Below are 56806 nucleotides of genomic sequence, written 5' to 3'. Positions count from 1 at the left end.
CGCTTGACCCGCGGTGAGTCGCGGTAGCGATAGAGCAGTCCCAGAGCGCCCAGCATCAGCAGCAGGGTGGGCACCACCGTCGCCAGCACGGCGACGACGGCACCGCCGGCACCGGCCACTTCATAGCCCACGTAGCCCGCCATCTTGGTAGCGATCGGGCTCGGCAGAGCGTTACCCAACCCCAGAACCTCGGCGAACTCCTGGGCGTTCATCCAGCCGTAGCGGCCTACCACTTCCGCTTCGATCAGCGGGATGATGGCGGGGCCGCCGCCATAGCCGACGATGTTGGGAATGAAGAAGGCCAGAAAGAGCTGTACGTAGATCATTGCGCCGCCTCCTCGACCGACTTGCGCTTCGTGAGGGGCGGCAACATGGCGGCAACCAGCAGGGCGCCGATCACCAGGCCGGGATGGACGCCCAGCCAATAGATCAATACGCCGGCCACGGCGGCCATGACCAGGCTGACGGCCCAGCCCAGCGCCAGGCGCGACTTGTTCAGGAAGTCCCAGGCAAGCTGGCCCATCATCACCATCACCACCGGCACCATTCCCTGGCTCATGCCGTGGATCCAGGCCACGTCACGATGACGGCTGAACAGGCCGAGCAGCAGGATCATGGCCACGATCATCGGCAGGATCACCGCAAGGACGGCATTGATGCAGCCGACCGTGCCGCCGACTCGGAAGCCGATGTAACCCGGCATCTTGGTGGCGATGGGGCCCGGCAAGGTATTGGCGATGGCCAGCACGTCGGCAAACTCCTCGTCCTTCATCCAGGCGTGGCGCTTGACGACCTCTTGGTGTACCAAAGGGATCATCGAAGGGCCGCCGCCGAAGCCCAGCAGGCCGATTCGAAGGAAGGAGAAGAACAGCTTTCCTTGTTGCGATGCCGTCATGTCTGCGAAAATCCTTATGAAAGCCAAAGGGAATTTTTCAGATAAATCATGCGATTAGATGGCACATGGTTGTATTTTTCCTGGAAATAATCGATTATTTGACCTAGATTAGATTGCAGCTTGTCAGTTCGTCAAGATAGGTATACCAAATTCCAAAAAAATGAAGGGAGCCACGCCATGACCGAAACCCTCAAGCAGGGCAGTGCCACCGCCGCGAGCAGGATCTACGAGACGCTGCGTCAGGATCTGCTCAGCGGTCGCTACCGCGCGGGCGAACGCCTGTCGATCACGCTGCTACGGGAGACCTATGACGTGGGGCTGAGCCCGCTGCGTGAGGCGCTGAACCGGCTGGCCGCCTATGGTCTTCTGCGCCAGGAGAACCAGCGCGGCTTCCGGGTATTGGAGCTTACCCGGGAGGAGCTGACCGATATCACCGAAATGCGTCGCCAACTGGAGGGCATGGCGCTCGAGCTGGCCATACGCCATGGCGACGAGGAGTGGGAATCCCAGCTGCTGGCGGCCAATCATCGCCTGGCCCGGGCCGGCGAGCACACCCCGGTGGGGGAGTGGGAGCACCTGCATTCGCGTTTCCACAATGCCCTGGTGGCGCCTTGCGGTTCGGCCTGGCTGCTGCGCTTCATCTCCCAGCTGCACGACCAGTTCGACCGCTATCGGAGGGTGGCGCCGCGCGCCGAGGAGCTGCGTCATCAGCTCGACTCCCAGCACCAGGAGCTGGTCGACCTGGCACTGGCGCGGGATGCCCGTCGGGCCCGGGCGCTGATCGAGGAGCACATCACGCTTTCCAGCGAGGTGGCCATGCGCAGCTGCCGCTAGATCGAAAGAGGGTGCTCAAAGGCTTTGCATGAATCGCGGGATTCGACTAGTGTTGGCATATGGTATACCAAGTGTCTGGTGACACTCTTACCCTTATGACAACAGGCTGCCTGCCGTCGAGGCTCCATCGCGCAGGCACCGAAGGAGAGCGGGATGGAAAGTCGGATGGCAGGCCAGATGAAAAGCTACGTGCTGACGGAAATGACCTGGCCTGAGGTCGAAGAGGCGCTCAAGAGCGTCAAGATGGCCATCGTGCCGGTCGGGGCTCACGAGCAGCACGGGCCGCACATGAACGAGAGCTGCGATGCGGTGTTGGCCACCGAGATGGCCAAGCGGCTTGCCGCGGTGCTGTATCCGCAGGTTCTCGTCACGCCCACCGTGAACATGGGCGTTTCCCCCCACCACCTGAACTTCCCCGGCACCATCAGTCTGCGCCCGGAAACCCTGCTGGCCGTACTGCGCGACATGGTCGTCTCGCTCAAGCGCCACGGCATCGACAAGGTGCTGTTCCTCAACAGCCACGGTGGCAACCAGGGCACCCTGGGCCTGGCCTGCGCCAGCTTCGCCCAGGAGCTGGAGGTCGACTGCTATTACGCCAAGACCACGGCTTCCGCCAAGCAGGCCATGAAGGCGCACATCGGCTCGACGCTGTTCGGACACAGCTGCGAGCGCGAGGTTTCCGAGGCGTACTACCTCGCCCCGCACCTGGTGCGTCCCGAGCGCCTGGAGAAGGGCGATATCGTGCATGGTGGGCGCTGGGAGCGGATGCGTCCGGGCAACCCCATCCAGGGCTTCTACCGCTACGAGGAGATGACCCGCAACGGCTGCATCGGCGATGCCACCCAGGCCAGCCTCGAGATCGGCAAGGCCATCGTCGAGGAGGCCCTGGCAGAGCTGTCGGCGGCCCTGCGGCCGCTGCTGGAGGAGCCGGCCGGCGCGCAGCCGGCACGGGGCGAGAGGGAGCTTGCCACCTGAGGCCTGCTCGTTGCAGGACGACCACAGGCACTGCGCCATACCAAGCGCAAGACATGACAAGCACAAGACCACGAGAGAGGGCACCCGACATGTACATCATCCTGACGAGCAAGCTGGGCGAATACGATGCCAGGCCCGGGCAGGGCATTTCCCCCGTCGAGGCCTACGAGTACTTCTTCTACGGCAAGAAGAAGGCCGACTTCACCATCGCCGAGGTCGACGGCGACCAGGGCCGTGTCAGCATCGTCGAAGCCGGCGAAGGGGGCACGACCAACAGCGTGCCGCTGAAATTCTTCGAGCGCTTCGACACCGTCGAGGCGGCCCGTGCCGAGCTCGAGCAGCTGGTGACCTTCGGCAGCATCGATGCGCGGCTGGAAAGGGTGGCGCTTTAAGGCGAGCACGACACCAGTTCCCAGCCCAGCCATGACAGGCCATGCTGAATGCCCGTACCGCTTGGTGCGGGCGTTCGGCATGGCCTCTGTTCCTGGCCCCTCGTGCACCAGATACCGTTGCGCTGTCCAGATATGGTAAAATGTGCCTTTCGCCACCCCCGTTCCAAGACAGCCGAAGGTAGCCAATGATGGCCGAGACCTGGACCCAGGAAGACCTTTCCCCGATCCGAGACAAGGTGTACGCCTACCTCAAGGACGCCATTCTGCGTGGCGAGTACAAGGCGGGGGATCGGCTGGTCGAGCGGGTGCTGGCGGAAAAGCTCAACATCAGCCGCACCCCCATTCGTGAGGCGCTGTTTCGCCTCGAGACCCAGCGCTTCGTGCGCACGGTGCCGCGCAAGGGGGTAGTGGTCAACGAGATCACCCAGTCCGAGATCCTCGAAGTCTTCATGATCCTGGCATCGCTGGAGTCGCTGGCGGCACGCCTGGCCGCCCAGAAGGTCAACGAGGCCATCGTCGCCGAGATCGATCAGCTCATGGCCGAGATCGAGGAGGCCTTGAACAACGGCGGCGGCGACGAGGTGGAGCTCAACGTCAAGTACAACGAGCTGATCGGGCGTGCCTCCGGCAATCCCAAGCTTCATGAGATGCTGGTCGACCTCAAGGATTACGTGCGCGCCTTCTCCAATCTGAGCAGCGCCCTGCCGGGGCGTACCAAGGAGGCGCTGCGCGAGCACCAGGACGTGCTGAGCGCGATTCGCAGCGGCGAAGAGGATCTGGCCGAGAGCTTCACCCGCATCCACCTCGAGAAGTCGCGCAAGGCCTACATGAGCCACTCCCAGGTTTGAGCAGGCCAGCAAGATTGCAACGTGAACCGGGCGCCCTCGAGCGCCCGGTTTCGTTCGTAGGGGGCTGGCGTGCCTAGCCGATGACCAGCGGCGAGGAGAGGTTCTTCAGCGCCCGGGCGACGCTCATGGCGACGATGTAGCCGGTCTTGGGGTTGCTGGGTGAAGGGGTATTGCGCACCTCGATGCGCACCTCGCCGAACAGCCCCTTGGCCGATACCTCATGTACGTTCTTGTCGATGGTGGGGTCGACCAGTACGCGAACCTGGGTCGCCTCGAAGCCCACGCCTGCCAGGCTCAGCGCTGCCGAGACGTTGACGCTCTCGGGGAACACGCGGGACGATTCGCGGGCATTGCCCTCGAAGATCACTGTCGGCTGAGTGATCGCATCGAGGCTCACCACCTCTTCGGCGAAGGTGCCGCGCCACGCCTTGATCGGCTTGCGGGTGGTCAGGGTGACCCGCTCCAGCGGCCCCTGGGCGGCGGCGGCGATGCGGTCGAGGCCGGCGATGGCCGCCGAAGGCACCAGTACCCGCTGGCCATGCCGCTCGGCGCTGGCCATGACCCGATCGAACAGCGCCTGGTCGCAGAAGGCACCCACCGAGACCACCATGAAATCGCAGCCGTGGGCGAGCGAGGTCTCGGCGTAGCGGATCACGGCATCGTGGCCTGCCGTCTCGACCACCACGTCGAGGGGGCAGGCGAAGAAGGCCTCCTGGCTGTCGGTGAACACGACGTCGTCCAGGGCAACGTCGGCATACCTGGCCACGTCACGCACCAGCACGGCGGCAAGGCGGCTGTTGCCCGCCTGGCCGCCGAGGATGGCCTCGGCGACGTCCCTGCCGGCGGTGCCGTAGCCGATGAGGCCGACCCGTGGCGTATTCTCGCTGCTGGTCATGGCGCCGCTCATGCCTCCGCCTTGGATTGGACCTGCCGTGCGCCGGCGGCGCCGCCCTTGGGTGTTTCCTCCCAGGAGACCTTGACGTCGCCCTTGAGGAAGGTCTGGCAGGCCAGACGATAGCCCTGCTCGAGCTCCTCGGCCGAGAGCAGCTTCTCCTCCTTCTTCTTCACCGCGTCGGTGTTCTCGCGGCCCTCCTCGACCAGGCACTTGCAGGTGCCGCACAGGCCGCCGCCGCACTTGAACGGAATGCCGCCCTTCTCGCGCAGCGAGATGCGCAGCAGGTTGGAGTCCTCGGGAGCGCTGACGACCTTGCCGTCGTTGGTGATGAAAGTGATATCCGGCATGTCGATTACCTCGCTAGATCCGGTGATGCGTCAGGCGACGCTGCCTTCGAGCTCATGGGTGAAGTTGAAGCTGTCGGCGTAGATGCGCTCGACGTCGAGACCGCGCTGGGCAAAGCTCGTCTTGGCGGCGGCGATCATCGGCGGCGGGCCGCACAGGTAGGCATCGAAGGGGCTCAGGTCGTCGAAGTCCTGGCACACGGCCTCGTGCACGAAACCGCGGCGGCCGCCCCACTCGGGATCGGGCTCCGAGAGCACCGGCACGTAGCGGAAGTCGGGCAGCGTTCTGGCCCAGTGGTTGAGCTGCTCGTCGAGATAGAGATCCTCGGCGCGACGCACGCCCCAGTAGAGCGTGATGCCCGGCCGGCCCGGTTCATCCAGCAGCGACTCGATGATGCTCTTGAGTGGCGCCAACCCGGTGCCGCCGCCTACCATCAGCAGGTCGCGGGGGCTCTCGGCGTCATGGCGGAAGTTGCCCAGCGGCAGCTCCACGTCGAGGGTGTCGCCGGGCCGATAGTGGGTTTCCAGACGGCCGGTGAAGTGACCGCCGGGCACGCGACGGATGTGAAAGTCGAACAGTTCGCCGCGGTGGGGCGAGGCCATCGAGAAGCTGCGCGGGCTGCCGTCGTCCAGCATCACGTTGAGGTACTGGCCGGGATGGAAGACCACCTCGCTGGCGCTGGGAATGCGCAGCACCAGGTGCGTCACGTCATGGCTCAACTTCTCCAGCCGCTCGATGGTGGCGACGTGGAAATCGGCCGGGATGTGGCCCGCCGGCAGCAGCTTGGCGCTGATGGTCAGGTCGCTCTGGGCGCATGCCTGGCAGGCCAGGGCGTAGCCCGCCTCGGCCTCCTCTTCGGTCAGGCCGAAGGGGAACTCGTCATACTCGACGCTGCCCTCCATCAGCTTGACGCGGCAGGCGCCGCAGCCGCCGAAGCGGCAGTCATGAGCCAGCGGGAAACCGGCTCGCTCGGCGGCCTCGAGCAGGGGCTCACCCGGCTGGGCCTCGAAGCTTTCTGCAGTGTCGGAGAGGGTAATACGGTAGCTCATGGCAACCTCCTCGAGCGCACCCGTCTGGTCAGGGCCTGGTTGTCGTCGCCGCTGGCGGCGCTTGCGATTCGTCGGGACCGTCGGCAAGGGCAGTCGCCGCTTGCCGACGCAACCTCATTGGGCCGGGCTCATTTCTTGATGTCGGCCTCGACCACGACTTCGTGGCCGGCTTCGCGCAGGTGGTCCTGCAGCGCCTGCAGCGCGGCCAGGCCGGCCTGGGTGTCCTGCTCGCCGTTGCCGCCGCTCAGGCCCACGCCGCCGATCACCTCGCCATCGACCACGATGGGGAAGCCGCCGACGAACACGGCAAACTTGCCCTCGAAGCTCCACTGAATGCCGAAGGCCTCGTTGCCGGGCAGGGCGGGGCCGTTGGGGGCGGTATTGAAGAGGTGGGTGGAACGCTTGTGGCCGGCAGCGGTGAAGGCCTTGTTCCAGGCGATCTGCGGGCCGGTGACGCGAGCGCCGTTCATGCGCTCCAGCGCCAGCGGGTAGCCGCCGTCATCCACCACGCAGATGGTTTCCAGCACGCCGATCTCCTCGGAGCGCTTCTTGGCGGCCTCCACCATCAGCTTGGCTTCTTCCAGTTCCAGTCGGAATACCTGTTTCATGAGTCACCTATTCGTCAGGGTTGTCGTTGTGTGTGCCGCGCTCAGCGGCCGAGATAGACGGTCTTGGTCTGGGTGAAGAAGTCCAGCCCGGCGCGTCCCGACTCGCGGAAGGTCGAGGTGCTCGACTGCTTCAGCCCGCCGAAGGGGGCATTGACCAGGTTGCCGGTGGTGGTGCGGTTGATCTTCACCGTGCCGGCCTGGATATCGAGCGGGAAGCGCTGGATGTAATCGAAGTTCTTCGTCACCAGGCCGGCGGCCAGGCCGTAGGGCGTGTCGTTGGCCTTGGCGATGGCATCCTCGTAGCCGTCGACCTCGATCACCGCGACCACCGGGCCGAAGATCTCCTCGCGGGCGATGCGCATCTCCTGGGTCACGTCGCTGAAGATGGCCGGCGTGACGTAGAAGCCCTTGGCGTAGTCGCCCTCGGTGAGGTGTTCGCCACCGTAAACGTGGGTCGCTTCCTTCCTGCCCGTCTCGACGTAGCCGAGCACGGTATCGAGCTGCTGACGGGTCGCCAGCGGGCCGATCTGGATACCCTCGCTCATGCCATTGCCGATCTTCAGGGTCTTGACCTGCTCCACCAGTCGCGTGAGGTACTCCTGCTTGCGGCTGCGGGCGATCAGCACCCGGCTGGTGCCGGTGCAGGCCTGGCCGGTGAGCGAGAAGCCGCCCTTCACGGTCAGGTCCACGGCGGTGTCGATGTCGGCATCTTCCAGCACGATCAGCGGGTTCTTGCCGCCGAGCTCCATCTGGGTGCGGGTGGCCATGGCCGCGGCGCGGTGAATGCGCTCGCCGGCGGCGGTGGAGCCGGTGAAGGAGATCGCCTTGACCACGGGATTGGCGGTGATCTCCTCGCCGATGGCCGAGGCGGCGCCGGTGATGAAGTTGAACACGCCCGCCGGCACGCCGGCGTGATGCAGGGCTTCGGCCAGGCGATAGCCGATCAGCGGGGCGTCGGACGAGGGCTTGAACACCACGGTGTTGCCGGTGATCAGAGCCGGGGCGATCTTGCGCGCCGGAATCGAGATCGGGAAGTTCCACGGCGTGATGATGGTGGCCACGCCCAGCGGCTCACGCTGGGTATAGACCGTCATCTTGGCGTCGTCCTGGGGGAAGGTCTCGCCGGTGATGGTCTGGCCTTCCACCGCGTAGAAGCGCAGGGTCTGGGCCGAGCGGGTCACCTCGTCGCGGCTGTTGGCCAGCAGCTTGCCCTCTTCGCGGGTCAGCTCGCGGGCGAACTGCTCAACGTTCTCCATCAGATAGTCGGCGGCGCGGTTGAGAATCTTGGCGCGCTGCGAGATGGGCGTCTCGCGCCAGGCCGTGAATGCCCGGTCGGCAGCGGCGATGGCCCGGCGCGCATCGTCGACGCCGGAAGCCTGAAATAGCCCGAGCAGGTCGTCCTGGTCGGCAGGGTTGCGGTTCTCGAAGGTTGCCCCCGAGCCGCTCGCGACCCACTGGCCGTCGATATAGTTGAGAAACTGGGTTGCGTTATCCAAGACGCTTACCTCTTTGTCGTCACTGGCTGTCACCATTGCGCGTTGGCAGCCAGCTGCCGGCACCGAGGCCGGCAGATGGCTGGCGCATCCGAAGGGGCGGGGCTATCAGGCCGCCATGTCGAGTTCGGTGATGGGCAGATCGTCGGCGACGTAGTCGTAGTACAGCGCGGTGGTGTAGAGCAGACGCATCTGGGCGCCGATCTCGCAGATCTTCAGGCAGCGCTGCTGCAGCTCGACGGTATCGGCGTGCTCCAGCACGATCTGGTAGCCGCGCTCGCCGTGGATCTCGTCGGAGACGATGTGCAGATCGAAGAACTCGACCTCCTCGTCGGTGAAGCCGTACTTCTCGCGCAGGGTCGGGGTCTGCCTGCGGTAGATCGAGGGCACCTGGGATTCCAGGCCGACCACCAGCGCCGCCACTGCCACCACCGGGTGCTCGCGCATGGCCACGGCATAGCACCAGCTCTGCAGGCCGCGAGTGGTGGGCGACATGTTGTCGGGGTTCTCGACGCGCTCGCGGGTGGTGCCGCAGGCCTCGGCGAAGCGAATCAGCAGGTCGGTATGACGATCGCCGCCGAGCTCTTCCTCATACATGTTCTGCAGCAGGAAGTCCTTGGCCTCGGTGTAGGTTTCCGGGGTGTTGGCATAGATGTACGCCAGGTAGTCGGCGAACGGACCCACGTAGTGGTAGTGGTTCTCGGCCCAGCGGGCGAGGTGATCGCGGGACAGCTTGCCGCTGGCCCAGGCCACGCTGAACGGTGCCTTGTTGGCGCTCTTGCCCTTGATGGCTTCTTCCAGAGCGGTGCGGAATTCGTCGCGATTCATCAACTGTGCCATGGGGAGGACTCCTGGTGGTTACCCGTGCGCCGCCTGTTGCGGCAGGCCGCGCTCTTGTTGTTTGGCGTCATGTGTTGTTTGGCGTCATGGTCCGGTCGTGGCCGGTTCTTTCGAAATGGCTCTTGGTATACCAAAAGCCATGAATGCAGCCTAGATTGCCACCGCTCTCCCTGTCAAGGCTTTTTCTGACCTGGGTCAATTTTTCCCCTTTGGGCGGATTCTTCTCTCGATAAAGTGCTGGGTTTTACTTGTATATCATTGAGGAAAAAAGGTTTGTTTCGTTCGGCAAGAGGAATGGTGCTGAGCCGGTGAGGTTAGTGTGACTCGAATTGTTCACGGTATACCATAAGGGTTGGTATACCAAGGTCGTAGGCGAGGCCGCCAGCCGGGACGAAGGCCGGCCGTGCTCAGTGGGCAGGTGGGTGTGGCGAAGGCAGCGGGCCTGCACGGGGCAGGCCCGCTGCGCTTACCAGGGCAGGATCAGGCTGTCGGTACGCGGCTCGGTGCCGCCACAGTAGCTGCCGTGGCGGTCGCGCAGAATGATCTGGCCGCGGCCGAAGAGCAGGGAGTCGCTGGCCTTGACGATGCGATGGCCGCGCCGGGCGAGCGCCTGGGCCAGATGGTCGGGGAAGTGCGGCTCCACCTGCACGGTGGTGTCGCGGGTCCACATCCAGCGCGGCAGGTCCAGCGCAGCCTGGGGATTGAGACCGTCATCGAGCATGGCGGTAACGACCTGCACATGGCCCTGGGGCTGCATGAAGCCGCCCATCACGCCGAACGGGCCCACGGCCTCGCCCTGGCGGGTGATGAAACCGGGAATGATGGTGTGGTAGGGACGCTTGCCCGGCTGCAGCGCGTTGACATGGCCGGGGTCGAGCGAGAACGAGCGGCCGCGGTTCTGCAGGCTGATGCCGGTGCCCGGTACCACCATGCCGGAGCCGAAGCCCTCGTAGTTGCTCTGGATGAACGAGACCATGTTGCCATCGGCGTCGGCCGCGGCCAGGTAGACGGTGCCGCCCTTGTGCGGATTGCCGTATGTCGGCTGCAGGGCGTCGTGACCGATGAGCGCGGCGCGGGCGCCGAGATAGCGTGAATCCAGCAGCTGAGCGGGGCCGGTGTCCATGGCGCTGGGCTCGCTGATGTAATGCAGCCCGTCGGCGTAGGCCAGCTTGGTGGCCTCGATGCGCCGATGGAGCAGCTCCACCGGGTCGCGTGGCGGCTCGCCCAGGGCTTCGAGCATGCCCAGTGCCTGCAGGGCGACCAAACCGCTGCCGTTGGGCGGGATCTCCCAGATCTCGTGGCCACGGTAGCCCACGCCGACCGGCTCGACCCACTCGGGGCTGAAGGCGGCCAGGTCGGCCGCGCGCAGAAAGCCGCCGTGGCGCTGCATGAAGGCGTCGATGCGCTCGGCGAGCTCACCGCGGTAGAACGCCTCGCCCCGGCTCTCGGCGATGGCGCGCAGGGTGGCCGCCATGTCGGCGGAGCGCCACACCTCTCCCGGCCTGGGCACCCGGCCCTGCGGGGCGAAGTGCTCGAACCAGGGCGTGAACGCCTCCCCCTGGCTTTGACTGAAACGCAGCCACGCCTGGTGCCAGGTCAGGCCTGCTACCGGCGACAGCGCATAGCCCTGCTCGGCGTAGGCGATGGCCGGCGCCAGCAGCGTAGCGAAGGGCAGTCGACCGAAGCGTTCGGAAAGGCTGGCCCAGGCGGCGGGCGCGCCGGGCACGGTGACCGGCGTCAGGCCCAGGGCGGGCATCTCCTCATGCCCCAGGGCCGTGACTGCGTCGCGGGAGATGGCCTGGGGAGAGGGGCCGCTGGCGTTGAGCCCGTGCAGGCGCTCCTCGCTCCATACCAGGGCGAAGGCGTCGCCGCCGATACCGTTGGCGGTGGGCTCCACCACCGTCAGGGCCGCGGCCATGGCGATGGCGGCATCCACGGCGTTGCCGCCCTGCTTGAGCATCTCCATGCCCGCCTGGGCGGCCATGGGCTGTGAGGTTGCGACCATGCCGCGGTGGCCGTAGGTTGCCATGCGGCGCGAGGGGTAGGGGTAGTAGTGAGGATCGAATGGCATGCGCTGTCCTGTCGTGTGGCAGGCCGGTCAAAGACCAGCCTGCTAGACCTTGTCTTACCGGTTGATTCTTAAACTATCGCAAGATGCAGGTCTCCGACACCGTCGATATGGCCATGCAGCCTGTCGCCTTTCTGCACCGGACCCACGCCGGCCGGCGTGCCGGTCATGATGATGTCCCCCGGGGCAAGCTCGAACAGCGCGGAGAGATGCACGATCACTTCGGGCACCTTCCACAGCAGCTGGTTGAGGTCTCCTTCCTGCTTCAGCTCTCCGTTGACCTTGAGCCAGATGGCACCACTCTCGACGTCCACGCCGTCCTTTTTCACGATCGGCGTGCAGGGGGCCGACTTCTCGAACGCCTTGCCTATTTCCCACGGGCGCCCCATTTTCTTGGCCTGGCTCTGGAGGTCGCGCAGTGTCATGTCGAGTCCCACCGCGTAGCCGTAGACATGGGACATCGCCTCCTCGAGGGCGATGTTCCTTCCGCCCTTGCCGATTGCCACGACCAGCTCGATTTCGTGATGCACGTCTTGTGAGTGCGAAGGCAGGGAGAAACTGTCGCTCAGGTTGATGTTGTCGGGGTTCTTCTGGAAGAAGAACGGCGGCTCCTTGTCCGGATCATGCCCCATCTCGACCGCATGGGCGGCGTAGTTGCGGCCCACGCAGTACACCCGGCGTACCGGGAAGCTGCTCGTTTCTCCGTCGATCGGAAGCGCTGTGGGCGTGGGGGGAGAAAAAACGTAATTGTCTTGGCTCATCAGAGGCTCCTTGCTGAAAAAGTGCCCGTCGAGCATCGACGGGCACGGTGGCTGGCTGTCATTCATCGATGTTGTCGACGATTTCGCGATAGCGTTCGATCTCGGACTCGATCAGCGCCACGAACTCCTCGGGCGAATCGCTGAAGACCGGCTCGGCGCCGTTGTCGCGAAGCGCCTCGCGAACGGCGTCGTCATTCTCGATCATGTCGGCAATCTCGCCGTGCAGCTTGGCCACGATGTCCTCGTCGGTGTCCGCCGGGGCGAAGATGCCCAGCCACAGGGTGGCCAGGTAGCCATCCACGCCGGCTTCCTCGACGGTGGGAACGTCGGGCAGCTGAGAGGCGCGGTTCTCGGTGCCTACGCCGAGCGCGCGCAACTGCTCGTTCTGGATCGCCGAGTAGACCGCCGGGAAGCTGCCGAACAGGTAGTCGATCTCCTGGCCCAGCAGAGCGGTCGTGGCCTCGGCGTTGCCTTCGTAGGGGATGTGCACGGCATCGACATCGGTCATGTCGTTGAACATCAGCGCCGAGAGATGGGTAGTGCTGCCGGCGCCGGCGGAGCCGAAGTTCAAGTCGCCGGGATTGTCGTGTGCGTGGTCGATCACATCCTGCACCGAGTGGAAGTCGGAATCGGGGTGCACCACCAGGACATAGGGGGTTTCGGCGATCAGGCTGATGGCTTCGAAGTCGTCGATGGGGTGGTAGCCGACGTTGTCATGCACGAGGTAGCCGACGGCATGGGTGCTGGTCGAGCCGACCGACAGGGTGTAGCCGTTGTTGTCGGCGGTGGAGGCGGAGCGCGTTCCCACGGTACCACCCGCACCGCCCCGGTTTTCGTAGACGAAGGGTTGGCCGAGGCGCTCCGAGAGCGGTTGTCCCACGGTTCGCCCGACGATGTCGGTGGAGCCGCCGGCGCCGAACGGAATGATCAGGCGGATCTCCCGCTCCGGGTAGTCGGCTGCGGCAGAGGTTGCGACCATCAGGCAGAGCGCGGGAACGGCGGAAAGGGTGATGAGTGGCTTGAGATATATTGACATTGTTCTACTCCGGTCTGGTATTGGGCGGTTCGCCGGTGACGGCGCACGGTCGAGCCGTGCGCTGGTTGCAGCGTGCTCGATCATGCGTATCTGGCTTTCCAGCGCCGGTAGAGGCCTGGGCCGAGCACGATTGCAAGGATGAAGACGGCAAGGATGAGAAAGCTGAGGCTGATCGGACGGGTGAAGAAAATGCTGAAATCGCCGCGGGAAATCAGCAGCGAACGACGCAGATTTTCCTCCACCATCGGGCCCAGGATCAGCCCGAGCAGCAGCGGCGCCGCCTCGCAGCGCAGCTTGATGAACAGATAGCCGACCAGGCCAAACCCGGCGGCGAGGAATACATCGAACACTTCAAGGTGCAGGCTGTACATGCCGATCGAGATGAAGGTCACGATGGCGGGAAACATGACCCGATAGGGTATCGCCAGCATCTTGATCCAGATGCCGACCAGCGGCAGATTGAGGATCAACAGCAGCAGGTTGCCGACCCAGAAACTGGCGATCAAGGCCCAGAAGAACTCCGGATTGGCGGTCACGATCTGCGGGCCGGGAACCAGGCCATGCATCATCATGGCGCCGAGAATCAGCGCCATGGTGGCGTCTCCGGGCACGCCCAGCGAGAGCGTGGGAATGAACGAGGTCTGTGCCGCTGCGTTGTTGGCCGCCTCCGGGGCGGTCACGCCCTCGATGGCACCCTTGCCGAAGCGGCTGGGGTCCTTGGCCACCTTCTTCTCCACGGCGTAGGCGGTGAAAGTGCTCATCGCCGGCCCGGCGCCGGGCAGCAGCCCCAGCAGCGAGCCGAGTCCGGTGCCGCGCGCCGTGGAGCCGGCCGAGTCGCGGAGATCCTTTCTGGTGGGAATCAGGTCGCGCCATGGCACCTTGCCGACGAAGCGCTCACGCTTCTCACCCAGGGCCACGTTGTTGAGCACCTCGGCCAGACCGAACAGGCCGATGATCACGACCACGAAGCCCATGCCGTCATACAGGCTGATGCTGCCGAACGTGAAGCGGGGCATGCCGGATGTCACGTCCTGGCCCACCATGCCCAGCAGCAGTCCGAGTATGACCATGGCGATGCCCTTGATCAGCGAGCCGTTGACCAGAATGGCGGCACCCAGCAGGCCGGCAAGCATCAGCGAGAAGTATTCGGGAGAGCCGAAGCGCAGTGCGAACTGTGCCAGCGGCGGCGCGAACAGCGCGATGATGACGATCGCAACGCAGGCGGCGGCAAAGGAGACGATGGTCGTCATCACCAGTGCCGGACCGGCACGCCCCTGTTGCGCCATCGGGTGGCCGTCCAGGGCAACCACCACCGAAGCGGCGGTACCCGGCAGGTTGAGCAGGATAGCCGTGGTCGAGCCCCCGTACATGGCGCCGTAGTACAGCCCGGCGATCATGATGATCGCCTCGGTGGGGGGCAGGTGGAAAGTGACGGGCAACAGAAGACCGATGGTTGCCAGGGGCCCGATGCCGGGCAGCACGCCGATGAAGGTACCGAGCGTCACGCCAATGAAGCAGTACATCAGCGTCTCGGGAGTCAGCGCGATGCCGAAGCCGAGCGCCAGATTGTCGAGGAATTCCATTTAGCTACCCCACAGCTGCAGTGGGAGGCCGATGCCGTAGCGGAATATCGCCGCAGAGAGGGCTGCCATGAACAGCGCCAGCAGCAGCGTGGGGCGCCATTTCATGCCCGGCTCGGCGAACGAGCAGATGATCACCAGGCCGACGACCGACAGCAGCAGGCCGATATGCTCGATGGTCAGGGCGAAGAAGCTCATGCCGCCGAGCACGAACAATATCGAGCGAGCCGCCCGGATCATGCCGTCGTGCCGGCTGCTGTCGTCCCTGGCAGGTGCGGGAGAGGCGTATTGGCGGCGATACGACTGACGAAATCCCTCGAGATTCTTCAACACCAGCACGATGCCGAGAACGGCCATGATGGCGCCGAGCACCATGGGGAAGAACCCCGGGCCCATGCGATCGATGCTGCCCATCGGGTAGTTGCGTGCAGTGATCATGGCGCCCAGGCCGATCGCCGTGAACAGGGCGCCGGAATAGAGATCCAGGGTGGGGTCGATGTGCTGATTATCCTTGGTCGACATGCTGCCCTCCGTCAGCACACGGGCTGTGGCATGTGTGAGTACCTGGCGTGTAGGTCTTCATGATGTCGTCCTCGTTGTATTGTTGGATGAGGAGACGCCGGCGGTGGACGTCATCGAGTCGGAGCTCAGCCCAGGAACAGTCCTCCATATATCAGTGCGCCAAGGACCACGAAGGCCGGATGGGCGCGGAACCGCAGCAAGGCCACGGCGGATGCCGTGCCAATGAGCAGGGTGTGAAGCACTCCGGCACCGTGGAGCCCTTCCATGAAGAAACTCCAGGTCAGCCAGGCCATCATCAGCGCGATCACCGGACGCACCCACTGGCTCATGCACTTGACCCGCGGTGAGTGGCGGTGACGGTAGAGCAACCCCAGGGCGCCCAGCATGAGCAGCAGCGACGGCACCACGGTGGCGAACACGGCGACGATGGCGCCGCCCACGCCGGCCACGTCGTAGCCCACGTAGCCGGCCATCTTGGTGGCGATGGGGCCGGGTAGCGCGTTGCCCAGCGCCAGGGTCTCGGCGAACTCCTGGGCGCCCATCCAGCCATGACGACCGACCACTTCGGCCTCGACCAGCGGGATGATGGCGGGGCCACCGCCATAGCCGATGATGTTGGGGATGAAGAAGGCCAGGAACAGCTCCCAATAGATCATGAGGCGGCCTCCTGCTTGCGGGTGGGGCGCAGCAGCGCCGCCACCAGAATGCCGCCGATCACCCAACCGGGGTGCACGCCGATGACATAGATCAGTGCACCGGCCACTGCTGCCATGGCCAGGCTGACGAGCCAGCCCAGGACGAGTTGCGCCTTATGCAGAAAGTCCCAGGTCAGTTGACCCATCATCACCATCACCACCGGCACCACGCCCTGGCCCATGCCATGAATCCAGGCCACGTTGCGGTAACGGCTGAAGATGCCGAGCAGGGCGATCATGGCGAGGATGGTGGGCAGGATCACCGCCAGCACCGCGTTGAGGCAGCCGGTCACGCCGCCGACCCGGTAACCGATATAGCCGGGCATCTTGGTGGCGATGGGGCCGGGCAGGGTGTTGGCGATGGCCAGGATGTCGGCAAACTCTTCGTCGCTGAGCCAGGCGTGGCGCTTGACCACTTCCTGCTGAACGAGAGGAATCATCGACGGGCCGCCGCCGAACCCAAGCAGACCGATACGCAAAAACACCCAAAACAGGCTGCTCTGAGGAACGCTCTGCTGCTCCGTCCGCGAATGGCTCATTGCCACGACCCATGGCGAATGGTGGGTAAAGGCTCATTTATCATCTTTTTTAAGCTCTGATCGTCTTGTTGGGATAAAATCGATTATTGTCGATGAAACGTAGATTATGCTTTCAGGATGCGTCAAGCTTCGGGTAACCGCGCGGGTAAAAGGGGGGAGGGAGAATGGCAGTCTCGAAACGCAAGGGAAGTGCAACCACTTCCTCCAGCCGGGTCTTCGAAGCGATTCGTCATGACCTGATCGACGGTCGCTTTGCCGCTGGTGAGAAGATCGCGATCAGCGCACTCAAGGAGCGTTATGAGGTGGGATTGAGTCCGCTGCGTGAGGCGCTGAATCGCCTGGCGGCCTACGGTCTGCTGATCCAGGAGAACCAACGTGGTTTTCGGGTGCCTAGGCTGGAGCGGGCGGAGCTCGACGACATCGCCGAGATGCGCCGCGAACTCGAAGGCATGGCGCTGGAGCGCGCCATCCGCCTCGGCGATGCCGAATGGGAGTCCGAACTGCTGGCGGCAGCGCACCGTCTGAAACGCGCCGACATGGCCCCGGAGAAGGTCGAGGAGTGGGAACAACTGCATGCCCGCTTCCATCGAACCCTGGTGGCCCCCTGCGGCTCCGGCTGGCTACTGCGATTCATCGAGCAGTTGCACGACCAGTTCGATCGCTACCGGCGTATGGCGCCGGAGGCACCGGAGGTGAGGTCCAAGCTGGACGCTCAGCACGGCGAGCTGGTGGAGCTGGCGCTGGAGCGTGACATCAAGGCCGCGCGGGCCCTGATGGACGACCATATCCGATGCTCCTACGAGGTGGCGCTACGTGGTGTGGTCTCGCCGGATTGAGTCGCCTCGAGCAGCTGGAGCCTGCCGCGCAGCCGGGCTTCCAGCGGTGACAGGTCCACCGCCACGTCGCTGGGCCAGGCGGCGGTGAGACGTACGCCGTCGCTGACGTATTCGGCATGCTCCACCGGCGCGTCATGGCTCTCCAGCCAGGCGCGGGCCTCGGCCTCGCCGGCGAAGTCGACGCCAAGTTTCAGCGTGGTGCGTTCCACCGCTTGTCGCCGCGGCAACGCCTCGAGCCCTCGCGCCACGGCCTGGGCATAGGCGCGGGCCAGGCCGCCGGTGCCGAGCTTGGTGCCGCCGAAGTAGCGGGTCACCACGCAGCCTATCTGGCCCAGCCCGGCGCCTTCCAGCACCTGGAACATGGGGCGCCCCGCGGTGCCGCCGGGCTCGCCGTCGTCGGAGAAGCCGATGGCCTGCTGTTCGCCGGGCGGGCCGGCGATATAGGCACTGCAGTGATGGCTGGCGCTGGGGTGGGTGCGTCTCGCTGCCGCCAGCAGGGCGTCGAAGGCTGCCACGTCGGGCGCGTGGCAGAGCCAGGCGATGAAGCGGCTGCGTTCGACTTCGATGACGCTCTCCTGCCAGGCGCCGGGAGCGAGGTCGGGTACCGGGTAGCGCATCAGTGGGTCAGCTCGGTGTCTTCCTGCCGGCGTACCACGCCCATGACCATGCCCAGCACCTGAATGTCGCTGTTCTTGAGGTAGATCGGCGCCATGTTTTCGTTGGCCGGCTGCAGGCGCACGCCGTTCTTCTCGATGTAGAGCTTCTTCAGCGTGACCTCCTGCTGGTTGATCAGGACCACGGCGGTCTCGCCGTTTTCGGCGCTCTCCTGACGCTCGATGATGATCACGTCGCCATCGAAGATGTTGCAGTCGATCATCGAGTCGCCGCGTACGCGCAGGGCGTAGGTGTTGCGCCGCACCATGCAGGCGGGGGCGCGAATGGCACCGCCGCTGGGGCAGGCCTCGATGGGCAGTCCCGCCGAGACATCTCCCAGCAGGGGCACCTCGACCAGGTCGGTGGCGTCGACGCTGGCCCAGGAGGTGGCGATGGGCAGGTTGGGACGTCGATACAGGTAGTGCATGGAAGGCGTTGGCATTGGCGTTTCCCCCTCTGTGCGACCCTGTTGAAATGTACAGGTACTTCGAATCATATCAGGCGTTACGTTCCTGGCAAGTTTCTCCGCCCTGAAGCTGCCTTGACCTGGGGCAAGGGTGGCGCCATGACGCACCCCGTTCGGTAGCGGCAAAAGGCCTTTCCGTGTAGCATTTCCGGCGTAATCACCCATTCCTGGAGAGTGCTGTTGAGCCTGCGTCTACAAGCGCAAAGCCTGGCCTGCGAACGTGACGACCGTTGGCTGTTCCGGGATCTGGACCTGGATATCCGTGCGGGCGAGATCGTGCGGGTAGAGGGGCCGAACGGCAGCGGCAAGACCACCTTGCTCAAGATTCTCTCGGGCCAGCTGGCCGACTACGAAGGCGAGCTGTTCTGGAGCGAGCGGCCGATGCGCGAGGCCCGCGAGTCCTTTCTCGCCAACCTGCTCTATCTGGGCCACGCCCCGGGCGTGAAGGCAGCACTGACGCCGCTGGAGAATCTGGCCTGGTATCAGGCGCTCAGCGGCGAGAAGCCGGGCGAGGCGGCACGCTTCAGGGCGCTGGAGGAGGTCGGCCTGGTCGGCTTCGAGGACGTGCCGGCCGGACAGCTCTCCGCCGGACAGCAGCGACGCGTGGCACTCGCTCGGCTGACGCTCACGCCGCGTGCGCTGTGGGTGCTCGACGAACCTTTTACCGCCATCGATCGCGATGGCGTGGCGGCACTGGAGCGGCGCCTGGTGGAACACGCCCGCAGCGGTGGCTGCGTGCTGGTTACCACGCACCATGAGCTCACGCCGTGCGCCGAGCTGCGTCGTATCCGCCTCGGCGGGGGAGGAGCCGATGACGGCATCTGAGAACTCGCTCGCCAAGGCGGCCGCAGCGCTGCGCGAGGAACCTGGCGACGGCCTCGCTGTCGCAGTATGGGCAACGCTCAAGCGGGACCTGGTATTGATGCTGCGCCGTCGCAGCGAAGTACTCAATCCGCTGGTGTTCTTCGCCCTCGTCATCACCCTGTTCCCGATCGGCATTTCCCCCGATCCGGCACTGCTGGCGGCCATTGCGCCCGGCCTGCTGTGGGTGGCGGCGCTGCTGGCGGCCCTGCTGTCACTGGACAGTCTGTTCCGTGCCGATTACGACGACGGCTCGCTGGAGCAACTGCTGCTGACGCCCCAACCGCTGGCGCTGCTGGCGCTGGCCAAGGTCGCCGTGCACTGGCTGCTGACCGGTCTGCCTCTGGCGCTGATGGCGCCGGTGCTCGGTATCATGCTGTCGCTGCCGGCAGGCAGCTATGTAGTGTTAGCCATTTCCCTGGCGCTGGGAAGCGCCAGTCTCAGCCTGATCGGTGCCATCGGAGCGGCGCTGACGGTGGGGCTTTCCCGCGGCGGTGTACTGCTGTCGCTGTTGGTGCTGCCCCTTTACATCCCGGTGCTGATCTTCGGCGCCGGGGCCGTCCAGGCGGCCATCCTCGGCGATGGCGTACTGGCGCATCTGGCGATTCTCGGCGCGCTGCTGGCGCTGGCCCTGAGTCTTGCGCCGCTGGCAATCGCGGCGTCGCTGCGCATCAGTATCAACGGTTGAGAGGTTGAAAGGCATGTGGGCCTTCATTAACAAGCTGCGTTCCCCCAAGTGGTTCTACGCCATCAGCGCGAGGCTGCAGCCCTGGTTCTGGGCGGCGGCGCTGATCCTCATCGTCACCGGTACCATCTGGGGGCTGGCTTTCGCCCCGGCCGACTACCAGCAGGGCAACAGCTTCCGTATCATCTACGTGCACGTGCCGGCGGCCTTCCTCGCTCAGTCGATCTTCGTCTCCATGGCGATCACGGGGTTGGTGTTCATGGTCTGGAAGATCAAGATCGCCGACATGGCCGCCACCGTGATGGCGCCGCTGGGCGCTGCCATGACCTTCATCGCGCTGTTCTCCGGCGCGGTGTGGGGCGTGCCGACCTGGGGCACCTGGTGGATGTGGGACGCGCGCCTCACCTCGATGCTGATCCTGCTGTTCCTCTATCTCGGCGTGATCGCCCTGCGTGGCGCCTTCGCCAGCCGCGACAGCGCCTCCCGCGCCGCCTCGGTGCTGGCCATGGTCGGCGTCATCAACATTCCGATCATCAAGTACTCGGTGGAGTGGTGGTACACCCTGCATCAGCCGGCCACCTTCACCATCACCGGGCGTGTCGGCATGCCGATGGAGATGTGGCTGCCGCTGCTGATCATGGTGCTGGGGTTCTACAGCTTCTTCATCGCGCTGGTGCTGACGCGCACGCGCAGCGAGATCCTGCGCCGCGAATCCAACAAGCGCTGGGTGCGTGAGCTGGTCGAGGAGGCGAACTGATGGCATTCGACACCTTCCAGGAACTGCTCGCCATGGGTGGGCACGCCCCTTACGTCTGGTCGGCCTGGGGCCTGACCGCTGCCCTGCTGCTGGGCATCGTCTTTCATGCTCGCGCCGAGCGCCGCCAGCTGCTGAGACAGCTGCAGCGTCGCGCTCGCCGCGAGGCGCGCCAGAGCGCACCCGCCGCCGCGTCGCAACCGATTCAAACTAGCAAGGGTGGATGCACCAATGACGCCTAAACGCAAACAGAAGCTGTTCATGTTCCTCGGCCTGGTGTCGCTTGCGGCCATCGCCGTGGGGCTGACGCTCTATGCCCTGCGGGCCAACATCAACCTGTTCTTCAGTCCGATCCAGATCGCCGCCGGCGACGCCCCCTACGAACGTCAGATTCGCGCCGGCGGCATGGTGCGGGAAGGCAGTGTGGTGCGTAATCCGGATAGTCTGGACGTGGAGTTCACCGTCACCGATTATGTCGAGGACGTGCGCGTCCACTACAGCGGCATCCTGCCCGACCTGTTCCGCGAAGGGCAGGGCGTGGTGGTGGTCGGCCAGCTGCAGCGCGACGGCTACATCAAGGCCGACCAGGTGCTGGCACGTCACGACGAGAACTACATGCCCCCCGAGGTGGCCGAGGCGCTCGAAGCCGCCGGCTATTCCCCCGCCGACTTCCAGCAGAAGGCCGCCAAGGTGGCCAAGCGCATCGAAGAGAGCGAGGCGCAAGAAGGCGCGAGCCAGTACTGAGCCGGAGTTTCCATGCAGATTCAGATGATTCCCGAAATCGGCCACTTCGCCCTGGTGATTGCACTGCTGTTCGCCATCGTGCAATCGGTAGTGCCGCTGGCCGGTGCCGCCCTGCGCCGGCCGCTGTGGATGGCCTATGCCCGGCCCATGGCGGCCGGGCAGTTCCTGTTCGTTGCCATCGCCTATGCCGCGCTGACCGCCAGCTACATGCTGGACGACTTCAGCGTGCTCAACGTGGCCAACAACTCCAACTCCATGCTGCCCTGGTACTACAAGTTCAGCGCCGTGTGGGGCAACCATGAAGGCTCGGTGCTGCTGTGGAGCATGATGCTGGCCGGCTGGGGTTACTTCGCCGTGCGCTACTCCCGCGAACTGCCGCGGGACATGGTGGCACGGGTGATCAGCGTGCTGGGCATGGTCTGCGTCGGCTTTTTGCTCTTCATCCTGGTCACCTCCAACCCCTTCGAGCGTCTGCTGCCGCAGATGCCCCAGGACGGCGCCGACCTCAACCCGCTGCTGCAGGACATCGGCCTGATCATGCATCCGCCCATGCTCTACATGGGCTACGTCGGTTTTTCGGTGGTCTTTGCCTTCGCCATCGCCGCGCTGCTGGGCGGCCGCCTGGACGCCGCCTGGGCGCGCTGGGCGCGGCCCTGGACCAACCTGGCCTGGGCCTTCCTCACCATCGGCATCGCGCTGGGCAGCTGGTGGGCCTACTACGAGCTGGGCTGGGGCGGCTGGTGGTTCTGGGACCCGGTGGAGAACGCCTCGCTGCTGCCCTGGCTGACCGGCACCGCGCTGATGCACTCGCTGGCAGTGACGGAAAAGCGCGGCTCGTTCAAGAGCTGGACCCTGCTGCTGGCGATCACCACCTTCTCGCTGTCGCTGCTGGGCACCTTCCTGGTGCGCTCCGGGGTGCTGACCTCGGTGCACGCCTTCGCCAACGACCCCTCGCGCGGCTTCTTCATCCTGATGCTGCTGGGCATCACCGTGGGCCTGTCGCTGCTGGTCTTCGCCCTGCGCGCGCCCCGCGTCAGCCACAAGGTCGGCTTCGGCTGGCTGTCTCGCGACGCCATGCTGCTGATCAACAACATCATGCTGGTGATCCTGACCGTCACCGTGCTGCTGGGCACCGTCTATCCGCTGCTGCTGGATGCCCTCAACCTGGGCAAGATCAGCGTGGGCCCGCCCTACTTCAACGCCCTGTTCGTGCCGCTGACGCTGCTCATGTGCGTGTTCATGGGCATGGGGCCGATCTCGCGCTGGAAGGACACCAGCAGCAAGCTGCTGATCCAGCGTCTGTGGCTCTCCGCCGTCGTGGCCGTGGTGCTGGGCATGGCGCTGCCGCTGATCTTCGCCGAGCGCTGGAGCGCCCCGGTGGCGATCGGCATCATCGCCGCGCTGTGGATCGTGCTGCCGATGCTGCGCGACCTCTACGACAAGACCCGCCACGCCAGCTCGGTGGGCGCGGGGCTGAAGAAGCTGTCGCTGGCCTACTGGGGCATGCAGCTCGGCCATCTGGGCGTGGCGGTGACCATCATCGGCGTGGCCGTGGTGTCGAACTACAACATCGAACGCAACGTGCGCATGAGCGTGGGCGACAGCGTCAGCGTGGCCGGCTACACCTTCACCATGACCGAGCTCGCCAGCCGGCGCGGCCCCAACTTCCTGGCCGACCGGGCAGTGATCGAGGTGCAGCGCGACGGCAGAACCCGCAGCTTCACTATGAACCCGGAGAAGCGGCTCTACATCGCTCGCGGCATGCCCATGACCCAGGTGGCACTGCGGCCGGGCTTCTTCCGTGACCTCTACGTGGCCATGGGCGAGGACCTCGGCGACAACAGCTGGGCCATGCGCGTGCAGTACAAGCCCTTCGTGCGCTGGCTGTGGCTGGGTGGCCTGCTGATGGCCGCCGGCGGCGTGCTGGCCGTGGCCGACAAGCGCTACCGGCGCCTGGCCACCGCGCCGGACCCGGAAGAGGCCGCCGCCACCTCGGGCGCGAAGCCGGAAGGCGACCGCCAGGAGGCGACCGCATGACCCGTCGTCTGATCCTGCTGCTGCCGTTGATCGGTTTCCTGGTGCTGTCGCTGTTCCTGTACCAGGGACTGTCGCTGAACCCGTTCCATCGGGAATCGGCGCTGATGGCGCGGGATTTCCCCGAGTTCAACCTGCCTACCCTCGAGGACCCGGAGCGCCGCGTCGACCGCTCCCTGCTGCAGACCGGCGAGCTGACCCTGGTCAACGTGTGGGGCGAGTGGTGTCCGGAGTGCAAGCGCGAGATGCCGCAGCTGCTCGACCTGGCCGACCGCGGCATCCGCATGGTCGGGGTCAACTGGAAGGATACCCGCGAGAAGGGGCTGGGGTTCCTCGAGGATTTCGGCAATCCCTTCGAGACCAACATCTTCGACCCGGACAACGAGTTGGGCTTCGAACTAGGGGTATTCGGTGCCCCCGAAACCTTCCTGGTCGACCGTGACGGCATCATCCGCTATCACCACACCGGCTATATCTCGGCCAGTGACGTTCGTGAACACATCCTGCCGGAGGTGCAGAAATGGCAGTGATTCGATTGGCTCTCATCGGCATCCTGACGCTGCTGATGGCGGGCACCCTTCAGGCTGGCGCCATCGAGGTGCGTGAATTCGACGATCCGGTGATGGAGCAGCGCTACCGCAGCCTGACCGCCTCGCTGCGCTGCCCCACCTGCGAGAATCAGGCCATCAACGACTCCGATGCGCCGGTTTCCCGCGACATGCGCAATCACGTTTACATGATGCTGATGGACGGCCGTGCCGACATGGAGATTCGTGATTTCATGGTCGAGCGCTTCGGCAACTATGTGCTCTACAACCCCCGTCTGGAAGGGCGCACCTTCCTGCTCTGGGGCCTGCCGGCCGGGTTGGTGCTTGCCGGTGGCGTACTGGTGGCGCTGGTGGTGCGTGCACGGCGTAACGCCTCTGCCCGTGAGCTGAGCGCCGAGGAGCGCGCCCGCCTCGAGGCTCTGATCAACCGCGGGAGGACCGAATGATCCAGCTATGGTTAGCCTTTGCCCTCCTGCTGCTGCCCGCCCTGTGGCTGCTGGTGGCGCCGCTGCGTCGGGCGCGTCTTGTGCATGACGCCCAGCGCGACTTCGAAGCCAACGACAAGTCCGCCGAGCAGAACGTGGCGATCTATCATCGTCGCCTGGCCTCGCTGGAAGCCGCGCTTGAGCGCGGCGACATCGACCAGGCGCGTTTCGAAGAGGACCGTCTCGACCTCGACCGCAGCCTGCTCGAGGATACCGAGGGGCTGGTGCGCCGGCCGCTGCATGCACCGGCCGCCGGTCGTCTCATGGTGCCGCTGGTGGCGGTGGCCGTGGTGGTCGGCAGCGTGCTGTGGTACCAGCAGCATGGCGCCGAGGGCGATCTCGCCCTGTTCAACGCCTTCCAGGAGAGCGACTCGCTGCCCACGCTGCTGGCTCGGCTTGAGCAGCAGGCCGAGAGCCAGCCGGGCAATCCCAACGTGTGGGCCACGCTCTATCCGATCTATCGCGATTCGGGGCAGGGCGAGGCGGCACTGCACGCACTGGACAACCTCATCGCCATCGAGGGGCGTGCCGCCTCGCTGCTGGCGCAGAAGGCGCAGCTCAAGTTCTTCATGGCCGATCGCACCCTCACCGACGAGGTGCAGGCGCTGATCGACGAGACCCAGGAGCTCAACCCCAGCGAGCCGACCATCTTCGGCATGCTGGGCGTGCACGCCTTCGACCGCGGCGACTACGAGCAGGCCGTCGACCACTGGCGGCGGGCCATCGCCGGCATGTCCGACTCCAGCTCCGCCCAGGCTCTGCGCGAGGGCATCCAGATCGCCCAGCAGCGCATGGGGGTGGCGCCGGATGAGCAGGAGGCCGTGGCCCAGGGGCCTGGCATCCACGTCAGCGTCAGCCTGGAGGAGCGCTTGCAGGGGCTGCTCGACGACGATACCCGCGTGTTCATCATCGCCCGCGACATGGAGGGTGAGCTGCCGCCGCTGGCCGTGGCCCGGGTAACCCTCGGCGAGCTGCCGGCCACGCTGATCATCGACGACCGTCATGCCATGTCGCCCGATGCCTCGCTGTCTCAGGTCAGCGAAGTGCGTCTGCTGGTGCGCGTCAGCAAGAGCGGCGGTGCCACGCCGGAAACCGGCGACATGTACGGCGATCTGGAAGGGGTGAGAGTTGGTGACGTTGAAGGAGATCCCGTGGAGGTCGTGATCGACCGTGTCATAGAATAGCGGGATGCGACTCACCTCGATCCGCCTGAGCGGTTTCAAATCCTTCGTCGATCCGGTCACGGTGCCCTTCGATGGCAACATGACGGCCATCGTCGGCCCCAACGGCTGCGGCAAGTCGAACATCATCGACGCCGTGCGCTGGGTCATGGGCGAATCCTCGGCCAAGACCCTGCGCGGCGAATCGATGACCGACGTCATCTTCAACGGTTCCACCGCGCGCAAGCCGGTGGGGCAGGCCGCCATCGAGCTGCGCTTCGACAACAGCGACGGCACCATGGGCGGCCTCTACGCTCAGTACGCCGAGATCGCGGTGAAGCGCCTGGTCACCCGCGACGGCCAGTCCAGCTATTTCTTCAACGGCCAGAAGTGCCGCCGCCGCGACATCGCCGACCTGTTCCTCGGCACCGGCCTCGGCCCGCGCTCCTACGCCATCATCGGCCAGGGCATGATCTCGCGGCTGATCGAGGCACGCCCCGAGGAGCTGCGCGCCACCCTCGAAGAGGCCGCCGGCATCTCCAAGTACAAGGAGCGCCGCCGTGAGACCGAGAACCGCATGCGCCGCACCCGCGAGAATCTCGAGCGTCTCGAGGACATTCGCGACGAGCTCGACAAGCAGCTCGAACGCCTCCGGCGTCAGGCCGAGGCGGCGCGTCGCTATCAATCCCTGAAGGAAGAGGAGTTCCGCCTCAAGGGCGAGCTGGCGCTGCTGCGCGGGCGTGCCCTGCGCGCCCGTCAGGCCGAGGAGGAGCGCCGCGTAGGCGAGCTGGAAACCGCCGTGGAGCGCGAAATTCTCGGCCTGCGCCAGTGCGAGACCCGCCTGGAGGAGGCGCGGGCCGGCCACGACGCCCTGGCCGAGACCCTCGAGGCGCGCCAGGCGCGCTTCTTCGAGACCAGCGGCGCCATCGCCCGGCTGGAACAGAACCTGGAGCACGCGCGCAGTCGCGAAGGGCAGCTGGCCCGAGATCTGGAGAGCGCTCGCCGGGAGCTGACCGAGCTCGACCGCCTGGGCGAGCACGACCGCGAGCGCCTGATGCGTCTCGACGAGCGCCTGGAAACTCTGGTGCCGGAGCAGGAAGAGGTGGCCGAGCAGCTCGCCGAGCTTGAGGCGATGCTGGAGGAAGCCGAACCCGCAGCCGAGGAAGCCGAGCAGGCCTTCGAGACCTTCAGCGAGAGCTGGCGCGAGGCCAGCCGCGACGCCGAACGCAGTCAGGACCGCCTGCGCGAGCTGGAGAGCCGTCTGGCACGGCTCGAGGCCGACGTCCAGCGCCGTCGTCAGCAGCAGCAGGAGCTGCCCGACCTGGCCGAGCTGACGGCCCGGCGCGACGAGCTGAAGGAGCGACTGGCGGAGTTCGACCTGGCTCAGGAGGAGGTCGAAGCCCGCCGCGAGCAGCTCCAGGCCGGCCGCGACGCCGCTCGCGAAGCGGCGGTGGCCCTGGAGCGCGAGCGCGAGGCCGAACGCGCCAGGCGCAGCGCGCTGCAGGGCGAGCTGGCCTCCCTGGATGCCCTGATCCAGGCCGCCCTCACCGATCCCGACGAGACCCTCACCGCACACCTGGCCGACCACGAACTGGGCGAGCTGCCGCGCCTGGGCGAGTCGCTCGACGTCGACCCCGGCTGGGAGGCCAGCGTCTCCTGGGTGCTGGCGCCCTGGCTCAAGGCACGCCTGGCCGCGCCGGAAGCGTTTCGCGCCGCGAGTGCCGAACCGCCCGCCGAGTTGGGTGCCCTGGCGCCCCAGGTGGCGCTCGAATTCACCTCAAACAGCCTCGCCGCCCGAGTGCGCGGCGCCGGTGCCGCCGTGGCCTGGCTGGCCCCGATCCGCTGCGCCGAGAGCGACGCCCAGGCCTGGGCCGAGCGTGAAGGCCTCGGCCCGGGCGAAAGCCTGATCACCCCCCAAGGGCTATGGCTGGGGCGCGACTGGGTGCGCCACCGCGGGCAGGGTGCCGGACCCGATGCGCTGCTGGTCAGCCGGCGCCGCTTCGAGGAGGCCGCGGCCGAGCTCGACGAACTCGAGACCCGTCTCGCCGCACGCGACCAGTCCATCGAGGCCGAGCGCGAGCGCGCCGAGCAGGCCGAGCGCGATCTCGACGCCATTCGCCAGGAGGAGCGCCGTCTGGCCGGCGAGCAGCAGCAGCTGGCGGTACAGGACAGCGGTCTGGCCAGCCGGCTGGAGCATCTACAGGGTCGCGCCCGAGAACTGGCCGAAGAGCTGGCGAGCCTCGACGAGACCCGTGAAGAGACACGGCTGAGCATTGAGGAGGCCCGCGAGCGCTGGCAGCAGGCCATGGCCCGGCTGGAAGAGGGCGCCGAGCAGCGCGAGCGGCTGGAGCGGGCGCGCAGCGAGGCTCGCGAGCGGCTGACGGCCCTGCGTGCCCGGCAGCGGCCCTTGCAGGAGCGTGCCCAGCAGTTGGCGCTGGAGCATCAGCGGCTCTCGACCGAGCGCGCCGGCCTCAACGAGCAGCAGGGGCGCAGCGGCGATGCCCGTGAGCGGTTGCAGGCGCGCTGCGAGGAGCTCAGCGAGAGCCTCGAACAGCTGCGCGAGCCCGACGAGGAGCAGCGCGAGAAGCTCGACGAACTGCTGCACCGCCGCGAGGGCGACGAACGCGCGCTCAACGAAGCCAAGGCACAGGCCGCCGAGCTGGTGGAGCGCCTGCGCGAAGGCGAGCTGGCGCGACAGGGCCACGAGCGCAACCTGGAGGGCATCCGCGAGCGCCTGCAGGAGGCGCGCATGCAGGTCCAGGCCCTGGCGCTCAAGGCCGAGACCCAGGACGAGCAGCTCGCCGAGCTGGGCCATCAGGCCGCAGCACTCGAAGAGAGTCTCGACCCCAATGCCACCGAATCGGCCTGGCAGACCCGCCTGGAAGAGGTCGGCGAGCGCATCCGCCGGCTAGGCGCGATCAACCTGGCGGCCATCGAGGAGTACGACCAGCAGGCCGAACGGCGCAACTATCTGGAGGCGCAGCAGGCCGAGCTCAACGAGGCCCTGGAGACCCTGGAACGGGCGATTCGACGCATCGACCAGGAGACCAGAACGCGCTTCCGCGACACCTTCGAGCGAGTCAATCAGGGGCTGCAGTCGCTTTTTCCGCGAGTCTTCGGTGGTGGAACCGCATGGTTGACGCTGACCGGCGAGGATTTGCTCGATACCGGGGTGGCGATCATGGCACGACCACCGGGCAAGAAGAACAGCACCATTCATCTTCTCTCGGGTGGGGAAAAGGCGCTGACTGCTTTATCGCTTGTCTTTGCCATCTTCCAACTCAATCCGGCACCCTTCTGTATGCTCGACGAAGTTGATGCCCCACTAGATGATGCCAATGTAGGACGCTATGCCAAACTGGTGAAAGACATGTCCGAGTCGGTGCAGTTCATTTATATCACCCACAACAAGATCGCCATGGAAGCGGCCGAAAGATTGATGGGTGTGACCATGCAGGAACCCGGTGTCTCACGCCTGGTGGCCGTGGGGGTGGAAGAGGCTGCGGCCTTGGCCGAGGCTTGAAAGGACTTGAAAGCGAGCGGCAAACGCGATATCAGAAGACACAACGTGGTCATATCGCATAATACAATGGCGAATTCACAGGGAAAGGCGCGGGGATGATTTGACTCCCGAGCGATAATGCCAGGGCTTGACAAACAAAAAAGTGGCCTTTTTTTCGGCAATCGCGCTATGCTGTTGACGAACATCCATCCGGCATGGCGCCCTAGTGATAGGCAAGACGACCCATGGAACTTAGAGAATGGCTGATCATTCTGGGGCTGGCCCTGGTGACGCTCATCGTAATCGATGGCGTGCGTCGCCTTAAGCGTCAGCGCCGAGTGCCCCGCCTGGACCAGGCAGGGGGTAACAACAACCACGTCGACAGCCAGGCGGAAGCCGATGACGATGCCAACTGGGAGCTGCCCAACGGCGGCGCCCGGGTCGTCAGGCCTGCGAGCTATTCGCAGGTCCCGTCGAAGCCCAAGCTGGAGCGCCAGGAGCATCCAGGTCCCTCTCGGGTACTGGCCGGCTTCAGAGAGGCCCCCGGCGATGCCAAGGCCGGTACGCCGAACCTGGCCCGTCCCGCTGCCAGTGCCACCGACGCCTCGCGTCCGGTGGCTTCTGCCATTAAGGCGTCCGACACGGCGGCTGCCGAGACTCGGTCATCCGAGATTCGGTCATCCGAGGCTCAGGCATCCGAGACTCAGGCATCCGAGACTCAGGCATCCGATCGCGCGCCTCAGCCCGAGGTGAGCGCCAAGCGGGCCGAGCCCGAACTCGACCTGGGTCAGGCCGAGCGAAAGCGGGTGGAGGAACCATCGGTCGCCGCCGCGCCCAGCCGGGCCGAAGAGGTACCCGCTGCGGCGAAAGCGCCCGCGGCCGAATCGGTCGATGCCGAAGTGCCTGCTGGCGAAACCGTCGCGGCCAAGCCGGCCGTGGACGAAAGCGAGCAGCGCCGGGAGCCGACGCTTTCCGCCCTGGATGACGACGAACCCGTTCGCGAGTCGGCTTCGGTCACTGCCGAGGCCGAACCGCTTGCCGCCGATCCTGACGATCACGATCCTCATCACGACGAGGACGAGCGCTATCGCCTGGTCGATCTCGAAGGCATGGGCAACTCGATCAAGAGCGGCTCACGCCGCGTGGGCGAGTCGATGCACCGCTTCGGCGTTTCCATGCAGCAGCGCCTGGCCAAGCGCCGGGAGCAGAAGCGCGAGGAGCGGGCGCGCCGCGAGCAGGAGCGTGCCGAGAAGGCTGCCCGCGAGGCTCAGCAACGCCGTGAGGCCGCTGAGGCCCAGGCCGTTCGAGAGGCCGAGCGCCGCCGCCTGGAAGCCGAGGCCATCGAGCTGGCCGACGACGACGATCCGCTGTTCGCGCCGCCGCGTTCGCGCTCCGAGCGCCAGGTCGAGGCTGGCTACGCTGAAGCGGCCGACTATGCCGAGCCGGCCGAACCCACCTTGTCGAGCGCTCCCATCCATGACGACGACGTGGTGCGCGCCCACCCGACCCTGGCCCGGGCGCTGCGTCACAACGTCAGCGCCGAGCGCGCCCGCGAGACCCTGAGCCACGCCGACGAGATCATCGTCATCAGCGTGCTGTCGCGCGACGAAGAGGGCTTCTCCGGCGAGGCGCTGCTCAACCTGATGCTGGCCTGCGGCCTGCGCTACAGCAGCGACATGGGCATCTTCCACCGCTTCGAGACCGAGGACCCCGACAGCGAGCTGCAGTTCTCGATGGTCAACGTGCTCAAGCCGGGCACCTTCCCCATCGAGGCGATGGACGAGTTCCGCACGCCGGGCATCACGCTGCTGATGCCGCTGCCCGGGGCGCTGGATACCGCCGCAGCCTTCGAAGCGATGGTCGAGACCGCCATGGTCATCGTGCGCAACCTGGGCGGCGAGCTGAAGGACGAGAACCACAGCGTGATGACCGCGCAGACCGTGGAGTTCGCCCGCCAGCGCGTGCAGGAGTTCGAGCGCCGCAATCGACTCAATCGCTACCAGGTGAACTGACGCCTGTTCGCGTGCCATGCCGCACCCGCCGACAACCCCGTGAGCGATCACGGGGTTGTCGTGTTCAGGGGCGGCGAGCCATCTTTCGAGACCCAAGAGACGCATGAGCCAGCCCGACCAGAAGATCCTCGGCGAAGTCGCCAAGCTGCGCGCCGAGCTCGATGACGCCAACTATCGCTACTACGTGCTCGACGAGCCGCACCTCACCGACGCCGAGTACGACCGCAAGCTGCGCCGCCTGCAGGAGCTGGAGCAGGCCCACCCCGAGCTGGTGACGCCCGACTCGCCGACCCAGCGGGTGGGCGCGCCACCGGACGCCGGCTTCCCCGAGGTGGAGCACGCCGTGCCCATGCTGTCGCTGGACAACGCCTTGAACGAAGAGGAGCTCGAGGCCTTCGTCAAGCGGGTGGCCGAGCGGCTGGAAACCGACCCCGAGACGATCCGCTTCTGCTGCGAGCCCAAGCTCGACGGCGCCGCCGTGTCGCTGGTCTACGAGCGGGGCGTGCTGATCAGCGGCGCGACCCGTGGCGATGGGCGCACCGGCGAGGGCATCACCTCCAACCTGCGCACGCTGCGCTCGATCCCGCTCAAGCTGCGTGGCGACGCTCCCGAGCTGCTCGAGGTGCGCGGCGAGGTGATCATGAGCCATGCGGGCTTCGAGCGGCTCAACGAGCGCGCCCGGGAAGAGGACGGCAAGGTGTTCGCCAATCCGCGCAACGCCGCGGCGGGCAGCCTGCGTCAGCTCGACCCCGAGATCACGGCCAAGCGGCCGCTGGAGTTCAGCGCCTACCAGGTGGCGCGTATCGAACCGACTCCGGGCGATGCCAGCCACAGCGAACTGATGGCGCACCTCAAGGCCTTCGGCTTTCGCACCAGCAGCCTGCTGGAGGTGGTCAGCGGCAGCCAGGGAGTCGTCGACTACTGCCGGCGGCTGGGCGAGCGGCGCGACAGCCTCGGCTACGACATCGACGGTGCGGTGATCAAGGTCGACGACCTGCGTCTGCAGCGCGAGCTGGGCTTCGTCGCCCGGGCGCCGCGTTGGGCCACGGCGTTCAAGTTCCCCGCCCAGGAGGAGACCACGCGGCTCAACGACGTCGAGTTCCAGGTCGGACGTACCGGCGCGATCACCCCGGTGGCACGGCTCGAGCCGGTCTCGGTGGCCGGGGTCACCGTCTCCAATGCCAGCCTGCACAACGCCGACGAGATCGCCCGGCTCGACGTCATGATCGGCGACAGCGTGGTGATTCGGCGGGCCGGCGACGTCATTCCCCAGGTGGTGCGCGTGCTGCCCGAGCGGCGCCCCGCCGATGCGCGCAAGATCGTCTTCCCCGAGCGCTGTCCGGTGTGCGACTCCGAGGTCGAGCGGCTGGAGGGCGAGGTGGTAGCGCGCTGCTCCGGTGGGCTCTACTGCGCCGCCCAGCGCAAGGAGGCGCTCAAGCACTTCGCCTCGCGCCGGGCCATGGACATCGACGGGCTGGGCGAGAAGCTGATCGAGGCACTGGTGGAGCGCGACTGGGTCAAGACGCCCGCCGACCTGTTCCGCCTCGATGCCGAGCGCCTGGCCAGCCTGCCGCGCATGGCCCGGAAATCCTCCGAGAAGCTGGTGGCGGCGCTGGAGAAGGCCAAGAGCACCACCCTGCCGCGCTTCATCTTCGCCCTCGGCATCCGCGAGGTGGGCGAGGCCACGGCGGCCAACCTGGCGCGCCACTTCGGCACCCTGGATGCGCTGATGGCCGCCGAGCAGGCCGATCTCGAAGCGGTGGAGGACGTCGGCCCGGTGGTGGCCGCCCACGTGTACACCTTCTTCCGCCAGGAGCACAACCGCGAGACCATCGAGGCCCTGCGCGAGCAGGGCGTGAGCTGGGCCGAGGAAACCATCGGCGAGCGGCCCCAGCCGCTGGCGGGGCAGACCTGGGTACTCACCGGTAGCCTGGAGAGCATGACCCGCGACGAAGGCAAGGAGCGCCTGCAGGCGCTGGGGGCCAAGGTGGCCGGCAGCGTCTCCAAGAAGACCACCGGCGTGGTGGCCGGCGAGGCCGCCGGCAGCAAGCTGGCCAAGGCGCAGGAGCTCGGTGTCGAGGTACTCGACGAGGCCGCCTTCCTCGAACGGCTGGCGGCCTGGGAGCGCGGTGAGGGAGCGTCGGACAGTGAAGGGGAGCCGTCATGAGCGGCCGCTTCATCGAAGTGCCCTACCGCATGCTGCCGGGGGAGACCCTCGATGCCCTGCTGGAGGCCTTCGTCACCCGCCAGGGCTACGACACCACCGACACCGGCGAGGGCATGCGCGGCTGGGTCGCCGAGCTCAAGCGCCAGCTGGAGCGCGGCGAGCTGCTCATCGCCCACGACCTGCAGACCGAGACCACCGAGGTGATGACGCTGGCCCAGTGGCGCGCCTTCGGTCGCGACCTGGCCGACGATGAGGAGGAAGGCTAGCCAAGCCCAGACGCTCCGCAGCGACGCCGCTCGACCGAACTGGCCCGCCATAATTGGCGGGCCTTTTGCTGGCGCAGCTACCGACGGGAGACAGGGCGGGTTCGACCATCGCCATGACGGGACCTCGGAGAAGGTTGACCCAAGTCAAACTTCACGACGCCTAATATGCAGAAAATACCCCTCTATTCGTTCGTATTCGCCGGCGACTCAGGAGCGAGGCTCGGCACCGTCTGTCCTGTTCATAGAGATCGAGATGCTGACCCAGGTTCGTTCCCTGTTCACCTGCCTCAAGACCCTGCAAGGGTTTGTGCTGGTGGCGATTCTCTCCGCCTCACTGACCGTCTTCATCGGGGTCACGCTGGCCTCCTCGCTGCTGTATGAGAACATTCTGACGCGCCAGGCAGAGCAGACCTCGGAAACCCTGGCCAGGCAGAGCTATAGCGCCATGCAGCAGGTGTTGCGTCAGGGCTGGAACCGGGAGCAGATGGAAACCTTCATCGAGGAGACCCGGTTGGCTCACGAAGCCTCCGGCTATCGCTTCACGTTCTACTGGGGCGAAGGGGTCACGCAGCGCCACGGCGACATCGATCAGCCGGAGATGGACGTCGTCATTCATGCGGCGCTGGCCGCCGGGGGCGAGCGGGTCTGGCGCGAGAACGGCACCGTGCGGCGCATCATGCCGCTGGTGGCCCGCGCCGAGTGCCTGGCCTGTCAGCAGTACGCGGCGGCCGGCGAGGTGCTCGGCGTGATCGACATTCAGCATGACCTGGCGCCGATCAGTCGCGTAATGCGCTTCAACTACCTGGCCATGTTCATCGTCGCCGCGCTGATGGTCCTGATGCTGGCGCTGGGCATCTCGAAGCTGTTCGCCGAGCGTATCGAGGCCACCCTGCGGCAGTTCCGCCAGCGTCTGGCGGCGGTCAACTCCGTGGCCGACTTCCGCAACCTCAACCTCGGCGATAGCGACGTGGGCTTTCAGGAGCTCAACGATGCCATGCAGCAAGTGAATGCCCTGGTGGGCCGGCTGCGCAACGTGGCGGTGGACAAGGACATCCTCGAATTCGAGATCCGCCTGCTGAGCAAGTTCATCATCACCTCCGAGGTGGTCCGCGACTGGCGCGAGTTCATCAAGGAGCTGCTGGCCGACATCAATACCATCATTCAGGCGCACACCCTGGTGACCATCTTCCAGGTGGAGGACGAGGGCTACGAGCTGGAGGTGTTCTGGTACCGCGAGGTGGCGCCGGAGACCCGGGCGACCTTCGAAGCGCTGTTGACCCAACTGCTCGAGCGCAAACACGAAGGGCAGCCCGCTTGCATCATCCTCAAGGTCTCCCATCACACGGTGGTGAGCTCGGGAGAAAACGAGGCGCTGGCCGATCTCACGCCGGAGGACATCCGCCTGCAGACCAAGTCGCTGCTGCTCGAGGCGCCCAAGATCGGCGGCATCGTCGGCATCGGCGTGCAGTCGGATCTGGCCCAGGACCCGATTCGCCACATCGTCATCGACGGCATCCTCTCGACGCTGCTCAATCTGGTGGGCTCGGTCAAGGCGATCTACAAGTACACCCAGGACCTGGAGTTCTACGCCACCCGCGATCCGCTCACCAATTTGCACAACCAGCGCATCTTCAAGGACATGCTGACCTACGAGGTGGGCCGGGCGACACGTCACCAGGACCACTTCAGCCTGCTGATGCTCGATCTGGACAACTTCAAGACGGTCAACGACCGTCACGGCCACGCCTTCGGCGACCAGTTCCTGCACGCCGTGGCCGACACCCTCGCCCACTCCATACGCCCGGGCGACTTCCTGGCCCGCTATGGCGGCGACGAGTTCACCGTGATCCTGCCGCAGACCGAGGAGGAGCAGGCCTACTCGGTGGCGCTGCGCATCGCCAGCAACCTCTCCAGGCAGGTGCTCACCGCCCCCGATGGCAGCACGGTGCGGGCCACCACCTCGATCGGCATCGCCTGCTACCCCAACCACGCCGGCAACCCCCACGACCTCTTCCTGATGGCCGACAACATGATGTACAAGGCCAAGCGCAAGGGTAAGAACTGCGTGGCCCTGCCGGAGCAGGAGGAGGTGGCGGCGGTGTTCAAGGAGGTGGGCGAGAAGAACCAGATGGTGCTCAGCGCGCTGGAGGAGCAGCGCATCGTGCCCTACTTCCAGCCCATCGCCGACGTGCGCACCGGCGAGGTCAACATCCACGAGCTGCTGATGCGCATCCAGCTCGACGACCGTCTGGTGCCGGCCGGCGAGTTCATCGACATCGCCGAGAGCATCGGCGTGATCCACAAGATGGACTACCAACTGATCGAGAAGGCCTTCGCCCAGGTCCGCGAGCAGGGCTACGAGGGCATGCTGTTCATCAATCTGTCGCCCAAGTCGCTGATCATCGGCGAGTTCATCGGGCGCATCCATCAGTTGGCCATCGATTACGGCATCCTGCCGGAGCGCATCGTCTTCGAGCTCACCGAGCGCGAGACGGTGAGCAACCTCAAGCTGCTGGAGAAGTTCGTGCTCGACCTCAAGATGGAGGGTTTCAACTTCGCCATCGACGACTTCGGCTCGGGCTACTCCTCGTTCCGCTACCTCAAGCAGTTCCCCATCGACGTGATCAAGATCGAGGGCGAATTCATCCGCAACATGCTCAGCGACGAGAAGTACATGGCCTTCGTCAAGAGCATCGTGACCCTGGCCCAGAGCCTCGGCGTGAGCACCATCGCCGAGTTCATCGAGGACGAAGAGGTGCTGGCCGCCGTCGAGGGGCTGGGCATCGACTTCGGCCAGGGCTACCACCTGGGGCGGCCGGGGCCGAACTTCGTCAGCCGCCGGCAGCCGCTGTTGGTGTCCAAGTAGGCTTGCGCCTGGCCTGGCGACGGGAGGCTACTTGCCCTGAACCAGATCGCGGATGATCCGTCGCCCCGGGTGCAGGTGATCCACCAGCGGCCACTCCAGCGGCAGCGGTTCGTCGCACATGCGCGAGGCGAGCAGCTCGGCGCACAGCGGGGCGCTGGCCATGCCGCGGGAGCCATGAGCGGCACTGATCCACAGCCCCGAGTGGTGGCGGCCGGGTACGTCGGGCACGCGGGTGGCGTCCTTGGCCAGGGTGGCGTAATCCTCGCGCCAGGCCTCGGTGTCGGGCAACGGGCCGCAGTAGGGCGACTTGTCGGGGCTGGCCGCGCGCACGCCCACACGGCCGGTGAGCCGCTCGGGCGAGAGCTCGGCGCCGGCATCGCGCAGCGCCGCCACGAAGTGCGGCAGCCCCCGCTCGAGCTCCGCCAGGTTGGCGGCGTGGTCGGCCTCGCGCTCGCTCATGTCGGTCTCGCCGGGGCCGAAGGTGGCGCCGAAGTTGAGCACGCCATCCGCTGCTGGCGGTACGTAGCCGCCGGCACACACCACCCGCCCCAGCGCCGGGGCGCCTTCGGGCAGTGCCAGCTGGCTGACCTGGCCGCGCACCGGCTGCAGTGGCAACGCCGAACTCTGGGCGAACCGGACCGCCTCGCTGGCGGCGGCGATCACTACCTGATCGGCGGCGATACGCTCGCCGTCGGCCAGGGTCAGGGTCCAGCCGCTCACGTTGCCGGCCAGCCCGGTCACTTCACCACGCCGGAAGACGACACCGGGCGTGGCCGCCAGCCTCACGCACAGCTCCAGCGGCCTGACCCAGGCGGCGTCGGGGTAGTCCAGTGCCGGTGCGTCGAGGCGGATGCCGGCCACGGCGCTGGCCGCCTCGGCGTCGAGCCCGCGCACCACGCTGGTCGGTAGCGGGTGATTGGCCAGGAAGCGCGCCTGACGCGTGCGCTCCTTTTCATTCAGCGCCAGCTGCAGCACGCCGCTGGGTTGCCATAGGGCTTGTTCCGGGTCGAGCTCGGCCAGCCAGCGGCGGCTGTGCAGCAGGCCGGCGAGGTAGGTGCGACTCTGCAGATTGGTCTCCACCGCGAGCTTGACGTAGAGCGCCCCCTGCAGGTGCGTGGTGCCCAGCTCGGCGCGGTCGAAGCGGTCGATCAGAGTGACCTCGATGCCACGCCGGGCCAGGGCGGCAGCGGTGCTGGCCCCGGCAATGCCGGCGCCGATCACCGCCACGTGGCGCGGCGGGCGTGCCGGCGGCGGGCTGAACCAGGGCGTGTGGGCACGACGCTCGTCGGCGGTCGGTGCGGCGATCTCACCGGCGAGCATCTCGCGCTTGCGGCCGTAGCCGGGCACCTTGCGCCAGGCGAAACCGGCGGCGGCCAGGGCGCGCTTGACCGTTCCGGCACAGGTGAAGGTGGCGAAGCTCGCCCCCGGGCGTGAGCGGGCGGCCATGGCGGCGAACAGCTCCGGGCGCCACATCTCCGGGTTCTTGGCCGGGGCGAAGCCGTCCAGGAACCAGGCGTCCACTTGGCCTTCGAGCAGGGTCAGGCGCTCGCTGGCATCGCCGAAGTGCAGGTCCAGCGTCACCCGCTCGTCGAGCCACAGCCGGTGCACGCCGGCCACCGGCTCGGGCCACTGGCGTATCAGCCGCTCGGCGCGTTCCGCCAGGTCCGGCCAGGCCGCCAGTGCCCGGGCCAGGTCGTCGCGGCGCAGCGGAAAGCGCTCGGTGGAAACCAGGTGCAGGCGAGCGCCGGCCGGGGCGTGGGCGTCGAAGCAGGCCCAGGCGCAGAGCATGTTGAGCCCGGTGCCGAAGCCGGTCTCGCCGATGGTGAAGGGGCGCTTCTCCCGCCAGGCGGCCAGGCGCTGCGGCAGGTCGTTACCCTGAATGAAGACATGCTCGGTCTCCGCCCGGCCGTCGTGGCGCGAGAAGTAGACGTCGTCGAAGCAGATCGAGAGCGGGGTGCTCTCGCCGTTCTCGTCGTGCTGCCAGTCGAGGCTGGCAGGCTCGAGCGCGGCCAGCGGCGGCAGCGAGGCATGGGGCAGGGACACGGACTTCTCCAGCGCGGGTCTCGGAACGAAAGCACGAACTCTACACGAACAGGGCTGCTCAAAAATTGACCGTTGTCGCCGCGGCGGCGTGGCATGGCGTATCCGGCGAGCCATCCGCGGCGTTTCAACAGCGTTATCCACAGAAGCTGTGAGCAAAGTCTCTGTGGATAACCGGCAGGTCGAGGGCGGGTTAGGGGAGCACCTTCTTGAATGGCTTGACGGTCACCTTGGCGTAGACCCCGGCAATCACGTAGGGGTCGGCGTCGGCCCAGGCCTTGGCGCTCTCGAGGCTGTCGAACTCGGCCACCACCAGGCTGCCGGTGAAACCGGCTTCGCCGGGGTCCTCGGCGTCCACGGCGGGATGCGGACCGACCAGCACCAGGCGGCCCTCGTCGCGCAGCTTTTCCAGCCGGGCCAGGTGGTCGGGGCGGGCAGCCAGGCGTCGCTCCAGGCTGTTCTTCACGTCTTCACTGATGATTGCGTACAGCATCGCAGCGTTTCCTCGGTCGAGCGGTATCACCGCGGACTCCAACCGTGCGTTGACCGACCGTCGTCGGACGCGCACCATGGGCCATCATTTTGACAAAGTTGCCTGCCTGCGTCATGCCAATGCCCCACCTGCCCGAGCATTTTGCCGGCGATCCCGGCCCGCTCGGGGTCGACCTGCACATGCACTCCACCGCCTCGGACGGCGCCCTGGCCCCCGCCGACGTGGTCGCCCTGTGCGCGTCGCGGGGCGTCACGCTGATGGCGCTGACCGATCACGACACCGTGGCCGGGGTGAGCGAGGCTGCCGCAGCGGCCAAGCACCTCGGCGTGTGTCTGCTGCCGGCAGCCGAACTCTCCACCCGCTGGCAGGGCATCGGCATTCACGTGGTGGCGCTGCTGCCCCAAGGCGCCCACGGTGCGCTGGCCGCAGGGCTCGACGCCCAGGCCGAGGCCCGCGAGGCCCGTGCGGCGGTCATCGCCGAGCGCATGGAGAAGCTGGGGCTCGACAACGCCCTGGCGCGTGCCCGCGAGCAGGCCGGCCCCCACCGTCCGCTGGGGCGACCCGACTTCGCCCGTGCGCTGGTGGCGGCGGGCCTGGTGCCCGATGTGGCCACGGCCTTTCGCAAGCATCTGGGCAGCGGCAAGGCGGGTGACGTCAAGACGCACTGGCCGGCCTTGGCCGATGTGGTGGGCTGGGTGGTGGCCGCGAACGGCGTGGCGGTGCTGGCGCATCCGTTGCGCTACGGGCTGACCCGGCGCAAGCGCGGCCAGCTGCTCGACGACTTTGCCGCGGCGGGCGGGCAGGCGGCGGAGCTGATCAGCGGTTTTCAGAATGCCGACGTTACCCGCGATCTGGCCCGCCAGCTGGCCGAGCGGGAGCTCTACGCCTCGCTGGGCAGCGACTTCCATTTTCCCGGTGGGCATCTGGCACCGGGCAGCATGAGCCCGGTGCCGCGCACCGCCGTGCCGCCGGTATGGACGCATCCGCGGCTGGCCAGCTTCATTGCGAACTGCGACGAGCCGACCGTCGGCGCGCTATAGTGGGCAGCAAGAACCGACCACAGCAGGGAATCGACATGAGCCAGTTCTTTCAGATCCACCCCGAAAATCCGCAGAAGCGCCTGATCGACCAGGCGGTGCAGATCGTTCGCCAGGGTGGGGTGATCGCCTATCCCACCGACTCCGGTTACGCCCTGGGCTGCCACCTGGGCGACAAGAAGGCGATCGAGAGGATCAAGCGGCTGCGCTCGCTGGACGACAAGCACAACTTCACCCTGGTGTGCTCCGACCTTTCCGACATCGGCACCTACGCCAAGGTCGACAACAGCGTGTTCCGTCTACTCAAGGCCAACACCCCGGGGGCCTATACCTTCATTCTCAACGCCACCTCCGAGGTGCCGCGACTGCTGCTGCACCCCAAGCGACGCTCCATCGGCGTGCGCGTGCCCGACCACCGCATCACCCATGCGCTGCTGGAGGCCCTGGGCGAGCCGCTGATGAGCGTGACGCTGATCCCGGTGGGCGAGGAGCTGCCGATGACCGATCCGGAGGAGATCCGCGACCGCTACATCAACCAGCTCGACCTGATCATCGACGGCGGCGCCTGCCATCTCGAGCCCACCAGCGTGATCGACCTGCGCGAACTGCCGCCCACCATCCTGCGCGAAGGCCGCGGCGACCTGACGCCGTTCGGCGATTGAGCGTCGGCGACGCGAGCCATCATGTCTCCGGCACCCGGTTGGGATCGGGCGTTTCCTCGTCCAGCCAGGTGCCGCACTTGAGGCAGTAGCGCGCGCGTTTCTCGTGGCGGTCGTGGCCGCAGCCGGGGCAGGCCTGGTCGGAGTAACGGTCGGCGCGGATCGAGCGGATCACCTCGGCGGAGAACACCCCGGTGGGTACGGCGATGATCGAGTAGCCGATCAGCATCACCAGGGTGGAGATCGCCTGGCCGAGCGGGGTCACCGGCACGATGTCGCCGTAACCCACCGTGGTCAGGGTAACGATGGCCCAGTAGATCGACATGGGGATGCTGGTGAAGCCGGCCTCGTCGGGCTCGATCATGTAGACGAGCGCGGCGAACAGGGTGACCAGCAGCAAGACGGTGAACAGGAACAGGAAGATCTGGTGCACGCTGTTCTTCAGCGCTTCCACCAGCAGGCGCCCTTCGCCGACGAACTGCATCAGACGCAGCACGCGGAAGATACGCAGCACGCGCAGCAGGCGCACGAGCACCAGGGTCTGGGTGCCTGGAATCAGTAGCATCAGCCAGGTCGGCAGGATGGCCACCACATCGATGATGCCGTAGAAGCTGCGCAGGTAGCGCTGCGGCTTGTCGAGGATGTAGATGCGCACCAGCAGCTCGATGGTGAAGATGAGCGTGAAGCCCCACTCCAGCCAGTAGAAGAGCTCGCCATATGCTGCGCCGAATCGCTCGACGGTATCGAGCATCACCACCAGTACGCTGGTCAGGATCATCGCGATCAGGACGATATCGAAACCCTTGGCCAGCGGCGTGTCCGATTCGAAGATGATCTGAAACAGACGCGTTCGCACGCCTTCGCCGGCCGGCCGAAACGGTTCGCTCATGCGCTCTCTCCCTGTTCACTCTCCCTTTTTCTTTCACGGCATTCCTGTGTGTGCCGATCCAGTCGTCGCGGCCCGTGCGCGGTTGTCAGGCCGCCAGCCGGTGCGCCAACCGCAGCGCCACGCGACCGAAGTCCCGCTCTAGCCAGGCGGGGCGCTCCAGCAGGGTGGCCAGCTGCCCGGCCTCGCTCTCGCCGGCGTCGGCCAGCGCCTGGAACGCCTCTCTGGCCCTCTGCTTCCACTCATCCTCGCCGGTGTCGTCGTAGGCGTCCAATGCCAGCAGGGCGCGATGCAGCCGTTCGCCGGGCTGCGTGCCGGCCGGCAGCGTCCAGCGACCCGACAGCAGCGCGCTGCCACGCACGGCCTTGCTGGCATCGGCGGGGCGCAGCGGCACGCTCTCGGCCAGGGCCTGCGCCAGGCCCCACAGCGCCTGAGGGTCGCCGTCCTTGAGCTCCAGTTCCAGCTCACGGATCGGCACCCGCCGCCCGGCGGCGCGGATCTCGCCCTGGTCCAGCGCCACCTCGATGGTGGCCTCGGCCAGCTCCAGGCGCCACAGGCGGCGCTCGAAGTCGGTGGTGAAGCGCGGCTCGAGCCGCTCCAGGATATCGCCGCCCAGCTCGGCGAAGGGCGGCAGACCGGCCAGCCCGACGACATCGAGCGCGTCTCCCGCCACCGGCCACTCCCACTCCCGGCGACGGCTGAACCCGCCGCTGCCTTCGCCGCTGGTCTTCAGGGTCTGCACCCAGCTGTCGTTGCGTCGGCGCAGGCGCAGCGCCACGCGCGCCGCTTCCAGCTCGCCCCGAGGGGTATCGTAGTAGGTGTTGGCCAGCCGCTGGGCGGCGTCCACGCCGTTGCGCAGCAGCGGGTGCGCAAGCAGCCGCTCGGGCCCCGTCTCGCCCAGCGCCAGCTTCATCTCGATCTCGTGACTCATGCGGTTTCCTGCTCGTCGTGTGACTGCTCTTCGTTTCCAGGCGTGGCCCGGGTGCGGCGGGCATATCGTGTGTCGGAAATATTTCCATGACGTGACAGGGTGCCATTCTTTATACTGGCGCCGCCATTTCACAAGCGCATCCTACGTCATGGTCAAACCCAACCCGTTTTCGGCGATGTTCGGCCGCTCGCCGTTCCAGCCTCTTCTGGCTCATATCGGCAAGGCCAACGAGTGTGCCGACCAGTTGCTGCCGTTCTTCGAGGCCTCGCTCGCGGGCGATTGGGAAGAGGCCGCCAAGATTCGCGAGACCATCACCGAGCTGGAGCACGAGGCCGACCGCCTCAAGACCGAGCTGCGGCTCAACCTGCCCAACACCATGTTCCTGCCCGTTTCCCGCACCGATCTGCTCGATCTGATCACCGTACAGGACAAGATCGCCAACAAGGTGCGTGACATCACCGGCATCATGCTGGGGCGCCGCATGCAGGTGCCCGCCGAGCTGGCCCAGCCCATGCGCGACTACATGCAAACGGCGGTCGCCTGCGTCGCTCAGGCACGCCAGGCCCTCGAGGAGCTCCAGGATCTGCTCGAGTCGGGCTTCGGCCGCCATGCTTCCGACGTGATGCTCAACATGATCCGCGAGCTGCACATTCTCGAGCAGCAGGCCGACAACCAGCAGATCTCCATTCGCCGGTTGCTGTTCGATCTCGAGGATCGGCTCAAGCCGGTGGATGTGGTCTTTCTCTACAAGATCATCGATTGGGTCGGGGAGCTCTCCGACCGTGCCGAACGCGTCGGCAGCCGCCTGCAGATTCTCACTGCCCGGTAGGACACCGCCCGGCGATCCCGGCACGGTGTGCCCCTAACCCGACAGCCACATAGGAACCAACCCCTATGTCGATCATTGCGCAGCACGGTGAAATCTTCATCATCCTGGCCTGCCTCTTCGGCTTCTTCATGGCCTGGGGCGTCGGCGCCAACGACGTCGCCAACGCCATGGGCACCTCGGTGGGCTCCAAGGCCATCACCATCCGCCAGGCGATCGTCATCGCCGTCATCTTCGAATTCCTCGGCGCCTGGCTGGCCGGCGGCGAGGTCACCGCGACCATTCGCGGCGGCATCGTCGACCCGGTACTGCTGCAGGCCAACCCGGAGCTGCTCGTCTACGGCATGCTCTCGGCGCTGCTGGCCGCCGCCCTGTGGCTGCTGATCGCCTCGGCCAAGGGCTGGCCGGTCTCCACCACCCACTCCATCGTCGGTGCCATCGTCGGCTTCGGCGCGGTGGGGCTGGGCATGGAGGCCGTGGCCTGGAACCGGGTCGGTACCATCGCCTCGAGCTGGGTCGTCTCGCCGCTGCTGGCGGGCGCCATCTCCTTCCTGCTGTTCAAGTCGGTGCAGCACCTGATCTTCGAGGCCAAGGACCCCTTCGCCGCGGCCAAGCGCACCGTGCCGTTCTACATCTTCCTGGTCGGCTTCATCGTCTCCATGGTCACCCTGACCAAGGGCCTGACCCACGTGGGGCTCGATTTCACTTTCGGCCAGAGCTTCATGCTCTCGGTGCTGCTGGGTATCGGCATCATGGGCATCGGCATCGTCATGGAGAACCGCGTCAAGCACGAGCGGCGCAGCGGCGACCAGTTCGGCTACGGCAGCGTCGAGCGTGTGTTCGGCGTGCTGATGATCTTCACCGCCTGCGCCATGGCCTTCGCTCACGGCTCCAACGACGTGGCCAACGCCGTCGGCCCGCTGGCGGCGGTGATCAGCGTGGTACGCAGCGACGGCGTGATCGACACCGCCGCGCTGGTGCCCTGGTGGGTGCTCATTCTCGGTGGCGGCGGCATCGTGGCGGGGCTGGTCACCTACGGCCACAAGGTGATCGCCACCGTGGGCACCGGCATCACCGAGCTGACCCCCAGCCGTGGCTTTGCCGCCACCCTGGCCGCCGCTACCACCGTGGTGCTGGCCTCGGGCACGGGGCTGCCGATCTCCACCACCCATACGCTGGTCGGGGCGGTACTCGGCGTGGGGCTGGCCCGCGGCATGGCGGCGCTCAACCTGCGCGTGATCGGCACCATCGTGATGTCGTGGCTGATCACCCTGCCGGCCGGGGCCGGCCTGGCGATCATGTTCTTCTTCATGTTCAAGGGTATTTTCGGCTAAATCCGGATGCGGTAAGGTCCCTAAGACGGCGGCACCGCAGTGGTGCCGCCGTTTTCGTCGCTCTGATATAGTCAAAGACGATACACCCCTCTTTTCACCTGCTGCCGGAGAGCGGCCTTGGACACTCGTTTCCCCTTCGTCGACTGGTTCCGCAATTCCTCCCCCTATATCAATGCGCATCGGGGCCGAACCTTCGTGATCCTGATCGAGGGCGAGGCCATGGCGCGAGGCCGAGGCGAGCAGTTGATCCAGGATCTGGCGCTGCTGCACACCCTCGGGGTGCGGCTGGTGGTGGTGTTCGGCATTCGGCCCCAGGTGGAGCAGGCGCTGAACGAAGCGGGCATCGTGCCGCGGCGCCACAACGGACGCTGGGTCGCCGACGAGGCGATCATGGCCTGTGTCGAACGGGTCGCCGCCGAGCAGCGGCTGTGGCTGGAGGCGCGGTTCTCGCTGGGCCTGCCCAATACGCCGCTGCACGGGGTCGAGCTCACCGCGGTCTCGGGCAACCTGGTGATGGCCAAGCCGCTGGGCGTGCGCGAAGGCATCGACTACGACCACAGCGGCGAGGTGCGCCGGGTGCGGGTCTCGGCGGTGCAGGGGCTGCTCGACCGCGGCTCGCTGGTGCTGCTGCCGCCGCTGGGCTTCTCCAGCACCGGCGAGGTGTTCGATCTGGACGCCGCCGAGGTGGCCCAGCACGCGGCCATGGCGCTGGCCGCCGACAAGCTGATCCTGATGGGCGAGGAGCCCGGGCTCTACGACGAGAACGGCGCCCTGCAGCGTCAGCTCAGCCCCGACGAGGCCGAGCCGCTGTTGAGCCAGGCCGAGCCCGGCAGCGAGCAGGCGCGCCATATCGCCGCCGCCTGCGCCGCGGCACGCCACGGCGTGGCACGTACGCACCTGCTGTCGTGGCACGACCACGACGCCCTGCTCGGCGAGCTGTTCACCCGTGACGGGGTGGGCACCATGATCACCCGGCACCGCTACGAGCAGTTGCGTCCGGCGGAGCTTGGCGACATCGGCGGCCTGCTGGAGCTGCTCGAGCCGCTGGAGCGGCGGGGCATGCTGGTGCCGCGTTCGCGGGAGCGCCTCGAGCACGAGATCGACGACTACCTGGTGATCGAGCGCGACGGCATGATCATCGGCTGCGCGGCGCTGCACCGCTTCGCCGAGGCCGACATGGGCGAGCTGGCTTGCCTGGCGATCCATGTCGGCTACCGCGGCGGTGCGCGCGGCTCGCTGCTGCTGTCGGGTATCGAGCGGCGGGCACGCCGGCTGGGGCTGGCGTCGTTGTTCGTGCTCACTACGCACACCGCCCACTGGTTCGTCGAGCACGGCTTCAGGCCCTCGGACATCGAGTCGCTGCCGCCGCTCAAGCGCGATACCTACAACCACGCGCGCAAGTCGAAGATTCTCGTCAAGCCGTTGGCGTGAGGCTGTCGGCAAACTCCCGTTTGCGTCCTGCAGACCCCTGCCGCCGCCCGGAATTGGCGTTCCCGGCGGCGGCTGTCGCTCTGAGGCAACGGCATCCCAAAGCTTGTCTCGAAAAAGCAACATCCTAACCCTTTGCTTTTCAAGGCCTCTTGTAGCGCTTTGAGAATTGGCGTCGCCAAACGGTGACGAAAACAAGCCTGACGGCCCCTTTCTTCCCTGTTTTTCCCACCGTGCGCTGGCGTGCCAACTTTTTATTAAGTTTAACCTTCTGAAAAATATGAAGTATCGAGTTTCTTGGCACGTTACTGGCAATACTTAGGGTGAGCAACGAAGAAGTGATTCAAACGGCTCGAATCACTTCGGATCGTCGAGAGGCTCGGGGAACCACCACCCCCCCATGCCCTGTGCTACCCGGGCATCGAGACGTTCGGCGTTCGCTCCGCGATGTGTAACTTAGGTTGCGATGAGACGGGTACCGCCGACAGGCAAGGAAAGGTACCAGAAGGGCAAGGATGCCCCGGCATGGATGCCTCATCCCCTTCGGGGGATCGAATTTCGGGTCAGCGTCGGCGAGTTTCTTGCGGCGGTGACGCCAAGGAACGAAGCAGAGCGGCTTACCGCTCGCCCAACCCGGCAGCTCCTGGTGGCAAAGGCCGGTGCGGGGCTTCGGGGCCCTCGGGCCCGCTGAAAGTGTGGGACATGGCTCGACCAGGCGAACGATGCCCATATTTTCAACCCCTTCAGTTCCCTGCGTACTTGGGCCGGCACCTGCCGGCCTCTTTTTTTTCGCAGTGATCTGGAACGGGGCGGAAGTCGGGCGCGTAACTCTGTTATCCTCTTCAGGAACGTACCATGGTGGTTTCTTACCCTCTCCTGAATAGAACATTGGTCATGACCAAACGGGTCTCGCGTCGCTGGCGTCCTCGCTCATTGCTGCAGCTCGTGCTGCTGGCATTCCTGGTGGTGATGCTGCCGCTGGGAGTGCTGATGTACCAGGCCGGACAGGCACTTTCCGAACTCTCTCATCTGGCCGACGTAAGCGCTCGTCAGGCCGTCGAAGAGAGTCGTCGTGCCCGCGTGCTGAGCAACCTCGCCGTGGAAATGGAGCGTAGTGCCCGCCAGTATGCGGTACTGGAGCAGGAGAGCCTGCTCGAACTCTACGCCGAGCGCCACGCCGAATTCACCGAACTGCTGGCCCAGCAGCGTCGCTTCCTGCCCGGCGACCCCGACGTGCTGGCGCTGGAAGAACAGCTGCTGCTGCTCTCTCAGCTGCCCGAACTGGAACCCGAGGCGCTGGAGGTATGGCTGGCGCTGTTCGTGCCCTTTGCCGAGCACACCGAGGCGATGCGGCGTGCCACCAGCCAGCAGATCGATGCCAGCATCGAGATGATCAGCGCCCGGGCCGAGGCGGTGCAGTCGCGCCTGTGGCTGCAGACCACGGCGCTGGTATCCGCCAGCCTGCTGCTCATCCTGCTGTTCAGCTGGCTGATCATCCGTCCGGTGCGCCAGCTCGAGCGGCGCATTCTCAGTATCGGCAGCGGCGTGGAAACCAACGACCGCGACACCATCCAGGGCCCGGCCGAACTGGTTCAGCTCGGCGACCGGCTCGACTGGCTGTCGACCCGGCTCAGCGATCTCGAAGCGCAGAAGCAGCAGTTCCTGCGCCACATGTCTCATGAGCTCAAGACACCGCTGGCCAGCGTGCGCGAAGGCTCGGCGCTGCTGGCCGACGGCGTGGCGGGTGAGATGACGCCCCGCCAGCGCGAGATCCTGACGCTGATCGATGCCAGCGGCAGCGAGCTGCAGCGGCTGATCGAGCAGCTGCTCGACTACAACCTGCTGCAGCACAACCAGCGCGTCACCCTCGAACGGGTGGATCTGGCTACATTGGTCAAGACCGTTCTGGCCAAGCACCGCCTGGCACTGGAGCACAAGGGCATGCGGGTGACCGCCTTCGATGGCCCCATGGAGTGGGTGGTGGACCGCACCGCCGTGGGCCGCATTCTCGACAACCTGGTCTCCAACGCCATCGCCTATGGCGAGGATGGCGGCGACCTGATGATTCGTGCCCACGCCGGGCGCGACCACCTGTTCCTCGACGTGGCCAATACCGGCGAGCCGATTTCCGAGCAGGACCGGCCGCTGCTGTTCGAGCCTTTCTATCAAGGCCGCTCACGGCGCAAGGGGCCGCTCAAGGGCTCCGGGATCGGGCTCTCGGTGGCGGCAGATTGCGCGCGCATCCAGAGCGGCGGTCTGGCGCTGGTCGAGGACAGGGAGTTCGACGTATGTTTCCGCCTGACCCTGCCGCGTCAGGCAATCCCGCTGACAGAAGAAAAAACGGAGTCCCTCGTAAGGGGCATAAGCGCAAGGAGCGAGGAACGATGAAGGGCATGGAAACCTTCGGTAATAGAGAGCCACATGTAAGAGCCACGCAGGTGAAAAAGCTGTTCGCGATGGGCGGCCTGGCGGCCCTGCTGGGCGGCTGCGAACTGCTGCCCGAACACGCCATGCTGGGCACGGAACCGGAAGAGTCGCCGGAAACGGTGGCATGCACCGCAGAGCCCACCTTTGCCGACGAGGCCTGCCTGCTGCACAACTGGGTGGCCTTCGGTCTGACATCGCAACGCGGCGATGGAGAGTGGCGTCGCCAGGCCCTGATGGATATCGAAGCCGCTGCGGGCAGAAGCGAGGCCGAACGAGAGCTGGCGCGTGCCGTGGCCCTGGCCTGGGGCAGCGAGCGCGAGTGGCGCGAGGCGGCAACGATCTATCAGGAATACACGGGTGCCGCACCGGAAGACCTGCAACCGCTGCTGCGCTACTGGCGCAACGAGCTCGAAGGTCGACGTTCGCTGGCCGGCCACAGGGACAACGCCCGGGGGCAGCTGGCGAACCTGCAACGCGAGAATGCCGAGCTCTCCGAGAAGCTCGAGGCGCTCACTGCCATCGAGCAGAACATGAACTTGAGACAACAATCGCCCTGAGCGCTTTTTGGGGCGATAAGGGAGACAGACGTGATGGAAGCGGCTCGATTGTCCGATACACGTAAGAGTGAGGCTCGCAGGTCAGCGGCACGCACCTCGGCGGCGAAAGCCGCCGCTGCCCACATTCTGCTGGTCGATGACGACATTAGCCTGTTGCGTCTGCTGGGGATGCGTCTGGAGAGCCGAGGCTATCGGGTCACCACGGCGGAGAGCGGCCCCGAGGCGCTGCGTAAGCTGGAAGCCGAGCGCCCCGACATCGTGCTCTCCGACCTGCGCATGGACGAGATGGACGGCATGGCGCTGTTCCAGGCGATCCAGCGTGAGGTGCCGGGCCTGCCGGTGATCATCCTGACCGCCCACGGCTCCATTCCCGACGCCGTGAACGCCACCCAGCAGGGAGTGTTCAGCTTCCTGACCAAACCGGTGGACCGCGACGAGCTGTTCAGCGCCATCGACGATGCATTGGCCCACACGCCGGCCGGCAGCAGCCACGAGACCGACGCCTGGCGGGCCAGCATCATCACCCGCAGCCCGGAGATGGAGCGGGTGCTGGAGCAGGCGCGCATGGTGGCCTCTTCCGACGTCAGCGTACTGATCACCGGGCCTTCCGGTTCGGGCAAGGAGCTGCTGGCGCGGGCCATTCACGACGCCAGCCAGCGGGCCAACAAGCCGTTCGTGGCGATCAACTGCGGCGCGCTGCCCGAACAGCTGCTGGAGAGCGAGCTGTTCGGCCACGCCAAGGGAGCCTTCACCGGCGCGGTGAGCGACCACAAGGGTCTGTTCCAGGCCGCCGAGGGCGGCACCCTGTTTCTCGACGAGATCGGCGACATGCCGCTGCCGCTGCAGGTCAAGCTGCTGCGCGCATTGCAGGAGCGCCAGATCCGGCCGCTCGGCTCGACCCAGTCGATCCCGGTCAACGTGCGCATCCTCTCCGCCACTCACCGCGACCTCAGCCAGGCGATGCATCAGGGCGAATTCCGCGAGGACTTCTTCTATCGCCTCAACGTGGTCAACCTAAAGCTGCCGGCGCTCAAGGATCGCGCCGAGGACGTGCCGCTGCTGGCGCGCCATCTGGTGGCCCAGGCGGCGGAGCGGCACAAGCCGTTCGTCAAGGGCTTCTCGCCGGAGGCGCTCAATCTGCTGGCCGCCAGCGCCTGGCCCGGCAACGTGCGCCAGTTGGTCAACGTGGTGGAGCAGTGCGTGGCGCTGACCCGCTCGCCGATGATCCCCGAGGCGCTGGTCGCCCAGGCGCTGGCCGCCGAAGACAGTGCGCTGCCGACCTTCAACGACGCCCGCGCCGGCTTCGAGCGCAGCTACCTGGTCAAAGTGCTCAAGATCACCGAGGGCAACGTGACCCAGGCGGCACGTATCGCCGGGCGCAACCGCACCGACTTCTACAAGCTGCTGGCCCGCCACGAGCTGGAGCCGAGCACCTTCAAGCCCGACTGAAGCCGGCCTCGCTAGCTGAACGCGATACCTGACTTCGATACTTGAAATAGAGCGCCCGACGCCTGCCGCGTCGGGCGCTTTCGTCAGCTTCTTTCGTCAGCGCTTTTCTTCACTCCAGGCGCCGCTTCACTTCCACCTGCAAGCGTCCTTCGCCGAGCCGCGCGGTCAGCGCTTGGCCGGGCTGGGTATCGCCGGCCCGCCGCACCACCTGGCCCTGCTCGTCCTGCAAAATGGCGTAGCCGCGCCCCAGCACCGCCAGCGGGCTGACCGCCTGCAGCTGGCGCGCCAGGCCGACCAGACGCTCGCGCTGGCGTGCCACTTCCCGCTGCATGGCCTGCTCGAGCCGTGCCTGGGCACGGCCCAGGCGCTGCTCGGCGCGTGCCAGCTCACGCTGAGGGTGGCAGGCGCTGAGCCGTCGTTGCAGATGGGCCAACTGACGGCGCTCGGTGGCCAGGCGAACCTGCAACGCGCGCCGCAGGCGGGCATCCAGCTCGATCAGCGTGCGCCGCTTCTGGCCAAGCACCTCGCCGGGGTGGCGCAGGCGGGCGCGCAGATGGTCGAGGCGCTGGCCTTCCCGCTCCAGCCGCGTCTGCATGCCGCGCACTAGCTGGCGCTCCAGCCCGGCCAGGCGACGCCTCAGCTCGCGGCGGTCCGGCACCAGCATCTCGGCGGCGGCGGAAGGGGTGGGGGCGCGCACGTCGGCGGCCAGATCCGAGAGCGTGGTGTCGACCTCGTGACCCACCGCCGACATCACCGGCAGGCGCGAGTGGAAGATCGCCCGCGCCAGGTGCTCGTCGTTGAACGCCCACAGATCCTCCAGGCTGCCGCCGCCACGGGTTATCAGAATCACGTCGCGGTTCGGGTCCAGCGCCTGCTGGCGATTGAGCAGCCCCAGAGCGGCGATCAGCGCCGGCGCTGCCTCGCGGCCCTGTACCGGCACCGCAATCAAGGTGACCTTGGCCTGCGGCCAGCGCGCCTGGAGCACCGCCAGCACGTCGCGGATGGCGGCGCCGCTGGGCGAGGTCAGCACCAGCAGGTGCCGCGGCGGGCAGGGCAGAGGGCGGGCATTGGCGAACACCCCTTCGGCGGCCAAGCGCTGCTTGAGCCGCTCCAGGGCCAGCAGCAGCTCGCCTTCGCCGGCCTGCTGCACCGCTTCGGCGATCAATTGATAGTCTCCGCGGGGCTCGAACAGCGACACCCGACCGCGTACCCGCACCCTGTCGCCGTCGCGCATGGGGGCGGCGACGAAGCGGGCGCGGTTGCGGAACAGCGCGCAGCGCAGCTGGGCCGAGCTGTCCTTGAGGGTGAAGTAGACATGCCCCGAGGCCGGGCGCGAGACCCCGGAAAGCTCACCCTCGACCCACACCTCGCCGATGCCCTGCTCGAGCAGCGCGCGAGCGCGTCGGTTCACTTCGCTGACGGAAAGGGCGCTATCGGTGGGCGGGGGCATGAGCCGGCGTTTCCTGAGCCAATGGATGAACCACCAAGGCTAGCATGCTGCCGCCGCGTTGGCATGGCCGGGAAGCTGCACACGAACGTACACGAAAAAGCGCCGGGACAAGCCCGGCGCAAGAAACGTCATGGGAGGGGTACTTCAGTTCAAACAAGACGTGATCGAGCAGCGACGTATCAATCGAAATCGTCGACGACGTCCTCGTCGGTGTATTCGGCATCGTCGTCGCCGTTGTCGTTCACGCCATCGGTGGCGCCCACGGTGTCGCCGTCGGCTTCGCCGTCACGGAAGGCCGTGCCGCCATCGTCGCCCACGGCGCCGGTGCCGGTCGTACCGGTGGTCTGCCACACGCCTTCCTGGTCGCCACGCTCCTGGGTCCGACGATCCTGTTCGTCACCGAACCACTGCTCGTCATACTCGGGGAAGTTCTCGAGCTCGTCCTCGGTGGCGTCGACCAGAATGCGATGAGTCACACCGTCCTGATCGAAGATGCCGTCGTCGTTGCGCTCGGTTTCCATGGTGAAGTGTTCGATACCGACCACCACGTCGTCGCCGCCCATGCCCCACAGGCCGCCGGCGTTCACGACCAGAGCGCTGACCTGACCGTCGTCATCCAGCAGGATGTTCTCGACGTTACCGACTTCTTCGTCGGGGTCATCGGCGTGATAGACATCCGCACCGATGATGTCATTGGCGGAATAGAGGCCCTGTGCCGCTTGCGGGTCGTCCTGTGCAACGGCCTGAGTTCCGAAGGCGAGGCCACCGGCGATGGCCGCTACTGCAATAGTCAGTGCACGCTTCTGCATTTTTACTCTCCTTGACCTGTCCTTAGACCTTGGATGGTTTGCATCGCTGGGAACCCGTTACAGGTTCCGTGCCCAGTCGTCGACCTGGCGTTCCGCTTCCTCGCGTTCCAGGCCATAACGCTTCTGGATCTTGCCGATCAGTTCATCCTTCTTGCCGCCGACTTGATCCAGCTCATCGTCGGTAAGCTCGCCCCAACTGGTGCGGGCCTTACCTTTCACTTCCTTCCACTTGCCTTCGATCTGATCCCAGTTCATCTTCCGTCACTCCTTTCCTTGAGTGGACCCGTCGTGCACTTTTCAACCTAGATCACGTTCTTGCCGCTGTAAGTCAGAGTCGGTGTCGGACTGTTTCGAAGCGTAATTAGGAAAGGGCGATGGGCGGGGCGATGAGGGCTGGGCGACAGCCTGCCGAAGGCCGCACTCGCATTGCCCGTGCCTTGGCCCGAGCGCTATAATGGTCGATTAACTTTCCCCCACTCCCCCACCAGCACTGGGTGTTGCCGACTATGCTACGTATGGCCCAAGAAGCTCTTACGTTCGACGACGTATTACTCGTACCCGGCTACTCGGAAGTCCTGCCCAAGGACGTCAGCCTGCGGACCCGCCTCACTCGCGACCTCTACCTCAACATCCCCCTCGTCTCCGCCGCCATGGATACCGTGACCGAAGCCCGCCTGGCCATCGCCATGGCCCAGGAAGGCGGCATCGGCATCATCCACAAGAACATGAGCGTTACCGCTCAGGCCGCCGAGGTGCGCAAGGTCAAGAAGCATGAGAGCGTAATCGTCAAGGACCCGGTCACCGTCGGGCCCAAGGCCAAGCTCGAAGACCTGCTCGCCATGGCGCAGGAGTACGGCTTCTCCGGCTTCCCGGTGGTAGAGGGCGAAACCCTGGTGGGGATCGTGACCGAGCGCGACATGCGCTTCCAGCCCAATCACGGCGACAGCGTTTCCGACATCATGACCCCGCGTGAGCGGCTGGTGACGGTGGCCGAGAACACCGGCCTCGACGTGATCAAGGCCAAGATGCAGGAGCACCGGGTCGAGAAGATGCTGGTGGTGGACGACGCCTTCCACCTGCGCGGCCTGGTCACCTTCCAGGACATCGAGAAGGCGCGCACCTTCCCCAACGCCGCCAAGGACGCCGACGGCCGCCTGCTGGTGGGCGCCGCCGTGGGCACCGGCCCGGAAACCCCCGACCGCGTCGCCGCGCTGGTGGAAGCCGGGGTCGACGTGATCATCGTCGATACCGCCCACGGCCACTCCAAGGGCGTGATCGACCGCGTGGCCTGGGTCAAGGAGCACTTCCCGCAGATCCAGGTGATCGGCGGCAACATCGCCACCGCCGCCGCCGCCCGTGCGCTGGCCGAAGCCGGCGCCGACGGCGTCAAGGTGGGCATCGGCCCCGGCTCCATTTGCACCACCCGCGTGGTGGCCGGCGTGGGCGTGCCGCAGATCACCGCGGTTTCCAACGTGGCCGAAGCGCTCAAGGAGTTCGACATCCCGCTGATCGCCGACGGCGGCGTACGCTACTCCGGCGACCTGGCCAAGGCGATTGCCGCCGGCGCCAGCGCGATCATGGTGGGCGGCCTGCTGGCCGGCACCGAGGAAGCCCCGGGCGAGGTCGAGCTGTTCCAGGGCCGTACCTACAAGGCCTACCGCGGCATGGGCTCGATGGGCGCCATGGCCCAGAGCCAGGGCAGCGCCGACCGCTACTTCCAGGACAAGGACGCCGGCGCCGAGAAGCTGGTGCCGGAAGGCATCGAAGGTCGCGTGCCCTACAAGGGCGTGATGAGCGCCATCGTGCACCAGCTGATGGGCGGCCTGCGTGCCTCCATGGGCTACACCGGCTGCCGCAGCATCCAGGAGATGCGCACCAAGCCGGAGTTCGTGAAGATCACCGGCGCCGGCTTCGCCGAATCGCACGTGCATGACGTACAGATCACCAAAGAAGCGCCGAACTACCGAGCCGGTTAACCGCCAGCTCGAAAGAGACAAACGCGGCGGGTATCATCCCGCCGCACGCTTTTTGCATCCGGCCCGCCGCCATACGCTGCCAGTAGAGACGCCCAGATGACCGACATTCACGCCCACAAGATCCTCATCCTCGACTTCGGCTCCCAGTACACCCAGTTGATCGCCCGCCGCGTGCGCGAGATCGGCGTGTACTCCGAAGTGCGTGCCTACGACATCACCGAGGAAGAGATCCGCGAATACGCCCCCAACGGCATCATCCTCTCCGGCGGGCCGGAATCCACCGTGGCCTCCGGCTCGCCCCGTGCGCCCGAGTGCGTGTTCGAGATGGGCCTGCCGGTGCTGGGCATCTGCTACGGCATGCAGACCATGGCGGTGCAGCTCGGCGGCGCCGTGGAAGGCTCCGACAAGCAGGAGTTCGGCTACGCCCAGGTCAAGATCGACAGCGACGACGACCTGTTCCGCGACATCAAGGACCACGTGGACCACGACGGCAAGGCGCTGCTCGACGTGTGGATGAGCCACGGCGACAAGGTGGCCCGCGCCCCTGAACAGTTCACCGTGACCGCCTCCACCCCCAGCTGCCCCATCGCCGCCATGACCTGGCCCGAGAAGCGCTTCTACGCCGTGCAGTTCCACCCCGAGGTGACCCACACCCTGCAAGGCATGCGCATCCTCGAGCACTTCGTGGTCGGTGTGTGCGGTTCCGAAAAGCTGTGGACCCCGGCCCGCATCATCGAAGATCAGATCGCCCGCGTGCGCGACCAGGTGGGCGACCGCCACGTGCTGCTCGGCCTCTCCGGCGGCGTGGACTCCTCGGTGGTGGCGGCACTGCTGCACAAGGCCATCGGCGACCAGCTCACCTGCGTATTCGTCGACAACGGCCTGCTGCGCAAGAACGAAGGCGACCAGGTGATGGAAACCTTCGCCCGCCACATGGGCGTGAAGGTGATCCGCGTGGACGCCGAAGAACTGTTCCTCTCCAAGCTGAAAGGGGAGAACGACCCGGAAGCCAAGCGCAAGATCATCGGCAACACCTTCATCGACGTGTTCGATGAAGAGGCCAGCAAGATCGAAGGTGTCGACTTCCTGGCCCAGGGCACCATCTATCCCGACGTGATCGAATCCGCCGCCAGCAAGACCGGCAAGGCCCACGTGATCAAGTCGCACCACAACGTCGGCGGCCTGCCCGAGACCATGAAGCTGCAGCTGGTCGAACCGCTGCGCGAACTGTTCAAGGACGAAGTGCGCAAGCTCGGCCTGGAACTCGGCCTGCCCTACGACATGGTGTACCGCCACCCCTTCCCGGGGCCGGGCCTGGGCGTGCGCATTCTCGGCGAAGTGAAGAAGGAGTACGCCGACATCCTGCGCGAAGCCGACGCCATCTTCATCGAGGAACTGCACAACGCCGACTGGTACCACAAGACCAGCCAGGCCTTCGCCGTGTTCCTGCCGGTGAAATCCGTCGGCGTGGTCGGCGACGGCCGCCGCTACGAGTGGGTCATCGCCCTGCGCGCCGTGGAAACCATCGACTTCATGACCGCACGCTGGGCCCACCTGCCGTATGAGCTGCTGGAGAAAGTCTCCAACCGCATCATCAACGAGATCCGCGGCGTCTCCCGCGTGACCTACGACGTCAGCAGCAAGCCGCCCGCGACGATCGAGTGGGAGTGAGGCGCACCTAGGCAGAACGCCTGACATAGCTAAGCTGACTGAGATCAAGGGCTTACCATTTGGTAAGCCCTTTTTCTTTGGTGCGCCAGGCATGGCGCGCAGCGCCCGACGGGCGCTGTTTCCGAGGGTGGTGCCTCGGAATGACTTGGGGGTGAAAGTCCCCTACGGACCCTGATAGCGGGAACCGTTAGCCGAACAGCAAGGGTGTCCGTCGCGAGACGGAATCTGAAGGAAGTTGGAGGCAAACTCCCGGCCCGACGAACAGAAATCGCATACGAGGCTGTCGCCACCTGGGCGAGAGGGCCAAGAAACTCGAAGCCCAATAGCTATCCGGAAGGGGCGGCAGTAGATGCGGCGGGTGTATGGGAGGAAGGTCGCGCGTCTTACCCTGGGAGGTCTGATGGTCTGCCACAGTGCT

The 56806-nt window shown here is 66.3% G+C and carries 53 protein-coding genes (1 of these 53 cut by a window edge); 29 read left to right on the top strand and 24 right to left on the bottom strand.

Annotation, left to right across the window (positions count from 1 at the left end; translation table 11 throughout):
- Together C4S71_RS18565 and C4S71_RS18560 are read right to left on the bottom strand one after the other, a co-directional pair.
- Positions 1-326, bottom strand: partial view of a chromate transporter gene (locus C4S71_RS18565; protein WP_086509271.1) — the 5' portion only. It extends 205 nt beyond the left edge of the window; only the first 326 of its 531 coding nucleotides appear in the window; its start codon is at positions 324-326; the stop codon falls past the left edge of the window.
- Complete coding sequence (locus tag C4S71_RS18560; RefSeq protein ID WP_103970162.1) at positions 323-895, bottom strand: chromate transporter; 573 nt, start codon at positions 893-895, stop codon at positions 323-325. Before C4S71_RS18560 ends, C4S71_RS18565 begins: the two co-directional genes overlap by 4 nt.
- Before the next feature lie 177 nt (positions 896-1072).
- Here C4S71_RS18560 and C4S71_RS18555 point away from each other — a divergent pair, with 177 nt between their 5' ends.
- From C4S71_RS18555 to C4S71_RS18540, 4 genes are all read left to right on the top strand, one after another.
- On the top strand, positions 1073-1729 hold the full coding sequence (locus C4S71_RS18555) for a GntR family transcriptional regulator (RefSeq protein ID WP_103970161.1): 657 nt from the start codon (positions 1073-1075) through the stop codon (positions 1727-1729).
- 153 nt (positions 1730-1882) lie between these two features.
- Entirely contained in the window at positions 1883-2704 is an 822-nt protein-coding gene (locus tag C4S71_RS18550; protein WP_200825326.1) for a creatininase family protein, read from the top strand.
- Between the two features lie 89 nt (positions 2705-2793).
- On the top strand, positions 2794-3096 hold the full coding sequence (locus C4S71_RS18545; RefSeq protein ID WP_086509268.1) for a hypothetical protein: 303 nt from the start codon (positions 2794-2796) through the stop codon (positions 3094-3096).
- Between the two features lie 188 nt (positions 3097-3284).
- Entirely contained in the window at positions 3285-3944 is a 660-nt protein-coding gene (locus C4S71_RS18540) for a GntR family transcriptional regulator (RefSeq protein ID WP_086509267.1), read from the top strand.
- Positions 3945-4017: 73 nt separating this feature from the next.
- Here the strand turns inward: C4S71_RS18540 and nadX are convergent, their stop codons facing one another.
- The 13 genes from nadX to C4S71_RS18475 form a co-directional block, all read right to left on the bottom strand.
- Positions 4018-4839 (bottom strand): aspartate dehydrogenase, encoded by an 822-nt coding sequence (nadX, locus tag C4S71_RS18535; RefSeq protein WP_103970172.1) that lies wholly within the window; start codon positions 4837-4839, stop codon positions 4018-4020.
- An 8-nt stretch (positions 4840-4847) separates the two neighbouring features.
- Positions 4848-5186 carry a 2Fe-2S iron-sulfur cluster-binding protein gene (locus C4S71_RS18530; RefSeq protein WP_103970160.1) on the bottom strand — a complete coding sequence of 113 codons (339 nt, stop codon included), beginning with the start codon at positions 5184-5186 and terminating at the stop codon, positions 4848-4850.
- Between the two features lie 30 nt (positions 5187-5216).
- Positions 5217-6233 (bottom strand): 2Fe-2S iron-sulfur cluster-binding protein, encoded by a 1017-nt coding sequence (locus tag C4S71_RS18525; RefSeq protein ID WP_103970159.1) that lies wholly within the window; start codon positions 6231-6233, stop codon positions 5217-5219.
- 128 nt (positions 6234-6361) lie between these two features.
- Entirely contained in the window at positions 6362-6841 is a 480-nt protein-coding gene (locus C4S71_RS18520) for a GlcG/HbpS family heme-binding protein (RefSeq protein ID WP_086509264.1), read from the bottom strand.
- 41 nt (positions 6842-6882) lie between these two features.
- On the bottom strand, positions 6883-8337 hold the full coding sequence (locus C4S71_RS18515; RefSeq protein WP_200825325.1) for an aldehyde dehydrogenase family protein: 1455 nt from the start codon (positions 8335-8337) through the stop codon (positions 6883-6885).
- Positions 8338-8442: 105 nt separating this feature from the next.
- A complete protein-coding gene (locus tag C4S71_RS18510) occupies positions 8443-9174 on the bottom strand; it encodes an iron-containing redox enzyme family protein (RefSeq protein WP_086509262.1) in 732 nt (243 codons plus the stop codon).
- A 466-nt stretch (positions 9175-9640) separates the two neighbouring features.
- Complete coding sequence (locus C4S71_RS18505; RefSeq protein ID WP_103970158.1) at positions 9641-11245, bottom strand: gamma-glutamyltransferase family protein; 1605 nt, start codon at positions 11243-11245, stop codon at positions 9641-9643.
- Between the two features lie 68 nt (positions 11246-11313).
- Positions 11314-12003, bottom strand: a complete 690-nt coding sequence (locus C4S71_RS18500) for a fumarylacetoacetate hydrolase family protein (protein WP_103970157.1) — start codon at positions 12001-12003, stop codon at positions 11314-11316.
- Between the two features lie 58 nt (positions 12004-12061).
- On the bottom strand, positions 12062-13039 hold the full coding sequence (locus C4S71_RS18495; protein ID WP_160113413.1) for a Bug family tripartite tricarboxylate transporter substrate binding protein: 978 nt from the start codon (positions 13037-13039) through the stop codon (positions 12062-12064).
- Positions 13040-13119: 80 nt separating this feature from the next.
- Complete coding sequence (locus C4S71_RS18490; protein ID WP_103970155.1) at positions 13120-14622, bottom strand: tripartite tricarboxylate transporter permease; 1503 nt, start codon at positions 14620-14622, stop codon at positions 13120-13122.
- A complete protein-coding gene (locus C4S71_RS18485) occupies positions 14623-15141 on the bottom strand; it encodes a tripartite tricarboxylate transporter TctB family protein (protein WP_103970154.1) in 519 nt (172 codons plus the stop codon).
- 125 nt (positions 15142-15266) lie between these two features.
- Positions 15267-15797, bottom strand: a complete 531-nt coding sequence (locus tag C4S71_RS18480; protein WP_086509259.1) for a chromate transporter — start codon at positions 15795-15797, stop codon at positions 15267-15269.
- The gene (locus C4S71_RS18475; protein WP_103970153.1) at positions 15794-16375 is read right to left on the bottom strand and encodes a chromate transporter; all 582 of its coding nucleotides are present in this window, start codon (positions 16373-16375) and stop codon (positions 15794-15796) included. Before C4S71_RS18475 ends, C4S71_RS18480 begins: the two co-directional genes overlap by 4 nt.
- 164 nt (positions 16376-16539) lie before the next feature.
- On the opposite strand from C4S71_RS18475, the gene C4S71_RS18470 reads away from it, so the two are divergent.
- Complete coding sequence (locus tag C4S71_RS18470) at positions 16540-17211, top strand: GntR family transcriptional regulator (protein ID WP_103970152.1); 672 nt, start codon at positions 16540-16542, stop codon at positions 17209-17211.
- On the opposite strand, the gene C4S71_RS18465 is transcribed toward C4S71_RS18470, so the two are convergent.
- Together C4S71_RS18465 and C4S71_RS18460 are read right to left on the bottom strand one after the other, a co-directional pair.
- The gene (locus C4S71_RS18465) at positions 17172-17828 is read right to left on the bottom strand and encodes an IMPACT family protein (RefSeq protein ID WP_103970151.1); all 657 of its coding nucleotides are present in this window, start codon (positions 17826-17828) and stop codon (positions 17172-17174) included. The two genes, C4S71_RS18470 and C4S71_RS18465, sit on opposite strands and share 40 nt — an antisense overlap.
- Positions 17828-18307: a LexA family protein gene (locus C4S71_RS18460; RefSeq protein WP_176342801.1), complete on the bottom strand. Its 480-nt coding sequence runs from the start codon at positions 18305-18307 to the stop codon at positions 17828-17830. The genes C4S71_RS18465 and C4S71_RS18460 overlap by 1 nt, the downstream gene beginning before the upstream one ends.
- Positions 18308-18511: 204 nt before the next feature.
- Between C4S71_RS18460 and ccmA the strand changes: the two genes are divergently transcribed.
- The 14 genes from ccmA to C4S71_RS18390 all read left to right on the top strand — a co-directional run bounded on the left by ccmA (position 18512) and on the right by C4S71_RS18390 (position 36415).
- Positions 18512-19156, top strand: coding sequence for a cytochrome c biogenesis heme-transporting ATPase CcmA (ccmA, locus tag C4S71_RS18455; RefSeq protein ID WP_086509256.1), 645 nt, complete (start codon positions 18512-18514; stop codon positions 19154-19156).
- Positions 19143-19880, top strand: coding sequence for a heme exporter protein CcmB (gene ccmB / locus C4S71_RS18450; protein WP_176342800.1), 738 nt, complete (start codon positions 19143-19145; stop codon positions 19878-19880). Before ccmA ends, ccmB begins: the two co-directional genes overlap by 14 nt.
- A 13-nt stretch (positions 19881-19893) precedes the next feature.
- On the top strand, positions 19894-20634 hold the full coding sequence (locus C4S71_RS18445) for a heme ABC transporter permease (RefSeq protein ID WP_086509255.1): 741 nt from the start codon (positions 19894-19896) through the stop codon (positions 20632-20634).
- Entirely contained in the window at positions 20634-20873 is a 240-nt protein-coding gene (ccmD, locus tag C4S71_RS18440) for a heme exporter protein CcmD (protein WP_103970150.1), read from the top strand. The genes C4S71_RS18445 and ccmD overlap by 1 nt, the downstream gene beginning before the upstream one ends.
- Positions 20863-21375: a cytochrome c maturation protein CcmE gene (gene ccmE, locus C4S71_RS18435; RefSeq protein ID WP_103970149.1), complete on the top strand. Its 513-nt coding sequence runs from the start codon at positions 20863-20865 to the stop codon at positions 21373-21375. The genes ccmD and ccmE overlap by 11 nt, the downstream gene beginning before the upstream one ends.
- A 12-nt stretch (positions 21376-21387) precedes the next feature.
- The gene (locus tag C4S71_RS18430) at positions 21388-23412 is read left to right on the top strand and encodes a heme lyase CcmF/NrfE family subunit (RefSeq protein ID WP_103970148.1); all 2025 of its coding nucleotides are present in this window, start codon (positions 21388-21390) and stop codon (positions 23410-23412) included.
- Positions 23409-23939 (top strand): DsbE family thiol:disulfide interchange protein, encoded by a 531-nt coding sequence (locus C4S71_RS18425; RefSeq protein WP_086509251.1) that lies wholly within the window; start codon positions 23409-23411, stop codon positions 23937-23939. Before C4S71_RS18430 ends, C4S71_RS18425 begins: the two co-directional genes overlap by 4 nt.
- The gene (locus C4S71_RS18420; protein WP_086509250.1) at positions 23930-24403 is read left to right on the top strand and encodes a cytochrome c-type biogenesis protein; all 474 of its coding nucleotides are present in this window, start codon (positions 23930-23932) and stop codon (positions 24401-24403) included. The genes C4S71_RS18425 and C4S71_RS18420 overlap by 10 nt, the downstream gene beginning before the upstream one ends.
- On the top strand, positions 24400-25626 hold the full coding sequence (ccmI, locus tag C4S71_RS18415; protein ID WP_103970147.1) for a c-type cytochrome biogenesis protein CcmI: 1227 nt from the start codon (positions 24400-24402) through the stop codon (positions 25624-25626). The genes C4S71_RS18420 and ccmI overlap by 4 nt, the downstream gene beginning before the upstream one ends.
- Before the next feature lie 4 nt (positions 25627-25630).
- Positions 25631-29125: a chromosome segregation protein SMC gene (gene smc / locus C4S71_RS18410; RefSeq protein ID WP_103970146.1), complete on the top strand. Its 3495-nt coding sequence runs from the start codon at positions 25631-25633 to the stop codon at positions 29123-29125.
- 224 nt (positions 29126-29349) lie between these two features.
- Positions 29350-31116, top strand: a complete 1767-nt coding sequence (zipA, locus tag C4S71_RS18405) for a cell division protein ZipA (protein WP_103970145.1) — start codon at positions 29350-29352, stop codon at positions 31114-31116.
- 103 nt (positions 31117-31219) lie between these two features.
- Positions 31220-33283, top strand: coding sequence for an NAD-dependent DNA ligase LigA (ligA, locus tag C4S71_RS18400; protein ID WP_103970144.1), 2064 nt, complete (start codon positions 31220-31222; stop codon positions 33281-33283).
- On the top strand, positions 33280-33549 hold the full coding sequence (locus tag C4S71_RS18395) for a YheU family protein (protein ID WP_010630056.1): 270 nt from the start codon (positions 33280-33282) through the stop codon (positions 33547-33549). The genes ligA and C4S71_RS18395 overlap by 4 nt, the downstream gene beginning before the upstream one ends.
- A gap of 253 nt (positions 33550-33802) precedes the next feature.
- Entirely contained in the window at positions 33803-36415 is a 2613-nt protein-coding gene (locus C4S71_RS18390) for a putative bifunctional diguanylate cyclase/phosphodiesterase (protein ID WP_103970143.1), read from the top strand.
- Between the two features lie 27 nt (positions 36416-36442).
- Here the strand turns inward: C4S71_RS18390 and mnmC are convergent, their stop codons facing one another.
- Together mnmC and C4S71_RS18380 are read right to left on the bottom strand one after the other, a co-directional pair.
- Positions 36443-38452 carry a bifunctional tRNA (5-methylaminomethyl-2-thiouridine)(34)-methyltransferase MnmC2/FAD-dependent 5-carboxymethylaminomethyl-2-thiouridine(34) oxidoreductase MnmC1 gene (gene mnmC / locus C4S71_RS18385; protein WP_422666862.1) on the bottom strand — a complete coding sequence of 670 codons (2010 nt, stop codon included), beginning with the start codon at positions 38450-38452 and terminating at the stop codon, positions 36443-36445.
- Positions 38453-38648: 196 nt separating this feature from the next.
- Positions 38649-38948 carry a YciI family protein gene (locus tag C4S71_RS18380; RefSeq protein WP_086509243.1) on the bottom strand — a complete coding sequence of 100 codons (300 nt, stop codon included), beginning with the start codon at positions 38946-38948 and terminating at the stop codon, positions 38649-38651.
- Positions 38949-39061: 113 nt separating this feature from the next.
- Between C4S71_RS18380 and C4S71_RS18375 the strand changes: the two genes are divergently transcribed.
- Together C4S71_RS18375 and C4S71_RS18370 are read left to right on the top strand one after the other, a co-directional pair.
- Positions 39062-39988: a PHP domain-containing protein gene (locus C4S71_RS18375; protein ID WP_422666861.1), complete on the top strand. Its 927-nt coding sequence runs from the start codon at positions 39062-39064 to the stop codon at positions 39986-39988.
- A 35-nt stretch (positions 39989-40023) separates the two neighbouring features.
- On the top strand, positions 40024-40647 hold the full coding sequence (locus C4S71_RS18370) for an L-threonylcarbamoyladenylate synthase (protein ID WP_103970140.1): 624 nt from the start codon (positions 40024-40026) through the stop codon (positions 40645-40647).
- A 19-nt stretch (positions 40648-40666) separates the two neighbouring features.
- On the opposite strand, the gene C4S71_RS18365 is transcribed toward C4S71_RS18370, so the two are convergent.
- Both C4S71_RS18365 and C4S71_RS18360 read right to left on the bottom strand, forming a co-directional pair.
- On the bottom strand, positions 40667-41533 hold the full coding sequence (locus tag C4S71_RS18365; protein WP_103970139.1) for an ion transporter: 867 nt from the start codon (positions 41531-41533) through the stop codon (positions 40667-40669).
- Positions 41534-41618: 85 nt separating this feature from the next.
- Positions 41619-42461 carry a CYTH domain-containing protein gene (locus C4S71_RS18360; RefSeq protein ID WP_103970138.1) on the bottom strand — a complete coding sequence of 281 codons (843 nt, stop codon included), beginning with the start codon at positions 42459-42461 and terminating at the stop codon, positions 41619-41621.
- Positions 42462-42609: 148 nt separating this feature from the next.
- Between C4S71_RS18360 and C4S71_RS18355 the strand changes: the two genes are divergently transcribed.
- The 6 genes from C4S71_RS18355 (at position 42610) to glrR (ending at position 50482) form a co-directional block, all read left to right on the top strand.
- Positions 42610-43290, top strand: coding sequence for a TIGR00153 family protein (locus tag C4S71_RS18355; RefSeq protein WP_086509238.1), 681 nt, complete (start codon positions 42610-42612; stop codon positions 43288-43290).
- A 65-nt stretch (positions 43291-43355) separates the two neighbouring features.
- The gene (locus C4S71_RS18350; RefSeq protein WP_086509237.1) at positions 43356-44621 is read left to right on the top strand and encodes an inorganic phosphate transporter; all 1266 of its coding nucleotides are present in this window, start codon (positions 43356-43358) and stop codon (positions 44619-44621) included.
- 117 nt (positions 44622-44738) lie between these two features.
- Positions 44739-46052, top strand: coding sequence for an amino-acid N-acetyltransferase (gene argA / locus C4S71_RS18345; protein ID WP_086509236.1), 1314 nt, complete (start codon positions 44739-44741; stop codon positions 46050-46052).
- A gap of 891 nt (positions 46053-46943) precedes the next feature.
- Complete coding sequence (locus C4S71_RS18340) at positions 46944-48437, top strand: sensor histidine kinase (RefSeq protein WP_103970137.1); 1494 nt, start codon at positions 46944-46946, stop codon at positions 48435-48437.
- Positions 48438-48487: 50 nt separating this feature from the next.
- Complete coding sequence (locus C4S71_RS18335) at positions 48488-49033, top strand: hypothetical protein (protein WP_146064627.1); 546 nt, start codon at positions 48488-48490, stop codon at positions 49031-49033.
- A gap of 168 nt (positions 49034-49201) precedes the next feature.
- Complete coding sequence (glrR, locus tag C4S71_RS18330) at positions 49202-50482, top strand: two-component system response regulator GlrR (protein ID WP_234238808.1); 1281 nt, start codon at positions 49202-49204, stop codon at positions 50480-50482.
- 109 nt (positions 50483-50591) lie between these two features.
- Here glrR and xseA read toward each other — a convergent pair whose 3' ends face one another.
- From xseA to C4S71_RS18315, 3 genes are all read right to left on the bottom strand, one after another.
- On the bottom strand, positions 50592-51932 hold the full coding sequence (gene xseA, locus C4S71_RS18325) for an exodeoxyribonuclease VII large subunit (RefSeq protein WP_103970135.1): 1341 nt from the start codon (positions 51930-51932) through the stop codon (positions 50592-50594).
- A gap of 179 nt (positions 51933-52111) precedes the next feature.
- Entirely contained in the window at positions 52112-52741 is a 630-nt protein-coding gene (locus C4S71_RS18320; protein WP_103970134.1) for a PRC-barrel domain-containing protein, read from the bottom strand.
- Positions 52742-52798: 57 nt separating this feature from the next.
- The gene (locus C4S71_RS18315) at positions 52799-52996 is read right to left on the bottom strand and encodes a CsbD family protein (protein ID WP_086509231.1); all 198 of its coding nucleotides are present in this window, start codon (positions 52994-52996) and stop codon (positions 52799-52801) included.
- A 251-nt stretch (positions 52997-53247) separates the two neighbouring features.
- Here C4S71_RS18315 and guaB point away from each other — a divergent pair, with 251 nt between their 5' ends.
- Positions 53248-54717 carry an IMP dehydrogenase gene (gene guaB, locus C4S71_RS18310; RefSeq protein ID WP_086509230.1) on the top strand — a complete coding sequence of 490 codons (1470 nt, stop codon included), beginning with the start codon at positions 53248-53250 and terminating at the stop codon, positions 54715-54717.
- 96 nt (positions 54718-54813) lie between these two features.
- Entirely contained in the window at positions 54814-56388 is a 1575-nt protein-coding gene (gene guaA / locus C4S71_RS18305) for a glutamine-hydrolyzing GMP synthase (protein WP_103970133.1), read from the top strand.
- Positions 56389-56806: the final 418 nt, after the last annotated feature.

Origin of the sequence: Billgrantia desiderata, from assembly GCF_900108215.1 — a bacterium.
Taxonomy (GTDB): Bacteria; Pseudomonadota; Gammaproteobacteria; order Pseudomonadales; family Halomonadaceae; genus Halomonas; species Halomonas desiderata.
This window is presented reverse-complemented; position numbering and strand designations above follow the sequence as displayed.

Coding starts and splice junctions, on each gene's coding strand:
- C4S71_RS18560 (WP_103970162.1), bottom strand. CDS start 895: ATGACGGCATCGCAACAAGGAAAGCTGTTCTTCTCCTTCCTTCGAATC.
- C4S71_RS18555 (WP_103970161.1), top strand. CDS start 1,073: ATGACCGAAACCCTCAAGCAGGGCAGTGCCACCGCCGCGAGCAGGATC.
- C4S71_RS18550 (WP_200825326.1), top strand. CDS start 1,883: ATGGAAAGTCGGATGGCAGGCCAGATGAAAAGCTACGTGCTGACGGAA.
- C4S71_RS18545 (WP_086509268.1), top strand. CDS start 2,794: ATGTACATCATCCTGACGAGCAAGCTGGGCGAATACGATGCCAGGCCC.
- C4S71_RS18540 (WP_086509267.1), top strand. CDS start 3,285: ATGGCCGAGACCTGGACCCAGGAAGACCTTTCCCCGATCCGAGACAAG.
- nadX (WP_103970172.1), bottom strand. CDS start 4,839: ATGACCAGCAGCGAGAATACGCCACGGGTCGGCCTCATCGGCTACGGC.
- C4S71_RS18530 (WP_103970160.1), bottom strand. CDS start 5,186: ATGCCGGATATCACTTTCATCACCAACGACGGCAAGGTCGTCAGCGCT.
- C4S71_RS18525 (WP_103970159.1), bottom strand. CDS start 6,233: ATGAGCTACCGTATTACCCTCTCCGACACTGCAGAAAGCTTCGAGGCC.
- C4S71_RS18520 (WP_086509264.1), bottom strand. CDS start 6,841: ATGAAACAGGTATTCCGACTGGAACTGGAAGAAGCCAAGCTGATGGTG.
- C4S71_RS18510 (WP_086509262.1), bottom strand. CDS start 9,174: ATGGCACAGTTGATGAATCGCGACGAATTCCGCACCGCTCTGGAAGAA.
- C4S71_RS18505 (WP_103970158.1), bottom strand. CDS start 11,245: ATGCCATTCGATCCTCACTACTACCCCTACCCCTCGCGCCGCATGGCA.
- C4S71_RS18500 (WP_103970157.1), bottom strand. CDS start 12,003: ATGAGCCAAGACAATTACGTTTTTTCTCCCCCCACGCCCACAGCGCTT.
- C4S71_RS18495 (WP_160113413.1), bottom strand. CDS start 13,039: ATGTCAATATATCTCAAGCCACTCATCACCCTTTCCGCCGTTCCCGCG.
- C4S71_RS18490 (WP_103970155.1), bottom strand. CDS start 14,622: ATGGAATTCCTCGACAATCTGGCGCTCGGCTTCGGCATCGCGCTGACT.
- C4S71_RS18485 (WP_103970154.1), bottom strand. CDS start 15,141: ATGTCGACCAAGGATAATCAGCACATCGACCCCACCCTGGATCTCTAT.
- C4S71_RS18480 (WP_086509259.1), bottom strand. CDS start 15,797: ATGATCTATTGGGAGCTGTTCCTGGCCTTCTTCATCCCCAACATCATC.
- C4S71_RS18475 (WP_103970153.1), bottom strand. CDS start 16,375: ATGAGCCATTCGCGGACGGAGCAGCAGAGCGTTCCTCAGAGCAGCCTG.
- C4S71_RS18470 (WP_103970152.1), top strand. CDS start 16,540: ATGGCAGTCTCGAAACGCAAGGGAAGTGCAACCACTTCCTCCAGCCGG.
- C4S71_RS18465 (WP_103970151.1), bottom strand. CDS start 17,828: ATGCGCTACCCGGTACCCGACCTCGCTCCCGGCGCCTGGCAGGAGAGC.
- C4S71_RS18460 (WP_176342801.1), bottom strand. CDS start 18,307: ATGCCAACGCCTTCCATGCACTACCTGTATCGACGTCCCAACCTGCCC.
- ccmB (WP_176342800.1), top strand. CDS start 19,143: ATGACGGCATCTGAGAACTCGCTCGCCAAGGCGGCCGCAGCGCTGCGC.
- C4S71_RS18445 (WP_086509255.1), top strand. CDS start 19,894: ATGTGGGCCTTCATTAACAAGCTGCGTTCCCCCAAGTGGTTCTACGCC.
- ccmD (WP_103970150.1), top strand. CDS start 20,634: ATGGCATTCGACACCTTCCAGGAACTGCTCGCCATGGGTGGGCACGCC.
- ccmE (WP_103970149.1), top strand. CDS start 20,863: ATGACGCCTAAACGCAAACAGAAGCTGTTCATGTTCCTCGGCCTGGTG.
- C4S71_RS18430 (WP_103970148.1), top strand. CDS start 21,388: ATGCAGATTCAGATGATTCCCGAAATCGGCCACTTCGCCCTGGTGATT.
- C4S71_RS18425 (WP_086509251.1), top strand. CDS start 23,409: ATGACCCGTCGTCTGATCCTGCTGCTGCCGTTGATCGGTTTCCTGGTG.
- C4S71_RS18420 (WP_086509250.1), top strand. CDS start 23,930: ATGGCAGTGATTCGATTGGCTCTCATCGGCATCCTGACGCTGCTGATG.
- ccmI (WP_103970147.1), top strand. CDS start 24,400: ATGATCCAGCTATGGTTAGCCTTTGCCCTCCTGCTGCTGCCCGCCCTG.
- smc (WP_103970146.1), top strand. CDS start 25,631: ATGCGACTCACCTCGATCCGCCTGAGCGGTTTCAAATCCTTCGTCGAT.
- zipA (WP_103970145.1), top strand. CDS start 29,350: ATGGAACTTAGAGAATGGCTGATCATTCTGGGGCTGGCCCTGGTGACG.
- ligA (WP_103970144.1), top strand. CDS start 31,220: ATGAGCCAGCCCGACCAGAAGATCCTCGGCGAAGTCGCCAAGCTGCGC.
- C4S71_RS18395 (WP_010630056.1), top strand. CDS start 33,280: ATGAGCGGCCGCTTCATCGAAGTGCCCTACCGCATGCTGCCGGGGGAG.
- C4S71_RS18390 (WP_103970143.1), top strand. CDS start 33,803: ATGCTGACCCAGGTTCGTTCCCTGTTCACCTGCCTCAAGACCCTGCAA.
- C4S71_RS18380 (WP_086509243.1), bottom strand. CDS start 38,948: ATGCTGTACGCAATCATCAGTGAAGACGTGAAGAACAGCCTGGAGCGA.
- C4S71_RS18375 (WP_422666861.1), top strand. CDS start 39,062: ATGCCAATGCCCCACCTGCCCGAGCATTTTGCCGGCGATCCCGGCCCG.
- C4S71_RS18370 (WP_103970140.1), top strand. CDS start 40,024: ATGAGCCAGTTCTTTCAGATCCACCCCGAAAATCCGCAGAAGCGCCTG.
- C4S71_RS18365 (WP_103970139.1), bottom strand. CDS start 41,533: ATGAGCGAACCGTTTCGGCCGGCCGGCGAAGGCGTGCGAACGCGTCTG.
- C4S71_RS18360 (WP_103970138.1), bottom strand. CDS start 42,461: ATGAGTCACGAGATCGAGATGAAGCTGGCGCTGGGCGAGACGGGGCCC.
- C4S71_RS18355 (WP_086509238.1), top strand. CDS start 42,610: ATGGTCAAACCCAACCCGTTTTCGGCGATGTTCGGCCGCTCGCCGTTC.
- C4S71_RS18350 (WP_086509237.1), top strand. CDS start 43,356: ATGTCGATCATTGCGCAGCACGGTGAAATCTTCATCATCCTGGCCTGC.
- C4S71_RS18340 (WP_103970137.1), top strand. CDS start 46,944: ATGACCAAACGGGTCTCGCGTCGCTGGCGTCCTCGCTCATTGCTGCAG.
- glrR (WP_234238808.1), top strand. CDS start 49,202: ATGCGTCTGGAGAGCCGAGGCTATCGGGTCACCACGGCGGAGAGCGGC.
- xseA (WP_103970135.1), bottom strand. CDS start 51,932: ATGCCCCCGCCCACCGATAGCGCCCTTTCCGTCAGCGAAGTGAACCGA.
- C4S71_RS18320 (WP_103970134.1), bottom strand. CDS start 52,741: ATGCAGAAGCGTGCACTGACTATTGCAGTAGCGGCCATCGCCGGTGGC.
- C4S71_RS18315 (WP_086509231.1), bottom strand. CDS start 52,996: ATGAACTGGGATCAGATCGAAGGCAAGTGGAAGGAAGTGAAAGGTAAG.
- guaB (WP_086509230.1), top strand. CDS start 53,248: ATGCTACGTATGGCCCAAGAAGCTCTTACGTTCGACGACGTATTACTC.
- guaA (WP_103970133.1), top strand. CDS start 54,814: ATGACCGACATTCACGCCCACAAGATCCTCATCCTCGACTTCGGCTCC.